The organism is Ichthyenterobacterium magnum (genome assembly GCF_003610635.1).
Taxonomy (GTDB): domain Bacteria; phylum Bacteroidota; class Bacteroidia; order Flavobacteriales; family Flavobacteriaceae; genus Ichthyenterobacterium; species Ichthyenterobacterium magnum.
Window position 1 is genome coordinate 230,687 of record NZ_RAQJ01000002.1, and the last position, 57,671, is coordinate 288,357.

The window sequence follows — 57,671 nt, forward strand, 5'->3', positions numbered from 1 at the left end:
GATCTTTATGGTCTAAGGGAATAGGAATTGTAGGGTAAAGGTTGTTAAGTGTATTTATTACGAAGTCTACCTTTTCTTGCTTGGTCATATGTTGTATTTTTACAAAAAACCAAAGTTAACCAATTATGACTAAATTAAAACCAGGAGATAAGGCTCCAAATTTTTCAGCTATAGATGAGCAAGGAAATACAATATCATTATCAGATTATGCTGGAAAGAAACTAGTAGTTTTCTTTTACCCTAAGGCAAATACACCAACATGTACTGTAGAAGCTTGTAACTTAAGAGATAACTATGCAGACCTAAAAGCGAAAGGTTATGAGATTTTAGGCGTTAGTGCAGATACACAAAAAAAGCAATCTAATTTTAAAAATAAATTTAGTTTTCCTTATCCGTTACTAGCAGATACAGATAAGTCAGTTATTGAGGCTTTTGATGTTTGGGGTCCAAAAAAATTTATGGGACGTACATTTGATGGTATCCATCGCGTAACTTTTGTTATTGATGAAAATGGAATAATAGAAAAGGTAATAGAAAAAGTTAAAGCTAAGCATCACGCAGAACAAGTATTAGAATCATAGAATAAAAAGAGGCTGTTTAAAAAGTGTCATTCTGAATAAGATGAAGAATCTCAATAATATCAAAATACAGATTTATATATAATTGAGATTTTTCGACTCTGCTCAAAATGACAGTAAGATCACTTTTTTAGACAGCTTTTTGTATTATTCACCCAAATAGGCTTGTTCGGTTTCGCAACCAAAAAGACTTTCTTCTTTAATTAGTTTAGCAACACCTTTAGGTAACATTTCTTCCCATCCATCTTTTCCATCTGCAATGGCTTTTAAAACTGTTCGAGAGAATATGCCCAAAACAGAAGTGTCGTAATCTGTAATATCTACAACTTTACCGTTATATTTAAAGAACTTATAAAGCTCTTTCATTCTAGGATGCACTTTTAGGTTTTCACTATCTATTAAACTACCATCATCGTTTTGCATTGGGTACAAATAAACTCTCAAGTCTTTAAAGAATAATTTTCCAAATGCTTCAAGAATTCCACCACTTAAATGGCGATAATATTTTTCGTCAAAAATATCTATAAGGTTATTAACTCCCATAGATAGTCCCATTCTGCTTTTTGTATATTGAGAAAAGTACTCTACTAATTTATAGTACTCTTGGAAATTTGAAATTAAAACTGTTTGACCTAGTGAACATAATAGCTTAGCACGATCCATAAAATCTTGCTCATCAATTTCACCTTCTGCGCGAAGATTAGATAAAGTGATTTCAAAAACTACTTGTGTTTTATTGAGATCGACTCTATTTTCTTTAATAAACATATCGTATGACTTTTGGTACATATCCATGTTTACTTTAGTTACAGGTCTAAAGCTACCACGTAAAGCTAGAATGTTTTTTTTGTATAAGACTCTTGCTGGTAATACATTGTTTCCGTCAGGCGCAAACATGACTGCATCAGTCATACCATTTTTAACAAGTTGTAAACTCATTAACCTATTATCTACTTCATCAAAAAGAGGACCAGAGAAATTAATAGTATCAATTTCTAATTGGTCTTTATCTAAGTGATCATAAAGGTAACGTAGTAATTTTTTTGGCTCATTGTATTTATAAAAAGCACCATAAATAAGGTTTGTACCTAATATACCCAATGTTTCTTGTTGTAACCTAGCATCGTTTTCTTTAAAACGAAGGTGTAATACAATTTCATTATAGCCTTGGTTAGGGTCAACTTGATATTTAATACCAACCCAACCATGACCTTTGTATTTTTTTGCAAAGTCAATAGTTGCTACTGTATTTGCATACGCAAAAAACATTTTATTAGGATGCGCTTCTCTAGTAATACGTTCTTCAACTAAATTTACTTCATGATCAAGCATCTTTCTTAAACGCGCTTCAGTAACATAGCGTTTGTCATTTTCAATACCATAAATTGCATCACTAAAGGCTTTGTCATAAGCAGACATAGCTTTTGCAATTGTTCCTGATGCGCCTCCAGCTCTAAAGAACTGACGTACAGTTTCTTGTCCTGCACCAATTTCTGCAAATGTTCCGTAAATATGCTCATTAAGGTTAATTCGAAGTGCCTTCGTTTTTAACGAAGGTATTTCTTCAAACTCTTTATCTCCTTTTAAGGTTATTTCCATCTTTTTAGTCTGGGTTTATGCGATGTTACAAAGGTATTAAATTAGCCTTGCAAACAAAAAAATAAGTTTATTTTTGTTCTAAATCTATTTTGATTGAAAATTACATTTTTAGGCACAGGTACTTCGCAGGGAATTCCAGTAATTGGAAGCAATCATCCTGTATGTTTAAGTGAAAACCCAAAAGACAAACGCTTACGAGTTTCTGTTCTTATTGAATGGGATGCGTTTGTTTACGTTATTGATTGTGGTCCAGATTTTAGGCAGCAAATGCTAAATGCTAAGTGTTTTAAAATTGATGGTGTTGTTTTCACACACGAACATGCGGATCATACTGCAGGATTAGATGATATACGACCATTTTATTTTAGACAAGGTAATATACCATTTTACGCTCACAAAAGAGTTTTAAAGGCAATGCGCCAGCGTTTTGATTATATTTTCACTGATAAGGACAAATATCCAGGCGTGCCTTCAGTCATTCAACATGAAATAGAAAACAAGCCATTTCAATTAGGTAATATAAATGTGATACCTATTAATGGATTTCATCATAAACTACAAGTATTTGGGTTTAGATTTAATGATTTTGCATATCTCACTGATATGAAAACTATTGATGAAGATGAGATTAAAAAACTTAATGGCGTAAAAGTTTTAGTGGTTAATGCACTAAGAGAGAAAGAACATATTTCGCATTTTACATTAGATGAAGCACTACAATTAATTGAAAAGGTAAAGCCTAAAACTGCTTATTTAACACATATAAGTCATTATTTAGGATTTCATGATGACGTGCAACAAAAATTACCAAAAAACGTTTATTTAGCTTACGATAACCTACAAATAGAACTTTAGATTATGAAGAACAGAATTTTTATGTATTTGTTTATTTTTTCGATTTTACTAGTGATTTTTCAATTTGTAAATTCTAAAAGTATTATTGAAGATTATGATAAAAAATTAACCAAGTCTAAAGAGAATGTTGTTATGCTGAAAGATTCTCTAAAAATAATGGAGGAAAATAGCTTAGACATCTATAGGTTTAATTTTGAAACCAATGATGATGCTATGACATACATAGAGGATGAAGGTTTTAAAATTTCTGAATTTGTCCCTTTTATAATAGATCAGCTGTTTGATTTAAATATTTATGAAACAGAAGACCATCCATTAGTACCATATGCGTCAATGACAGGTGAAAAAATGCTAATTGACCAAGTAAAGTTGTTAAATCACAAGTGGATAATTGCTAGTTTTACTGACGGAACGTATTGGGGAGAAATGCTTTTAACTTACGAAGTGATTGATAAAAAGGAATTAAAATTTAAAGTTGTAGAATCTACATTATACAGACCATAAGCCTTTAAATACGTTTTTCTAACCAGTCTCTTAAAGCATAAAAATTTTGTGGCGCAACGCCATGGCCAACAGGAAATTCAGAATATACATGTTTAATTTTATGCTTATCTAAAATACTAGGTATTTTTCTAGCCCAATCTACAGGTATTACTTGGTCAACGCTTCCGTGAGAACAATAAAAATCTAAATTTGAATAGCTGTCAGAATTTAATTGCTCTGGTAGCATATCTTCACTAATATAGCCACTTAAAGCAACAATGTTTTTGATTTTTTCTGGATATGTTAGCGCTACTGCATAACTTAAAATAGTACCTTGACTAAACCCTAATAATGACACATTTTCAGGATCTACAGGATAATTTTCACAAACTTCATCAATAAAAGTTGCAATTAAATCTCGTGAAGATATAGCTTGTTCAACATCGTTCCATTTATTTTGATTAGTATCAAAATTAATTGCATACCAAGCATTGCCAAAAGGTTGCATAGGATATGGTGCTTTTACTGAAATGATAAATAACTCTTCTGGTAGCTCTTTAGCAAACGAAAATAAATCATTTTCGTCACTGCCATAACCATGGAGCATAATAAGTAAAGGCGCATTTTCTTTTAAAGACGAAGGTCTTGTAATGTGTTGTAATGAAAAACTCATATTATTGACCTATTGATGCAAATAGTTTTTGAAAAAAAGGACCTAAAATAGGAACAGAGTTTAATTTACCAGATAATGCTCCTAAAACACCATAAAGAAAAAGGACGATAAAAAATATCCAAAATGAATAGGTTAACATCCAACTATCAAATCCACCAACAACATAGCCTAAAGCCATTTGTAATAACCATAAGCCTAATGCCTGTCTTGTATGAAATGCTGTAAATGGGTTTCTACTATCTCTATTCATGAAAAATGCAATAAGCGTTCCTATAAGCGTTATATAGCTTACTAGCGCTAGTGTTTTTCCTTCTTGTATCGTTTGTTCTGTCATGATTATATTAGTTTAATATCAATGTGTTATTTGATATTATGCCATATACTTTTCCTTTCAACTCTTTGTTTTCAAACATTGAGTTTTTGGATGTAGAAAGTATATGTTCTTTAGTAAAAGTATAGGTTAAATTTGGGTTAAATAGTGTTAGCGTAGCTTTATTGCCTATAGCAACTGGAGATGATTCAATATTAAAACGTTGTTTACCTTTTGTTAAAACCTCTACAGTCTTTTTTGTTGTAAGTATTGTGTTTAATGCTCCAAAAGCAGATTCTAAACCAATGGTTCCGTATTTAGCAAAATCAAATTCAATTTTTTTATGCTCAATATCTATTGGGTTGTGGTCACTAGTAACCATATCTATTGTTCCATCTTTAAGACCATCTATAAGTGCATTGATATCGTCTTGAGTTCTTAAAGGTGGTAAAACTTTATAGTTGGTGTTAAATGATTTAAGTTCTGTGTCATCAAATATTAAATTATGAATTGCTACGCTACATGTAACGTTTAGTTTATTTTGTTTAGCTGCTCTAATCAGCTCAACAGATTTTGAAGTTGATATCGTTGGTATATGTAATTTTCCTCCTGTATATTCTAGTAAAAACAAATCTCTAGCTATTTGTAATTCTTCTGCTAAAGCAGGATTGCCTTTAAGACCAAGTGACGTGCTGGTTACGTTTTCGTTCATAACGCCTAGACCAGATATTTTTGATTCTTGTGGGAATGATATAACTAAACCATCAAAATTACTTGCGTATTGTAATGCAACTTTCATGAGGTTTGGATTTGCAACAGGTTTTTGATAGTCGTAAAAAGCAACAGCTCCAGCATTTGTCATATCATATAGTTCTGCAAGCTCAATACTTTTGCTCTCCTTTGTAAGTGCACCAATTGGGTGTATATTAACAGCGTTCCCTGAGGCTTTAGATTTAATAAATAAAACGTCTGAATGACTATCTATTACTGGATTTGTATTTGCATTTACTGCAACAGAAGTAAACCCAGATAAGGCTGCGGTTTTTAATCCGTTTTCAATAGTTTCACGTTCTTCAAAACCAGGTTCTCCAAAGCTTACACTACTGTCAAACCATCCTTGAGAAATGTGTAAGTTGTCTAAATTTAGTTCTTTATACTTCTTTGGGTTCTTTAGTGTTTTTGCAATTTGAGAGATAAACCCTTTTTCAATTAAAATATCTACAGATTGATTATGGAAATCACTTTTAGAATCAACTATTGTTGCAGATTTTATGAGTAAATTCATTTAAGAAATTTTAATAGCAATAGTTCTATAATTAAAAACGCTAGTGCAAAAATAACAAACCATTTCCATAGCTCATTAACATTTGTCGCACTTTTTATATCATTAATAGTGGAAACTATAGATTCGTTGACTGTAGAATTACCAATTAATGACGTATCTAAGTAGTTTAATTCACTTTCACGTCTATTGTAATTATAACTCAGTTTTTTAAGTTCAATATTTTTGTTTTTAACTGAAATAATACCAGCTTTTTTAGGGTAAGTATTGGTAATTAACTCAACTTTGTTTGTATATGTTTGTTGTAAAGGAATTACAGAATTGTTTGAATTTACTAAAGTTAAAATATCGTCTTGTTGCAATTTTGTAACAATATCAATAGTGTTTTCTTCATTTACAACATAATATAAGTTTGAGTGCTTTAAGCTTTGCTTACCAATATTATAAAGTATAGGAACAATAAGTGGCGAGTTTTTAAAATTAGAATTTTTATCGTTTAATGCTGCTGAAAAACTATATACAGAATTTGATTGTGTTAAAAATGATGTGCCATCCTCAAAACTTAAAATCGTTGCGCCTAAGGTAGTTGTAAAAGGATAATAAGTATTTACTTTAGGATATTGAAAATTAGTTACTTTTTTGTCAAAAACATTAGCTAAAATAGGATGTGAAAAATTGATGTTAGTTATTTTCTTTTCTTGTAAATTTAACGCTTCAATATTTGGTAAATTATAATTTATATAAAACTGATTGTAAGTATCTAAATTAGATTTATCTGAAGGAATAGTTAATATAATTCCTCCGTCATTTGTAAAACTTTTTAATGCAGTAATTAGAGCATTTGGAATACTATTTAATTCGTTTAAAACAATGAGATTTTGCTCACTTATAATATTGTAGTTTAAGCTGTTAAATTGAGATGATGTATATGTAAATTCATCATCAGTATATATCTTTTTTAAAAAGGTGTCATCACTTTCATTTATAGATAAAACTTTTATTTTTTCACGCTCATTTACATTAAAATATGTTGTATTATCATAAAGTAGATTTACATCATCTATAGTTACTTTTCCGTTAAACACTTCATTAATTGGTATAGTAAACGTAGTTGCTGTATCCTTTTTTATTGCTACAGAACTTTTTGCTATAAGATTATCGTTGTTAAATAATGATACAGGAAGTGTTTCAATAAAATTACCTTGATTTTTTATGGCTACAGTAAGCTCAAGTGTTTTTGCATTTGTTTTAGAAATATAAACACTATCTATATTTATGTTTGAAGTATTTGTAGGCTTTAAAGGTACCAATTTTATATTAACAAGACTATCGTTAGTAATATTAAACGGTTTGTTTTGTTGTTGAAAATCTGAAATTAAAACTAAGTTTTTTAATGTGCTTTTATCTTTTGAAAAGGCTTTTTTTCCTTTAAGTAAAACAGCATCATAATCGAGTTGGTTTGGTGCGTACGATAATTGTATTAAATCATTTTTAATAGCTTTTATGTTAGTGTTACTAAATGAAATATCATTAGTGAATATTGAAATATTCTCGTTCTCATCTATACTTTCTATAATATCTTGAACAGCTTTGTTTAAAAGCGTTCCGTTAGACCCTTTTGCTTGCATGCTAAAGGAATTATCAAGATAAATAACAGTTTCACTTTTAGTGTTAAAACTATCAGAATTTGAAAAATAGGGCTGAGCAAACGCAAAAACAATACAGGCTAGAAGTAACATGCGCGTTAAAAGTGTTAGCCATTTTTTTAGCTGAGAACTCTTACGTGTTTGCGTAACTATATCTTTTAAAAATTGAACATTTGTAAATTCAACTTTTTGAAATTTTCGCAATTGAAATAAATGAATAATTATAGGAATGATAAGCAGAAGTAAAGCGTAAAGAAGTTCTGGGTGTTTAAACTGCATTCCTAAATTTTATTTTTCATGTGTTAATATTTATTTCTTTTCAAAGAACACATGCTGTTCGCTATTAATCATTTTCATTAATTGATTAACTTGTTTACATGCTCGTTTCATGTATTCAGGTTTTCAAATATAGAAAATGAAAAGTGATTAGTTGCTTTAGGTTTTGAGAAATTTAACGTTTAAAGTCTAATAGACTAACAAAAGAAAAAATAGTCAGTCATAGCTTGCATATCTTGTGTTTTAAAATACATAATAATTTCTTGTTGTGCTTCATTATTTGCAACAGTAACAATAACTTGCGGATGGTTAAGTTGTTTTAAATGGTTGAAACTATAAAGCTCTATATCATAAATATGTTTTCCAATCTTTTTTGGATTGTCACAAACCCAAATAAATGGAATATTATGTTGTTTTAATAATTTTGCTACTTGTTTACCTTTTGATCCTGCGCCCCAAACCGTTAGAGGTCTTGATTGGTTATAATCTAATTCTAAAAAATATTTTACTTTAAGGTCTATAAAATAGTTTTCGGTATAATGTTCATCTGTTCTTGAAGCTCGTGTACTATAGTCTCTCCAGTAGTGTAACACGTTTTGGTTAGCAATAGGTTGTATATTGTGCTTGTAAAACCTAAATGCTAAATCATAATCTTCAGGATATATATTAGAATTAAAAGCGCCACACTGTACTAAATCATCTTTGTGAATCATCCAACATGGCGATGGAATAACACATTCCTTATAAATCTCTGAATAATTATCACCAAGTTTAGTTAAGCTATTGAGCCAAGATTCATATTTAGTGTAACCATCTCCAATACCATTTTTACTAAAATATTTTACAAGCCCTAATGCAATAGTTTTTCTTCCATTAACGTGTAAATCATTTAGCATTAATTCGAGTTTGTTGTGGTGCATAATATCATCGCTATCCATTCTTGTAACATAATTTCCTGAGCTTTTACTAAAAGCTAGTTGTAAAGCATTAATGATTCCTTTTCCGTTGTTTTTAAAGAGTTGTATCCGTTTGTCTTTTTCCGTGTAAGCGTTTACAATTTCAAAACTAGAATCAGACGAGTAATCATCTACTATAAGTAATTCCCAATTAGTATAACTCTGATTGATAATAGAGTCTAAACATTCTGGCAAAAAAACAGCAGTGTTTTTAAATGGAATAAGAATACTAATTAATGGGTTTTGCATGCCGCAAAATACAAGATTTATTTTAACAAAACCTTAGCTAATTTAAATGTAACGGATTGTAGTTTTGTCTGTCAATTACACTAAATAAAAAGTAAAATATAATGAAGTATATCGTTTCATCCATTTTTGTAAGTCTATTATTTTTAGCATGTGGATCTTCAAAAACCGCAACTGTTAAGTTAGCAACTAATAGTCCTATTAATACTTATATTGATTTAACTAAAGTTAAAGATGATAAAGTCCCTGTTGTTATTAATCCTGAACGATTTAATGTTCAAGAAGTAATTTACAGATTACCAAAAGTAGTTCAAGGCTCATATGATGTAAGTGATTTTGGAAGTTTTATAGATGATTTTAAGGCTTTCGATTATGAAGGTAATGAAATGGACGTTTCTAAAAAAGACACCAATTCGTGGGTAATTGCCAATGCTACAGCGTTAGATAAGATTACGTATTGGGTAAATGATAGTTATGACGTAGAGAATAATCCAGATTATCCAAAACTGTTTTCACCTCAAGGCACTAACATTCAGCCAAATAATTATGTGTTAAATCTTCATGGTTTTATTGGTTATTTCGATTCTTTAAAAAATGCTCAATATACTATTGATATAACGGCTCCGGCTAACTTTAAGCGTTCTTCAGCTTTAGAAAACACAGCAATAAAGTCGAGTCCTGATGGTACAAAAATTACAACAAGCTATTTTGCACCTCGTTATTTTGATGTTACAGATAACCCAATGATGTATGGAGATTTGTCTGTTGAAGAGTTTATGGTTGGCGATATTAAAATTGTATTAAGTGTGTTTTCTCCAAATAAAGTGCATACAGCAGCAAGTTTAAAAGAAACAATCTATACAATGATGCAAGCCCAAAAAGCATATTTAAAAGATATTAATAGTACAAAACGTTATGATATTTATTTATACTTATCTGATGAAAATGAAGGTTCGCCTACAGGTTTTGGTGCTTTAGAGCATCATACGGCGACAACAGTTGTTTTAAGAGAGAGTTCGTCTAAAGAGCGTCTTGCAAAATCTATGACTGATATCGTAGCTCATGAATTTTTTCATATACTAACACCACTTTCTGTGCATTCTGAAGATGTACATTATTTTGATTATAATGATCCTACATTTTCAAAACATCTATGGATGTACGAAGGATTGACAGAATATTTTGCTCAACATTTTCAAGTGCAACAAGGTTTGATAACTCCAGAAGAGTATTACAAAGTTATACTTAGAGAGATAATTTTATCGGGTCGCTATGATGATGCCATGAGTTTTACTGAAATGAGTGAGAATGTTTTAAAAGAACCTTATGCTACAAACTATAATAACGTATACCAAAAAGGTGCTTTAATAGGTATGTGTATGGATATTTTACTACGTGAAGAAAGTAATGGTCAGCGCAGTATGCTATCTTTAATGAAAGAATTGTCTAATAAATATGGTAAAAATAGACCGTTTAATGATGATACTATTATTGAAGAAATTGTAAAAATGACATATCCATCTATTGGTAATTTTTTAAATACATATGTAGTTGGTAACACGCCTATAGATTATAATACGTTTTTTAATAAAGCAGGCTTAGAGTTAGTAGAAGAGAAAACTGAAACAAACTATATTAGAGGTGGTTATGGTTATGTAGTTAAAGGTGATGAAGCAGAAGAAAAATTATTGTTTTCAGATGGTATAAAACGTAATACATTTTGGTCTAGCCAAGATGTAAAAGAGAACGATTGGATTAAAGAAGTTAATGGGATAAAAGTAACTATGTTTAATGCTCAAACCATATTAGGACAAATGTACCAATGGAAACCTGGTCAAGAAATTGAAGTTAAACTAGATAGAGCAGGAGCAGAAATAATTATTAATACTACATTAACAACAGCTTATACGTTATTTGAAAACTTAGTAGAAAAGAATAATGCTTCTAAAAAAGAAGTCGAATTACGAGATGCTTGGCTTAAAGGATAAGATTTATTAAGTTATAACTCTAAAAAGTTTTCAAACTTTTTAATAGAATCAAAAAAATCTTTTTTCTCTTTGTTTTCATTTAATTCTAATTCAAAAGAAAATTCAGTTTCAAAAAAACTATATGAACAATTAACAGGCTGTAAATGGTTTTCTAATTCAATGTACATTAATAAAGTATTAACGACATTTTTTAAATCATTATTACTTTTAATTGAAAGACTTTTGATACCTACTTTATTTGAAAAAGCAGTTTTGAAAAAGTTTTTTTTAAATCTAAATGAATGTTTCATTTTTGGTTATAGTTAGGGATTTGCTATTAAAATTTAACAAATATAATAATTAAAAAGATTCAAAAACACCTAAGCCAAACAAAGCAAAGTCATATTTTACTGGATCATTGCTATCTAATTGTCGTAGAGCGATATCTAATTCTAAAAGTGCTTTAGCATCATTTTGTTTTCTGTTTAACAAGCCTAATTTTCTTGCTACATTTCCAGAATGTACATCTAAAGGGCAAGATAATTGAGCAGGAGATAGGTTTTGCCATATACCAAAATCTACACCGCAATTATCTTGCCTAATCATCCATCGTAAAAACATGTTAATACGTTTTGCTGCCGAGTTTTTTAATGGGTCACTAATATGTTTTTGTGTTCTTTGTAAATGAGGTGTTTCAAAAAAGTGTTGTTTTAATTTACTAATTGCAAATTGAAGCGAATTAGATTTGGCATAAATATTAAATATAGGTTCTAAGCCATTATATTTAGTGTAAATATGCTGTAAACTCTTTATAAACTGAATAAAATCCTTGTTGTTGAAAGTACGATGTACAAAACCTTCAAGGTTCTGTAGATCAAATTCTTGATGATTCATTACAAAATCATATGGAGAATTATCAAGCATTTGCATCATTCTATATGCATTTTTAATAATACTTTTTCTATTTCCCCAAGCTATTGTTGCAGTTAAAAAACCTGCTATTTCAATATCTTCTTTTTTAGTAAATAGATGAGGGATTTGTATAGGGTCACTCTCAATAAATCGTGGATGATTGTATTGTGAGACTTTACTATCTAAAAAATCTCTAAGCTCTTTTTGTGTCAAGGTTGCAGTTTAAATTGTAAATGTAATAATTCTTAATAAGTTTAATAAACAATGAAAATGAGTCTCTTGAAATTGTAATTTAAAAAATCTAACTTCGCTTATCAATAGATGTAAACACTTGTACTGAGTTATCGAAGCATTAAAACAGCACATATTCGTGTACCATTACCTGCTAGCTGAAAAAAAAATGAGATGCCAATAGAAAACATACCTGAAATCTATATTAAGGAGAAAAAGGAAAATCCTGATTTGTTTGTGTACGATTTTAAAATGACCAATGATGTTGTTAAAAGTAAGGTCAATTTAGGAATGAATATGTTTAGCTTTTTACAAGTTGGGAAAAAGCAAGTACATTTTGCTGGAACAACAGTAGCAGTAAACAAAGACCAATCTTTATTATTAAAAAAAGGAAATTGGCTTTGGACAGAATTATTAGATACAGAGACTATTTATTATTGTAAACTCTTCTTCTTTTCAGAAAAAAACTAAAAGAGTTTCTAGAAAAGCACACAGAAAACAGCAAAATAGTAAAAGAAGAAACACCTTATTTCATAATAAGAAATGATTCATACATTAGTTCATATCTAAATTCATTATCAACAATTAGTGAAGCACCAACAGTTTTTATGGAGAATTTACTTTCTGTAAAGTTTGAAGAATTAATGCTTTATCTTTTACAAAAATATGGAAGAAAATTTGAACTTTATCTGCATTCTTTAATCATTAAAGAAACTTCACCTTTTAAAAAAATTGTAGAAAGCAAAATACATTCAAATCTAAAGCTAGAAGAAATTGCTTTTTTATGTAATATGAGTTTATCTACTTTTAAACGCCATTTTATTAAAGAATATAAAACATCACCCGGAAAATGGCTTCAGGACAAACGACTTCAAAAAGCAAAAGAAACTTTAGAGCTCGATAATTTAAAACCGTCGGACATTTATTTAGATTTTGGCTATAACAATCTTTCAAACTTTAGTATTGCCTTTAAAAACAAATTCGGAATTAATCCAAGTGAAATAAATTCATAAGTTTCTTATTTCAGCTTCGTTTTTAAACTTGACCTTTTTTCATAAGTTATTGAACTGTTTTAGTAATTCATAATGACAACTCTCATTGTAGATTTGCATCAGAATAATAACAATACTAAAACATAAAATTATGAACATTACATTAGAACAAGCAGAAAAAGCAATTGTAGCAGCAAAAGAAAAATCTACAGCAATCGACACAAAAATGAATATTGCAGTTGTAGATGCTGGAGCAAATTTAGTAGCATTTGGTAGAATGGATGGTGCTTGGTTAGGCTCACTTGATATATCAATTAAAAAAGCAAAAACAGCTCGTTTTTTTGATATGAATACTGGAATTATTGGAGAGTTATCTCAACCAGGACAACCTTTATTTAATATAGAACATTCAAATAATGGATTGATTACTTTTCCAGGTGGTGTACCAATTAAAAACGCAAATGGCGAAATTATTGGAGCTATTGGAGTAAGCGGAAGTTCGGTTGAAAACGACCATACAGTTGCAGAAGCTGGAGCATCAGCAATATAAATTATGAGTGATTAATAGCAAGAAAGAGGATTTACTGATTATTAGTAATCCTCTTTTTTTTACCAAATAATTATGAAAAAAACATTCTATCTATTTCGTTATATAAGCTGGATTTCTATCATAGGATCACTTCTTGGCTCGCTTTTACTTTTTGTCGTTGGCGCCTTAAAAACCTTTAACGCTTTTAGAGTAGTGCTTTTCGATTATATTCCAAAAGACAAAGCACATTTACATACAGCAGATATTGCGACAACATATCTGATTAAATCATTGGACACGTTTTTAATAGCTTTAGTACTTTTCATTTTTGCACACGGCGTATATACTTTGTTTATTTCAAACAAAAAGTATGATGATGGAAACGGTGTGTTAAAATGGATTAGAACACCAAATATTGGTCATTTAAAAAATGTACTTGCCGAAGTTATTGTCATTATCCTATTTGTAAAATTTCTTGAAGTCGTATTTGTGAATATTGACAACCTCAAATGGGAAATTTTAATACTTCCAGCATCTATTCTGCTGTTAGCATTAGGATTAAAATTTTTAAGTCTAAATAAAGAAGAAATAAGCAATGAAAAATAACGAGACAAAAAAATATATTGCCGAATTTATTGGCACTTTTGCATTAGTTTTTTGTGGTACAGGAGCAATAATTGTAAACGAGCAATCCAATGGAAGTTTAGGTTTATTAGGAATCGCATTAACTTTTGGAATCATAATTAGTGCTATGATTTATATTTTCGGAAATACTTCTGGAGCACATATTAATCCAGCTGTAACTATAGCTTTGGTCATTGGAAAGTTAACGTCAAAAAGAGATGCTCTATTCTATATTTTAGCCCAAATTTTGGGAGCAATTATGGCAAGTGGTTTGCTAAAATTTATTTTTCCAGAAAACCAAACATTAGGCGCTACAATTCCTTCTGGAGAATTACTGCAATCGTTCATTTTAGAATTTGTTTTAACCTTCTTTTTAATGCTTACGATTTTAGGAGTAACATCTAAAAAAGAATTTTCAAATGTAGCAGGACTAATAATTGGATTAGTTGTTGCAGGAATTATTTTATTTGCAGGTCCAATTTCTGGAGGCTCATTTAATCCTGCAAGAAGTTTGGCACCTGCAATTGTATCTGGAAACTTCACTGCGTTATGGATTTATATTATTGCGTCAACATTTGGAGCAATAATAGCTATGTTAGTTTGGAAAGCAATTAACAAAACGGAATAAAAGTCAACTGATAATAACGTATATAAAAAATAACTGTTAGGAGCCAAACTCAAAGTTAAGTTCTTTTCTGTTCTGTTGTCTTTGTTTTAAACAGAAATTAGCACATAATAATCTGCTACCTTTCATATACAAACTGAATAAAGTTAACTCACAATTTTACCATCTACCATAGTTAGTTTTCTGTCTGCCATATTTGCTAGATCTTCATTGTGTGTAACTATAACAAAGGTTTGTCCAAATTCATCACGAAGTTTAAAAAATAAATGGTGAAGATTCTCTGCAGATTCACTATCTAGATTTCCAGAAGGCTCATCGGCAAAAATTAAACTTGGGTTGTTAATTAAAGCTCTGGCTACAGCAACACGTTGTTGCTCACCACCAGATAGCTCGTTTGGTTTATGGTGATATCTGTTTTTTAAACCTAAAAAATCTAATAACTCTTTTGCTTTTGTTTCTGCTTCAGGTTGTTTAATGCCTTTTATAAAAGCTGGTAAGCAAACGTTTTCTAAAGCATTAAATTCTGGTAACAATTGGTGGAACTGAAATATAAAACCAAGATGTTCATTTCTAAATTTTGCAAGTGCTTTATCATTTAAAGTATCAATGTTTATATCATTAATAATAAGCTCACTATCTCTTTGAGAAGTTATTTTATCTAATGTGCCTAGTATTTGGAGTAAGGTTGTTTTTCCTGCTCCAGAAGCACCTACAATAGACACAATTTCTCCTTTAGAAATATTTAAGTTTACACCTTTTAGTACGTGCAAATCACTATAATACTTATGAATGTTTTTGGCTTTAATCATGCATGAAAAATAAAGTGTTAATTTACTACTTTATCATCTGTTGCACAATTAAGAATTACTTTTCTTTTTAAAGACGTTTTTTAAACTACTATAGTCTATAAAATACTGCAAGCGTAAAGAAAACGTATGCTGTATAGGTTGGTCTAATAGCGTATTTAAGCTTTCAAAGTAGCTGTCTTCTGATGCAGTATCACGATTAAATAAACGATTTCTATATAACGCGGTTAGAAAACTGCCTGGAGCAAATTGCCACGAGTAGCCTAAGTCTAAATTCCAAGTGTTAAAGTTAATATTTGGGTCATCATCTAAATCTAGAGTAGTGTAGCCTAAATCTTGTGTTAGTCTTCCGTTGTTTTGTAACGTATATAAATCATTATCGTATGTTACCGTATCCCAATTGTTTCTAAAGGTTAAGGTTAAAGAATGAAAGGAGTTAAAGTTATAGCTTCCAGAGATGCTATTTGTGAGAGAAAGCCTATCACGTTGCCCAAAAATAATATCGTCATCTATAGTAGATACATAACCGCGACCATTTTTTGTGTTGTCTGAGTTTATAGAGTAGGTTATTAGAAGCTTGTCAGTAAACCTAAATCTTGGGCTAAATCCAAACCAAAATGAGTTAGAGTGCTTTCTTGCTTTTTCAAAAAAAGTTGCGCCACCAACATTGGCATCAAAGGCAAAAAACTTATTATAATTTGTAGATACCCAAACATTTGTATTAAAGCGGTTTTCGTATATAAAGAAGCGTCCTTCTGTTCTTGGTTCAAAATAATCAAATTGTTTTCCAAACTGATGATTAACATTACCACCAAAATTATGTAGTGTTTTAGTTTGGGCGTTAAAACTAATACCTCCATTTCCTCCAGTATATGTACTAGGGTTTGCTAGCCTTCTATAGTTAATCCAAGTGCCAATGTAAAAATTGTTGAGTTTATTGGTAGGTTCAAAAGTGCGATATGAGAAATCTGCACCAAAGTTGTTAAAATTATTACGCTGTTGTAAACCTAAATCATTAATATTATATTTTGTGTCTGCAAAACTGTGGTCAAAACTATATCTATAATTTCCGTGAGCTTTTCTAATAAAAAAGAACGAACTATAGCCAGTTTCTGTTTTACCATCATTACTTACATTACTCATCTTTACTTGACCTTCAATATTGTAGGTGTTTCTTTTATTAGTAATATCTGCTAATAGGCCAGTTACGTTAGCGTCTCTAAAGTGACCTTCTCTCATTACATTAGTGTTAATCAAGCTTATTGAGGAGTTACCATTAAATTGTTGGTCTAAAACAATGATGTTATAATTTGCTGTAGGTTCTACAACTTCATGTCTGTTTGTTATAACAGTCTCTAATGTATTAGTTGTAGTGTTTAAAATTTCTTCGGTTTTCTGTATTGTCGTTTCAGTTTTTTCGGTTACTGCGTTAAATACACCTATACCTAATCCATTTTTTGTACGACCAGAAAGTTTTATGGCATTTAAAACCTTTACTTCTTTTGGGTAATTTATAAATTCTTCATTGTCTTCAAGTTCAATATCTCCAGTTGGACTATTGCCTATGCGTCTAGAGAAAAAGAGTCTACCTTTACTAAATAAATCGACACCTTCTTTAAAAAACTGTCGCTGTTCTCCAAAAGTTTGCTCAAAAGGACCGAGGTTTAAAGTCAGGTTATCGAAAGCAGCTTGGCTAAAATCTGGGATGAGTGTTGCATCAATTGTAAAGTTTTCTGTAATACCATATTTTACATCTAATCCAATATTAAAATTAGTTTTTGTTTCTCCATCAAATGTTTTAAGAATTCCAGAAGTAAATGGGTAAAAGCTTAATCGAGTTGGAGGTTCTATGTTTTTAATTCCAGTGAGTTCCCCATGGTATAAGCCTAAGTTTCCTTGGGTAACATCTATAGGGTTCCAAGTAAATTGAGAACGATCTCTCCTAAAATGTCTGTGAAATTGTAATCCCCAAGTTTGTATGTCTTGGTTAGAAAAACGAAGTGCTCTATATGGTATTTTTATTTCAAAAACCCAACCATCATCTACAATTTTTACAGCACTATCCCAAACGGCATTCCATCCATAATCTTCTCCATTATTTGGTGTTACCACCGCATCTGCTTGAGTTCCAGAAGGGAAAACTATAAAGAAAGTATCATTTTGCGCATCGTTATTTGGATTAAGCACAACGATAAAATAATCGTTTTGCCCAAAACTATCTCTACTTGTTATTTGGTTCATGATTTTTGAAGGATCATCATATAAGTGAGCTCCAAAGTATATGGCATCATCATCATAGGTTACTTTTACTTCTGTTCTAATTTGGGTTGAGTCCTGAATTCCCATTTTTGGTCTAAACTGGACAAAATCTTTTGCAATCTCAATATTTCTCCAAACATCATCATCTAAAACACCATCTATTTTTGGTGCGTTTGCTGCCTTGGTTATATTAAGTGATTTTTTATCTTGAGCAAAAGATGTTAAAGTAAAACAGCAAGTTAATAACAAGAAAAGTGTGTGATGGTTTTTCATGATTGATTAATGATTGACTGATGATGAAACTGTAATTCTAAATTAAAGACATATATTAATTTAATTTGTTACAGATTATATCACAAATTTATAGAGGTTAGTATCAGGTTTTTCACAACTAAACGTTAAAAACTACTTTAAGGTGTTAATTTTGTAGTAAGTTTTGTTTAAACATGAGACTAAAGTATTTTGCTTATTTTTATTTAAAACTTTATTGTAGATGCCATATAGAAAATTTGAAGAATATAATATTAAAGTGACAGACGATGTTAAAGCCCGTTACAAAAATATAATTGAAGATTTAGGAGAAGATACATCACGTGATGGATTATTAAAAACACCCGAGCGTGCCTCGAAAGCTATGCAGTTTTTAACTCAAGGTTATCAGCAAGATGCTTCAGAGATTTTAAAAAGTGCAATGTTTGCGGAGTCTTATAATGAAATGGTGATAGTAAAGGATATTGAATTATACTCACTTTGTGAACATCATATATTACCTTTTTTTGGTAAAGCGCATATAGCATATATTCCTAATGGACATATTGTAGGTCTGAGTAAAATACCTAGAATAGTCGATGTTTTTGCAAGACGTTTACAGGTGCAAGAGCGCTTAACCGAACAAATTCTAGATTGTATAAATAATACACTTAAACCTGAAGGCGTAGCTGTTGTTATAGAAGCGTCTCATATGTGTATGATGATGCGTGGTGTACAAAAACAAAATTCTACAACTACTACTTCGGGGTTTAGAGGTGCTTTTAAAAACATTGAAACGAGAACTGAGTTTTTAAAATTGATAAGTGAAAAGCTGTCATAGTAATATTTTGGTATGTTTCTTGTTTACAGTTAATTAAAAACTTAATTAATGAATAAATACAAAAAATTAGCCCTAAGTATTGTTTTTGATGCTATAGGTTATATTTCTTTTTTAATCCCAGGAATTGGTGAGTTTACTGATATTGTTTGGGCGCCAGCATCTGCTTGGTTAATGACTAAGCTTTATAAAGGAAAAACTGGTAAAATTGCTGCAACCGTAACTTTTATAGAAGAGGCTTTACCAGGATTAGATATTATACCAACATTTACTTTAATGTGGTTATATACCTATGTTTTTAAAACTAAAGAAACGATTATAGAAGTATAAATAAAAGACCTGTCTAACTTATATAAGACAGGTCTTTTTTATTGCTACAATGTGTAGTTTAGACCAAAACTAATATTTCTTCCAATATTAAATAATCCATCAGACTTTAATCGTGATAAGTGATTGGTATAAGATTTATCGGTTAAATTAGTTCCAGCAATAGATATTGATAGGTCATTTTTAAACACTTTTACAGTACCTCCAAATCCTGCGCTAAGTAATTCGTAACCGTCTGTAGAGGTTTCAAAACCACTTACTTTGTTATGTTTAAACGTATTGCTGTGTTTTACAAAAGCATAAGCCTTATTTAGCCAATTTGTATCAAACTCAACTCGTATTGTATTATGTAATGAATTTGCAGGTATTAATGGCAAATAAGTATTGTTGCTTTGTTTTCCTGTAACAGTTTCAAAACTACTCTCAAAGTGCAACCAATCTAAAGGATGCGGATGAAAATGTAATCCAAACTCACCACCATAAAGCTTTGCATCATCTTGTTGATATACAAAAACGGCATCATCATTTATAAACTCACCATTTGGCGAAATGAATATGTAGTTATTTATAGTATTGTAAAACCCATTAGCAAAAACTTCTACATGTTCATTTTTAAACTCTAAAGCTAAATCTATCTGAAAGTTTTGTTCATTTTTTAAGTTAGGATTTCCGATTTCAAAACGATTTGCACCTTCGTGAGAGCCATTTGATGTGAGTTCTGCTAAATTAGGAGCTCTAAATCCAGTAGCTAAATTTAATCTTGCAGTAATGTTATTTAAAATATATGTTTTAATACCAAAAGCACCATTAAAGCTATTGTAACTACGTTGAATTCCAGATGAAACTTGAAGATTTCGATTGTCAAAACGAGCACCAAGCTGAATATCTACAGTCTCAAAATGAATATGCGACGTAGCTAATACACCTATATCGTTAGTGGTTGCATCTGGGATCAATTGCTCTTCACCATAATTAGTATTTGTTTGATTCATTCCTTGAACACCAACTATAGTTTCAAACTTTCCAAATTTTGGCAAATGATACTTTACATCATAATTAAATGTTTTTAGCTTCATGTGTAATGCCGCTTCTAAAACTTCATCGTCGTGATGTTCTTCGTCGTGTTCCTCATCTTCATGTTCTTCTTCTTCTTCTTCTTCTTCTTCTTCTTCTTCTTCATGATGATGTTCTTCTTCAAATTCTTTTCTGTCATTATATAAAAAACCTAAATTGATATCTAAGCTTGAATCGTCAAAAAACAAGGTTGATTTTGAGCTAAATATATGATTTGTAATCTCTTGAAAAGGCAATAAAGGCGTCTTGTTTGTTGATTGTTCACCTAATTCTTCTGGAATACCTAGTTTAGAATGATTTAAGTTATATCTAATTTCAGATTTAAAATTAGTAGCTTGATAGCCTATACCAGCTTTAAAATCTTTTTCTTGAAACCGTGTGTTAGTTACTCTGTAGTTTTTTGTATCATAATCTGAATGCTCAGAAAAGCTTCCTCTAAATAAAAATTTAAAGTGTTCTCCTGAAGATTTGTAACCTAAACTTGAATTGTAACCTAAAGTATTGGTAAAGTAATTTCCGCTTAAACTTGTAGAAGATGAGTTAGCAGAAGCAAATCGTTCTGGGTTTAAATATAAAACACCACCAAGCGCATCGCTGCCATAGAGTAGAGAAGCTGGGCCTTTTATAACTTCTACGCTTTCTATGCCTTCGGCATTTATACCTAAGCCATGTTCGTCACCAAATTGTTGATTCTCTAAACGAACACCTTGTGTATAAACTAAAACTCTATTAGAGCTTAGACCTCGTATTACGGGTTTTCCTATGCTTAACCCAGTAGAAATACTTTCTACTCCAGCAATAGATGTAATTCCGTCAGACAGTGTAACAGAGCCTTTGGCTTTTAAGTTTGCTACCTTTTCTTGTTCTACTTTCATCACATTTTCACTTTGTAATTTATGAAATGGTGTTGATATAATAATTTCTTCCATTTCAATTGCAGAAGAAGTTAATTTTAGATGTAAAACTTCATTTATAGGAACTTCTATTGTTTCAGAATAAGTTTCGTAACCTATACTAGAAACAACAATTTTATAGTTGCCATTTGGAATGGTTTTGAGTTCAAAACTCCCGTTTTCGTCTGTAGCTGTTCCTTTTTCTAATTGTGGAATATAAACGTTTACAAATGCTAATACTTCGTTTGTATTCTTGTCTGTTATTTTGCCTTGTATTGTGTTTTGTGAGTATATAGTTTGTATTGCAAACACAAGCAATACAAACATAAATTTATGTTTCATGTTAAATAAATAATAGTTAATAAATGTGCTGAATTTTATATTCAGTTTTAAAATCTTAACTATTATATGGTGGAGCTCTTAATGAAAAATGCAGCTTTTGATAGTTGCTTAAAAATGAGTATTGAGATGTGTTGATTTGATGATTATCTTCAGTAGAAAACAAAACGAAATCAAAATCACTAAAAGTAAAAGGCGTATTTAGTTTGAATTTATAAAAATCACAATCAATGTCTAAAGTGTGTAAGTGATCTTGATACTCTCCTAGACATACTTCATGTTTATGATGCTCAAAAAGGTGCCAAAACTTAACAACAGAAGGCGTTAAAAGAGCAAACACTAAAGCAAGTGTTGCAATTTTAAATATAATATGTTGTTTTAAATTTTGCACTATTCTACAAAGCGTTTTAAACCAAATCTTTTGAGCATTTTTTTTTCAAATTCCCAAAAGAATTTAAAATGACCAAACAACCATCCAAAAGATACAAGTAATATTTGGTAAAAAATGAGTCCAATAATAATATATAAAAACCAATAGACAACTATGTTTAAGTTTTCTTTAGTAATTCCTAGTAATTTAATTATTGGTCTACCAACAAAAACCGATGATGATCCTGTGATTGCAAATACCATGAAAATGCGAATCATTTCCCATCTTTGGTTTACAACCCATTTGTTTTCTAGTTTTTTAAATAGAAATAGAAAAAACTTTAAGAGTATAAAGAAAATTAAAGCTGTTGTAATTATTGTAAGTACAATATTATAAGAATGAGTAATTGTTTTGGCTAGTTTATATGCTGAATAGACTAAAATAATGCAGCCTATAATGGGGAACATTAATTGCCAATTATGTTTTATTTCCCAGCGTTCTTTAAAACTTTTCATAGCTAAATTTGCTATGCAAATATACTTTAAATTCTAGGTATAAAATTGCTTAATCTTATTTTATTTTTTAACTGAAAGTATACAAAGTAATTGTAAAGCTTATAGTTTACATCATAACCATAATCTGTGGTAGAATTATAATCTATTGGAAATAAATACATGTCAGGATTGTATAAGTTTGGCTGTGTTGCACGCAAATTCCACTCGTTAACTAATAGTCTGTTTCTAGTTTCTAAATATTGTTGAGAGTAGTAGCCTTCTGGTTTTGCAGTACTTTTTAACCAATAACCAAAACCTGGCTCCATAATAATAATTTCATATTCAGTTTCATCACTGGTTATTTTTATAGTATCTTCTTCATTTATTGTTTCTGAAGACGAATTAGAGACTACATCTTGAGTTGTATTACAGCTAACAAGAACAGTGAGAGCTAATAACATATATAGTAAAGTTTTCATGACAGCATCTTTTGTTTTAAAGTTACAAAAATCATTCCATAATATCTTGTAATTCAGTCTTTTTAACATAAAAAAAACACCAAGCAAATTGCTTGGCGTTAATATCAATATTTAGAGTGTAATTTTATTTTCCTCCAAAAAGACCTCCTAACAAACCTCCTAGACCACTTTTTTTGCTTGCGCCACCAAGTACCATTCCAGCTACATCATCTATAACACTTCCATCACCATCTGCATCTAATATTTTCTCTAAGAAACTTTGTTCTTCTTTAGCGGAGTTTCCTCCAAGGAGACCACCTAATACATTTTCTATACCTGAAGGACTTTGTACTTGTTGTTGTTTTGTTTGTTTTCCTAAAACGCCCATAAGTATTGGAGCAGCGACTTTAAGTATGTTTCCAACAGAAGCCATATCTATTCCAGATTTTTGACTTAATATTTTTTCAACACCTTGTTGTTTATTTCCTAATACATGCCCAAGAATTTTTCCTCCATCATTAACAGCATCATCATCAACACCACCACCAAAAAATCCATCAAGATTATCTAAAATGCTTCCATCATGCTTGTTTAAAGCTCCCATTAAACCTTCTGCGCCTTGAGGAGTAGAAGCATTACGTTTCATGCCTTGCATTAAAACGGGTAATGCCATGCTTAAAAGCGCACCTGTTTTATTTTGATCTTGACCAGTAGAGCCTGCTACACCACTAATAATTGTTTTTCCTAAGTCGCTGTTTAATAAATCTAATATTCCTGCCATAGTTTGTTATATATATAAAGGTTAATAAAATCGGACTTTAAGATACAAAAAAAGTCCCATATAATTATAGGACTCATCTTTTTTGTTTTGGTCACATTTTGGACGAAACTATTTTAGAATGCTAATAATTTGGTCTGCTAATTCTGTTCCAATTCTATCTTGAGCTTCGTTTGTTGCTGCACCAATATGTGGCGTTAAAGAAATTCTTCCGTTCATTAAAACTTGAACTGCTGGAGTTGGTTCGCTTTCAAAAGTATCAAGACCTGCAAAAGCTACTTTGCCACTTTCAAGGGCTTTAACTAGAGCTACTTCATTAATTACACCACCACGAGCAGCATTTACAATTCCTACGCCATCTTTCATTAAGTCAAATTGTTTTTCAGTAATAACATAATCTTTTTGAGCTGGCACATGAAGCGTTATAAAGTCGGCATGTCTTAAAACATCTTTCATTGGTTCTGTTTCAATTTCTACATTTATAAACTGACCATTATAAAACTCAACTTTAACATCGGCTTTACCTACAAATTTATCACTAGCAATAACTTTCATGCCAACACCTAAAGCTATTTTTGCAACTTCACGTCCAATTCTTCCAAAGCCAATAATTCCGAGGGTTTTACCTCTTAATTCAATACCTTTTGCATAATTCTTCTTTAAGGCCTTAAATCGCGTATCGCCATCTAATGGCATATTTCTGTTTGAGTCGTGTAAAAAACGAACACCACCAAATAAGTGAGCAAATACTAATTCTGCTACAGATTGCGAAGATGCTGCTGGTGTGTTTATTACGTGTTTACCTTTGCTGCGCGCATACTCCACATCAATATTATCCATGCCAACGCCACCGCGACCAATAACTTTTAAGTTATCGCAAGCGTCAATCAACTCTTTACGAACAGTTGTTGCGCTTCTTACTAGTAGCACATCTATTTGATTCTCGTTTAAATAATTAATTAATTGCTCTTGTGCCACGGTTGTTGTTGAAACTTCAAAACCTGCGTTTTCTAATACATTAATTCCGCTTTGTGAAACTCCGTCGTTTGCTAATACTTTCATATAAGGTTAAAAGTTAAAAGTTAAAAGTTAAAAGTTCAATGAACAATTATTAGTTTAACTTAAAATTATAGTTTTTTTGTTTCTGTAAGCATTAAGATTACTACTATTTACTGCAATCTAGTTTTATGCTTTTCGTTCTAATTCACTCATTACATCTACTAATACACCTACGCTTTCTAAAGGCATTGCATTATACATTGACGCTCTGTATCCACCAACGCTTCTGTGGCCATTAAGACCATTTATTCCTGCTTCTTTTACCATAGTTTCAAAAGTTTCTTTTAAATCTTCGTTTGCCAATGTAAATGTGGCATTCATGTTTGATCGATCTCCCTTAGTAGCAAAACCTTTAAATAATGGGTTTAAGTCTATTTCAGAATAAATTAAACGTGCTTTCTTGTCGTTTTCTTTTTCAATAGCAGGAATGCCTCCTAAGTTTTTTAACCATTGCATTGTTAACATAGAAACGTAAACAGCAAATACTGGAGGCGTGTTAAACATACTGCTTTTATTTATATGTATTTTGTAATCCATCATTGATGGAATTTTACGTGATACTTTTCCTAAAACGTCTTCTTTTACAACAACTAAAGTAGTGCCTGCAGGTCCCATGTTTTTTTGAGCTCCAGCATAAATTAAATCAAACTTTGAAAAATCTAATTCTCTCGAAAAGATATCACTACTCATATCACACACCATTGGAATAGGTGAGTTTGGAAACGCTTTCATTTGAGTTCCAAAGATGGTATTGTTTGATGTGCAATGAAAATAATCATAATCTGTAGGAATATCATAACCTTTAGGAATATAGTTAAAGTTAGCATCTTTAGATGAAGCAACTTCGTAAATATCATCATAAATTTTAGCTTCTTTAATAGCTTTGTCGCTCCAAGTACCTGTGTTTAAGTATCCAGCTCTTTTTTCTAACATATTAAGAGCTACCATTAAGAATTGAGTGCTTGCGCCTCCTTGTAAAAACAAAGCTTTATAGCCTTTACCTTCTAAGCCTAAAAGTTCTAATGCTAACGATCTAGCATTTTCCATAACATCTACAAATGGTTTGCTTCTGTGTGATATTTCTAATAAAGATAAGTTATCATTATTAAAATTTAAAACCGCTTCTGAAGCTTTCTGTAAGACTTCTTGAGGCAGAATACATGGTCCAGCACTAAAATTATGTTTTTTCATTTTGTAGTTGTTTTTAACAGTTGCAAAGGTGCTAATTTTTGGTAAAAAGATTGGTAATAATATGATAATTTATCAACTAAATTTTTAACAAAAAATCTATGGCGTCTACATCGTCTGCATAATCCCAAAGATTTGGCTGTTGTGTTTGTCCGAAAAGAATTTCCGAATCACTAAAACCATCTGAAACTATACATTGTATGCTGTCTTTTAATGAAGTCAGCTTCATTTTTAATTCTTCAATGTTTGTATAATGCTCGTAGAATACTGTAGCTATTGGCGATGCAAAACTCTCGTCTTCTTTTATCATTAAAAAACCGTTTTCTAACATATCAAATTCACTCATTAAATAAACGGCTTTGTTATAATCGTAGTTATTAGCATACTTTGCCTGATTAATAATAGGGTTCCAATCATACATTGCTTTAAAAAAAGCATCAAAATTGTAGTCTTTTGGAACAAATAGTTTAGAAACATTTCGGCAACCTAAACCATAATATCTAAAGATATCTTCAGATAAATTTTTAAGTTGGTCTTCTGTTTCTTTTCCTGTTAAAACCGCTACCGAGTTTCTGTTTTTTCTAATTATAGATTGCTTGTCTTTAAAATAATATTCAAAATAACGTGCTGTATTATCACTTCCAGTTGCAATAACTGCATCAAAATGTTCTAGCTTACCTTCTGTAAATTCAATTTTTCCTTTAAATTTAGGTTCAACATATTCTAAATATTTTGCTAAAAAGGGAAGTAGTTGTTTGTCGTTTGAAGATTGTTTTACTAAAACTGAGTGTCCAGAAATTAAAACCGAAAGAAAATCATGAAAACCAACTAACGGAATATTTCCAGCCATGATAATAGCGACTTTTTTAAAATCTTCATTATTAAAGTTATACTTATCTAACCAAAGTTTAATGTTGTTATTATTCAGTTGTTTAGACCATCCTTCAATTGCAAATAATACATTTTTTTTTGTAAACCAGCCGTTATGTTCTTGAGCTAGTTTTATTTGATGAATAAATCCGTCAAAGAATAAATTGTTATGTACTACAGTATCTTTTTTTTTAATATTTTCTCTGCTAAATTGACTTAGAAAATCACCTAATTTTACAAATGCGTTAATTCTTTGTTGTAAATCCATTCTTAGTTTGGTTATAAAAGGTTTTGGCTCTATTTTTGCAACTGCAAAATTACGCAAACAAAAACGAAAAATTACTATGGCAATTATAATAACAGACGAGTGCATTAATTGTGGAGCTTGTGAACCAGAATGTCCTAATACGGCTATATATGAAGGTGCTGATGATTGGAGATATAAAGACGGAACAAGTTTAGAAGGTAGTTTGGTTTTGCCTAATGGTAAAACTGTAGATGCAGATGAAACACAAGAACCAATAAGTGATGAGATTTATTATATTGTACCAGATAAATGTACAGAATGTAAAGGGTTTCATGAAGAGCCTCAATGTGCTGCTGTATGTCCTGTAGATTGCTGTGTGCCTGATGAAGACCATGTAGAGACAGAAGATGTTTTATTAGGAAAACAACGTTTTATGCATCCAGATGGTTAGTCTATAAATAGTTTTAGAATATAACTATACATCCTGAGCTTACGCTTGGGATTTTGTTTTTAATTATTCATTTTCAGCATCAAAGGTTTTAAGCTCTGTAGTTGGAGCAAGTGTTTCTTTATCGCTCCATATCTTTGCATCGTATTTGCGAAGGGTTTCAAATGTTATTGTTTTATTTTCCTTAAACGTATTGAACTCAGAAGTGTCTAGTTTACTTATGTTAGAAAACAAAAGCTCTTCACGATGCCTAGTTTGTCCTTCAATTTTAAAATTAAAAGCAGTTTTATTTCTAGTTGTGCTATTTTCAATAAACTTTAATGGTCTATTGATGTAGAAATATTCTCCAGATTCAATTTTAATATATCGAGGTTCATAAAAGTCTTCATTATTCTTTTTATAAATAATTGTGCCTTCACTTACATTTTCAATATACTTAACTCCTAAAATAAGTCTTAGGTTGAGTTTGTCGCCACGTTTCCCTTTTGCATATCGATAATCCAATTTTAGAATAGCATATGAGTCTTCAGAAACATATATGCTTCCTGTGTAATGTGCTCGAGAACGTTTTGGTTCAAACTCGATTAAGTAAACCATTTCGTTGTTTATGAAACTAGCATTTTTTAATGTGTATTGGTAATTGTCAGTATTCAATATTGTTATTAGCATACTACTGCTACCTAGTTTTGATTTGCTAAGAGTGGAGCTCGTGTTTTTTCTTAAGTTTTTAATATCTAATTCATTTGGATTATCATTCTTGTTATCGTCATTGGCTAAAGACATAGAGTCTTCAACTTTAAATAAACCAGTTTTTAGTTTGTAGGTTTTTGTTGTATCTAAATATCTTAATACAATATTTTGCGCTTTTTCCTGAATATTATCTAATGATATGTTTTTATTAGAATTGATGATTTTTGTTGCCTTTTCGATGTTTAGTTTTTGTTGTTCATTATTCATGACCTTTAGATTGCCGCTATAATCTGTAAAGTATACAAAATTGCCATTCATAATTTCATTAGACATTCTATTTAGTTTTTCATTGGCTTCAATTAATTGACGTTTTTTAAAATGAGAAGCTTTATTTACTTTAAGGTTAAGATTGTCAAAATCGATATAAGATGTTTCTCTATAAAAGAAATTATAGCTTAATGAATCACTTTTGTAATTTGTTTTCAGCTTATTTTTTACTTTTGAAATAATAGAATCAACATTAGGTTTGGTATTAGATAGATATACCGTTCCTAATTCATTTATTGCTGGTGTTAATTGTATATTGTAATCTAAGTTCTTAAGTTCGTTAGTACTTAAAGTTAAAGATTGATAGCCTAAACATGTAAGTTCTATAGTGTTTGAGTCGATATCTTTTAAATTAATAACAAATACACCTTCTTCGTTAGAAATAACACCCTTAAATTCTGCGGTTTGCACAGCTACAAATGGAATAGGCGCATTAGTGACATGGTCTTTAATTGTTCCTACAATCTCTTGAGCATTTAAAAAACAGATGCATATAAAAAATGCACATACGGATAAATATGTTTTCATAATTGATGGTATATAATATAGAGACGAAGATGGTCATGTTTTGTTACGATAACTGATGTGATTTTTATTTAAAACAACAAGATAATTAACTACATTTGCACTCGCAAAATTACTATTTATGAAAGCTGGAATTGTAGGATTACCAAACGTAGGAAAATCGACTTTATTTAATTGTTTATCTAATGCTAAAGCGCAAAGTGCTAACTTTCCTTTTTGTACTATAGAACCAAATATTGGTGTTGTAAATGTGCCTGATACGAGACTTCAAAAACTAGAAGAATTAGTTAATCCAGAGCGTGTATTGCCTGCAACGGTTGAAATCGTTGATATTGCAGGTTTGGTAAAAGGAGCGAGTAAAGGTGAAGGTTTAGGAAATCAATTCTTAGGAAATATAAGAGAAACTGATGCAATTTTGCACGTATTGCGTTGTTTTGATAATGATAATATAGTTCATGTTGATGGTAATGTAAATCCGATTAGAGATAAAGAGACTATTGATATGGAATTACAGCTTAAAGATTTAGAAACTGTAGAAAAGAAGCTTGATAAAGTTAAACGTGCTGCAAAAACAGGGAATAAAGAAGCGCAAAAAGAAGAGTCGGTTTTATTGAAACTTAAAGAAGGTTTAGAAGCTGGAATCTCAGTAAGAGCTTTAGAGTTTAGTGAAGATGATTATAATGATTATGTAAAGCCATCACAATTAATTACTGATAAGCCAGTATTGTATGTTTGTAATGTAGATGAAGGCGCTGCGGTTTCTGGAAATGATTATGTAAATCAAGTTAAAGAAGCTGTAAAAGATGAAAATGCTGAAGTTTTAGTTTTAGCAGTTGGTACAGAAGCAGATATTAATGAACTTGATGATTATGAAGAGCGTCAACTATTTTTACAAGATATAGGTTTAGATGAGCCAGGTTCTTCAAAATTAATCCGTTCAGCTTATAAATTATTAAATCAGCAAACATATTTTACAGCTGGAGTTAAAGAAGTTAGAGCTTGGACCGTAGATATAGGAGCATCTGCTCCTCAAGCAGCTGGAGTTATTCATACAGATTTTGAAAAAGGTTTTATTAGAGCAGAAGTTATAGCTTATGATGACTATGTAAGTTTAGGTAGTGAAGCTAAAGTTAAAGAAGCTGGTAAAATGCGAGTTGAAGGTAAAAATTACATCGTTAAAGATGGTGATGTGATGCATTTCTTGTTTAATGTATAACTAAGATATATTTCGTTTAAATTAAAAAGCCAATGTTCTCAACAACATTGGCTTTTTATTGTTAATAACCTTGGCGTTTGGCTATTTTATTTTTTATAGCGTTATGTTATATTAGCATCCTATTCTAATTTTTTCTCGCTTTTATGTCTCAAGAAACCAAATATACCGAAGATAATATACGCTCGCTAGACTGGAAAGAGCATATCCGTATGCGTCCAGGAATGTATATTGGTAAATTGGGTGATGGTTCGTCACCAGATGATGGTATATATATTCTACTAAAAGAGGTCTTAGACAACTCGATTGATGAGTATGTCATGGGAGCAGGAAAAACTATTGAAATTTCAATACAAGGTGCTAAAGTAATTGTTAGAGATTATGGACGCGGTATTCCTCTAGGGAAAGTTGTAGATGTAGTGTCTAAAATGAATACTGGAGGAAAGTATGATTCTAAAGCCTTTAAAAAATCAGTAGGTTTAAATGGAGTTGGTACCAAAGCAGTAAATGCTTTGTCATCTTTTTTTAGAGTAGAATCTACACGTGATAGTAAATCGGCTTCAGCTGAGTTTGAACAAGGCAACTTAATAAATGAAGAATTATTAGAAGATACATCACGTCGTAAAGGAACCAAAGTATCCTTTATTCCTGACAATGTCATTTTTAAAAATTACAAGTATCGTAATGAGTATGTGGCAAAGATGCTCAAAAACTACGTGTATCTTAATCCGGGCTTAACCATTGTGTTTAATGGTGAAAAATATTATAGTGAGAATGGGTTAAAAGATTTGTTATCAGAAAATATTAATGAGTCAGATTTATTATACCCAATCATTCACTTAAGAGGTGATGATATAGAAGTCGCTTTAACACATAGTAAAACGCAGTATAGTGAAGAATACCATTCGTTTGTAAACGGACAAAACACAACACAAGGAGGAACACATCTTGCAGCATTTAGAGAAGCTTTGGTTAGAACCATTAGAGAATTTTATGGTAAAAACTATGAAGCTTCAGATATACGTAAATCAGTTGTTTGTGCCATAGCTATTAAAGTTATGGAACCCGTTTTTGAAAGTCAAACAAAAACGAAACTAGGTTCAACAGATATGGGAGGCGATTTGCCAACTGTTAGAACATATATTAATGATTTCTTAAAAACACAATTAGATAACTTTTTACATAAAAACCCTGATTCTGCTGAAAAAATTCAACGCAAAATTCTTCAGGCAGAGCGTGAACGTAAAGAACTCTCTGGTATACGTAAGTTAGCAAAAGATAGAGCTAAAAAAGCTAATCTACATAATAAAAAATTGCGTGATTGTCGAGTGCATTTTGGAGATACTAAAAATGAAAGAAATCTTGAGACAACCTTGTTTATTACTGAGGGAGATTCGGCTTCTGGTAGTATAACCAAATCACGAGACGTGAATACACAAGCGGTTTTTAGTTTAAAAGGAAAGCCTTTAAACTGTTATGGCTTAAGTAAAAAAATCGTGTACGAGAACGAAGAGTTTAATTTATTACAAGCAGCTTTAAATATAGAAGAATCTTTAGAAGATTTGCGTTATAATAATGTAGTAATAGCAACAGATGCCGATGTTGACGGAATGCATATTAGATTACTACTCATAACATTCTTTTTACAATTTTTTCCTGAAGTCATTAAAGAAGGACATTTATATATTTTACAAACACCTTTGTTTAGAGTTCGTAACAAAAAGGAAACTATTTATTGTTATTCTGAAGAAGAGCGAAGAGAAGCAATTAGTAAGTTAAAACCAAAACCTGAAATCACTCGATTTAAAGGATTGGGAGAAATTTCGCCAGATGAGTTTGTACACTTTATAGGAGAAGACATACGCTTAGACCCAGTAATGTTAGATAAAGATATGTCTATTGAAGAGTTGCTATCTTTTTATATGGGTAAAAACACACCAACACGCCAAGAATTTATAATCAACAATCTTAAAGTGGAATTAGATATAGTAGAAGAAGAACATGCGAACTAATAATGCCACAGTAAAAAATATAATCCTTTCTCTGTACTTTGTACTTATAATTGCTACAATCTTTTTTGCAACAGTATTTAGAGCATTCAGGAATTTAACCAGCAATACTGTACTTTCATTTGCTATTGTGGCTTTTGTGTTTGTTGGTTTATTATATTTTATTCATACAGTATCTAAGTATTTCGAGTATGATAGCGATGGAGTTAAAGTAGTAGTCATCAATAAAGGCTTACTATTTTTTGATAAACATAGGCATAGAGAGTATAAATTAGAATTTAATAAAGAACGTTTATTGTCTTTTAAGTTTCATAATTATATTATATACAAACAACTTATTATAAATGTTTTAGATTCTAGTGATGAGGTGAGAAAAATGAAATTCAACGTAACATTGGTTTCAAGAAGAAAAAGAAAATATATAAGACAATCATTAAGTAAGATGATTAAGGCTAATAGAAAAAATAGCAAATGATTGAAGATAACGACGATTTGATAAATGAACAAGATGATAATCAAGAAACCATTACCAGAGTTACTGGTATGTATAAAGATTGGTTTTTAGATTATGCATCGTATGTTATTTTAGAGCGTGCAGTACCAGCTATCGAAGATGGCTTTAAACCTGTACAGCGACGCATTATGCATTCTATGAAAGATTTAGATGATGGTCGTTATAATAAGGTTGCAAATATTGTTGGTCATACGATGCAGTATCATCCGCATGGTGATGCAAGTATTGCAGATGCCATGGTGCAAATAGGTCAAAAAGACTTATTAATAGATACGCAAGGAAACTGGGGAAATATACTTACAGGCGATAGAGCAGCAGCCTCACGTTATATAGAAGCACGTCTGTCTAAATTTGCCTTAGATGTAGTGTATAACCCAAAAATTACCGAGTGGCAGGCTTCTTATGATGGTCGTCGAAAAGAACCTGTAAACCTTCCGGTAATGTTTCCGTTATTGTTGGCTCAAGGAGGCGAAGGAATTGCTGTTGGTTTATCTACTAAAATACTACCTCATAATTTCATTGAGCTTATAGATGCTTCAGTAAAGCATTTAAAAGGAAAACGTTTTACAATTCTTCCAGATTTTCCAACTGCAGGAATTGCAGATTTTTCCAATTATAATGATGGTTTGCGTGGCGGAAAAGTTCGTGTAAGAGCAAAAATTTCTCAATCTGATAAAAACACGCTTGCTATTACAGAAATTCCTTTTGCTACAAATACATCATCTTTAATAGATTCTATTTTAAAAGCGAATGATAAAGGAAAGATTAAGATTAAAAAAATTGAAGACAATACAGCTGCAGATGTAGAGATTTTAGTGCATTTGCCTTCAGGAATTTCACCAGATAAAACAATAGATGCTTTATATGCATTTACCAATTGTGAAACATCTATTTCGCCTTTAGGCTGTGTTATAGAAGATAATAAGCCGTTTTTTGTTGGTGTCTCAGAAATGTTGCGTCGTTCTACAGACAACACAGTTGTACTTTTAAAAAGCGAGCTAGAAATAAAACTAAATGAGTTTGAAGAGCAATGGCATTTTGCTTCTTTAGAACGCATTTTTATTGAGAATAGAATTTACCGTGATATTGAAGAAGAAGAAACATGGGAAGGCGTTATACGAGCTATAGATAAAGGGCTTCAGCCACATATAAAGCATTTAAAACGTACTGTTACTGATGATGATATTGCTCGATTAACAGAAATTAGAATCAAACGTATTTCTAAATTTGACATAGACAAAGCGCAGCAGAAAATAGATGCGTTAGAAGAGCAAATAGCTGAGATTAAGCATCATTTAGCAAACTTAATTGATTATGCTATTGCTTATTTTGAACGTTTAAAGAAAGCGTATGGAGAAGGTCGTGAGCGTAAAACAGAAATTAGAACTTTTGATGATGTTGATGCTACAAAAGTTGTAATACGTAATACAAAACTCTATGTAAATAGAGAAGAAGGTTTTATAGGTACATCATTGCGTCGTGATGAGTATGTATGCGATTGTAGTGATATAGATGATATTATTGTTTTTACCAATGATGGTAAGATGATGGTTACTAAAGTTGGTAGTAAAACATTTATAGGTAAAGGTATTATTCACGTAGCAGTCTTTAAAAAGAAAGATAAGCGTACTATTTATAATATGATTTATCGTGACGGAAGCAAAGGTGCTTCGTATGTAAAGCGTTTTGCCGTAACATCAATTACACGTGATAAAGAATACGACTTAACTAATGGAAATAAAAGTTCTAAAGTTTGGTATTTTTCTGCAAACCCAAATGGCGAAGCTGAGGTTATTACAATTCACTTAAGGCAAGTAGGAAGTGTTAAAAAACTAAAATGGGATTTAGATTTTGCAGAGATTCTTATTAAAGGACGTGCTTCTAAAGGTAACGTGGTTACAAAATATTCAATTAAAAAAGTTGAACTTAAAGAAAAAGGCGTATCGACACTTAAGCCTCGTAAAATATGGTTTGATGATACTGTGCAGCGCTTAAATGTAGATGAGCGAGGCGAATTAATTGGAGAATTTAGAGGAGAAGATCGCCTTTTAATCATAACGCAATCTGGACATGTAAAAACAATTCTGCCAGAAATTACAACACGTTTTGATGATAACATGATTGTGCTAGAAAAGTGGATTCCTAAAAAACCAATTTCTGCAATTTATTATGATGGCGAAAAAGAACGTTATTATGTAAAACGTTTTCTTATAGAAAATGAAGGTAAAGAAGAAACTTTTATTTCTGACCATCCAAAATCGCAATTAGAAATTGTTTCTACAGACTGGAAACCAATGGCTGAGATTGAATATACCAAAGAAAGAGGAAAGGATAGAAAAGATAATGAAACGGTTAATCTAGAAGAGTTTATTGCAGTAAAAGGAATATCTGCTTTAGGAAATCAATTAACTAAAGAAAAAATTAACCAGGTTAATTTGTTAGAACCTTTGCCTTATGAAGCTCCAGAAGAAGTTCCTGCTGAAGAAATTGAAGTTGTAGATGAAGAAAATGTAACAGTAAGCCAATCACAAGCTGAGGTTTCTGACGATAAGAAATCATCAAATGGAGAGTTGCCTCCTGAGTCAGATATTGATGACGAAGGTCAGATTACATTGTTTTAAATAATTTTTTAAAAAAAGGTTATACGTTTCCTAAGTCTATAATTAGTTGATTTTTTTTGCAACACCTCTTTCTGTATTATTCTTCTTGTAAGGATCTTTAACAGCTAGTTTATATTCAAACACATACGAATTTTTTGTAGTGCTAAGTATTTTCATGTGAATTGCTTTTTCTTCAGATTTGTTTTTAGGATGCAATTTTTTCATGATAAACTCACAATCATTTATCCAACGTACAGATGCAGTATCAATAGTGTTTTCGTAGTAATCAATATTTAAATCATTTGTCCTTGTAAAACGGCCAGTTTTTTCTACGCCGTTTATAGTATATGTAAACTCGAAAGTTCCTGTTTTAAAATCATTACAATTGCGTTCAGGTGTATAACAATTAGTAAATAAAACGAGGAGTAGAGTAGTAAATAAAAATCGCATAATAATAGTTTGTGCAAAACTACAAGATTCATTGTTTTTATACTTGCAAAATGTTTTATTTAACTAAAATTGAAGATGTAGCTTATTACTTATAAATGTTAAAAGTGGCACTCAAAGTGCTGTTTTGTAGATATGTAATTGTTATTGACTCCAAGATATAGTATCTTCACTCATTCAAAACGGTTGCACACTCAATGTAACTTTTATAGCTATGTTTGTTATAATAGATTTGATGTAAACAAAATATTTATAATTATGAAGAATCAATCTACATTTACACCAAAAAAAAGTCTTAGAGCTTTAGGTTATGTTGCATTTTTAATGATGACAATTCTAGCGTTTAATCCTGTTTATGGGCAATCTAAAACAACTCTACAAAATGAACGAACAATTAAAGGAGTTATTAGCAATGATGATGGTCCTTTAGAAAGTGCTAGTATTGTATTAAAAGGCACTAAAATAGGAACTTCATCTAATAGCAAAGGAGAATTTATTTTTCCAAAACCACTTAAAACAGGAGATGTTTTGCTAATTAGTTACTTAGGTTATGAAACGGTAGAAATGAAAATTAAAGCAGATACTGGCTTTATAAGATTAAGACTGTCTGAAGATTTACTTGAATTTGTAGGTGCTTTAAATTCTGATAAGCCATATAAGTCTAAGCGATCTAATAAGTAGTCGCTTGTAGCTTTGTTGTAATGAAACTAATGCGATATTTATTTTTGTTCATATTTGCATTTCAATCTAATGCTCAAATATCAGATTTTGGCACTGTCAATTTTAATGAAGCAGACAAAATTGCATTGGAGTACAAAAATGAAAAACTTAATAATTTACCCGAACTAGCTTATAAACTCACAGCAAACCTAGATACAGATGTTGAGCGTTTTAGAGCTATTTTTATGTGGGTTTGTGGTAATATTGCTAATGACTATCGTCTTTTTCATAAAAACATGCGAAAAAGACAACGTTATAGAGATGACAGTCTTAAGCTAAAAAAATGGAATGACCATTTTAGTAAGATTGTATTTAAAAAACTCCTTAAAAAGAATAAAACACTTTGCACAGGCTATGCGTATTTAATAAAAAAACTTTCAGTTTTAGCCAATATAGATTGTGAGATTGTTCATGGTTTTGCTAGGTCTAGCACAACAAATGTCGATAGATTAGATACGCCTAATCACTCATGGAATGCTGTTAAGCTAAACAGCAAATGGTATCTCTGCGACCCAACTTGGGCAAGTGGTATACCAAACCTTGCAACCTCTAAGTTTGAGTTTCATTACAACAATGGTTTTTTCTTATCTAACCCAAAACTCTTTGCTGTAAATCACTATCCAGCAGACAAAAAATGGATGTTATTACTAGATGAAGACAAACCTTCATTTAAAGCTTTTATTGAAGCTCCAATAATTTACGGTAAGGCTTATACTAATCTTAGCGTACATAAAGAGCCTAAAAAAATGCACAACATCATACAAAAAAATGAAAGTATTGTTTTTGAGTTTCAATTGATTAAACCAGTAGAAGCAAAAGACATAAGCCTTTTAATTGATAATGGTAAGAGTAGTAAAAAAGTACATCCAGAATTAACCTCAATTAAAAACAAATCATTAACTGTTGAGTATAAATTTGAGAGAATGGGTTTCTATGATGTGCATTTTTTAATAGGAAAAGATTTAATTTCTACGTATACATTTAGAGTGAAAGGCTAAAATAGGTTTGAAACTCACAGCGGATTGAGACCGCATTAATCCTAAGTTATAATTAGGGTCATTAAATCATTATGGTAGTTTTATTATTGAAAGACAAATAGATTCTAAAACAATTTTGGTAAAACTTGATGCAGTCTTAGTTTATTCCTCAAAACTCTTAAAACTCCCATCTTTATAGAAAATAACGATACGTTCTATTGACTTGTTGTTAGATAATGCAGCAGAAGGCTTTATTTCAATTTCTTGGGCAAATTTTGGCTTTGTAATAGTTTTTTCAATTTCTTTTTTTTCTTGTGTTGGAAAATGACCTTTACCATTTAACAACCAATACAATTCCACTTCGGGAAAAGAGGCGAGGACTTTCATTACAAAATCTAAACTCGGTTTATTTCTACCAGATAATATGTGGGAAATAGAAGAGCGTTGCACACCAATTTTTTCGGAAAAAGAAGACGCAGTTTCTCCATAAAAATCAATGACTTTTTGTAGACGTTTTGCAAAATTTTGTGTGTTTATCATTGTAAACAGAAAAATGAATGTTTAAGATGTTACAAATGTAATCAATATACGTTTACAATATGCGATTTAGACTATTAATATTTGTTTTATAATAATTTAACGCTTTATATAAAATTATTTAATCATCTGAAAACAAGTAGATTGTATATGGATTTTAATTGTTATTGAATAATCTTTAATACTTAATGTTGTCTGTTGTTAACAGAATGTGATTTTGGTTACAATTGTATTCAATTTTAAATAAAAGCGATGTTTACAAATGTAAAAAATCAAATGTTTAACTTTGTAACATTATAATAGTATATATGCATCTAGATCAATTAAAATTATGGTTTAAAACCTACCAAGAAAAGAGTCTCTTTCATCGTTATATTAACAATGATTTTATTGAACCGCTTTTACAAAAATTGCCATATAGATTTCAAGTTTCTGAGATAGGAAAATCTGTTAATGGAGAATCTATTTATAAAGTGCAATTTGGTACAGGATCTAAGAAATTACTGTTTTGGTCACAAATGCATGGTAACGAATCAACAACAACAAAGGCCTTATTTGATATGTTTAATCTCTTTTCTGGAGATGAAAAGGTTATAAATAGCATTTTAAAAGCTTGTACCGTCGTTGTTATTCCTATTTTAAATCCTGATGGCGCACGTGCTTATACGAGACTAAATGCCAATAATATTGATTTAAATAGAGACGCTCAAGACTTGTCGCAGCCTGAGAGTAAAATTTTACGGCAACTTTTTGACATCTTTAAACCTGACTTTTGCTTTAACCTGCATGGTCAACGTACTATATTTAGTGCTGGGAATACTAATAAACCTGCTACGGTGTCATTTTTAGCTCCAGCTCAAGATAAAGATTGTACTGTAACAAATAATCGAAAAAAAGCTATGGAAGTTATAGCAGAGATAAATACCACTTTGCAGATTCAAATCCCTAACCAAGTAGGTGTTTATGATGATGCATTTAACATTAATTGTGTTGGTGACACATTTCAAAGCCATAATGTGCCTACTATTCTTTTTGAAGCTGGTCATTATGTTAATGATTACGATAGAGAAAAAACAAGAATTTTTATATTTCAATCGTTGTTTGTTAGTATTGATTATATTACTAACCATGAGGTTTCAGGTGAATTTTATAAGCCATATTTAAAAATCCCAATGAACCAAAAGTTGTTTTATGATATAATAATTAGAAATTCTGATAAAGGAGATATTGCTGTGCAATATCAAGAAAGGCTTATTGACAATAAAATTGTATTTATTCCAAAAATTGAGAAAATATCTAAGTTAAATGGTTGTTATGGTCATAAAGAACTTGATGCTAATGGTAGTAAGGTTTTATTTGCAAACGAAGCGGTGTTAAAAGTTGGAGACGAAAACGATTTCGTATTCGTGAATGGTGAAAAATATGCATTGACACCATAAAAAAACTTAAAATCAATGCATTATCTTCAATAAAAATGCATTAATTTTGTGTTTAATTTAAAGAATACATAGAGGATGGCAAAGTTTAAATTAGATGAAATCGATCACCAGATTTTAGATATGTTGATTGATAATACAAGGATTCCGTTTACAGATATTGCAAAAAAATTAGTTATATCTGCAGGTACGGTTCATGTAAGAGTAAAAAAAATGGAAGAAGCTGGTATTATTAGAGGTTCTTCTTTAACATTAGATTATAAAAAACTAGGCTATTCTTTTATTGCTTATGTTGGTGTGTTTTTACAAAATACGTCACAAACTAAATTTGTGTTAGAGCGTATAAATCAAATTCCGTATGTAACTGTTGCGCATATTACTACAGGAAAGTTTAATATCTTTTGTAAAATAAGAGCTAAAGATACTACACACGCTAAAGAAATAATTTTCTTATTAGATGACATTGAAGGAATTTACAGAACAGAAACAATGATTTCGTTAGAAGAAAGTATTAACGATAAAAAACGTTTGATGCATACCATTTTTAACGAGTTATAATTATTATAACAGTAATAAAGTAAAACCCTTTATCTCTTTTATAGATAAAGGGTTTTTTGTTACTTTTATTCAAATAAAACTCAGCTTATGACTAAAGATGATTTAAATAACGAAGAATATAATTCATATTATCAACCTTATATTGATAAAACAGAAGCCTTAAGCTTAAGAGAAGGTTTAAAGCTAAAAGGAGATGCTACTATTGCTTTTTTTGAATCTATTCCAGAAGATAAATTTGATTATCGTTATGCTAATGATAAATGGACTATTAAAGAGGTTTTACAGCATATAATAGATACAGAACGTGTATTTACTTATAGAGCTTTATGTATAGCACGTAAAGACAAGACAGCTTTGCCAGGTTATGATCAAGATGAATATGCTGATAATAGTCATGCAAATGACAGATCAGTTGTTAGTTTAATGAACGAGTATAAAGCAGTAAGGTTAGCAACTCTAATCTTGTTTGATAGTTTTAGTGATGAGATACTTTTAACCGTTGGTAATGCTAATAGCAGTAAGCTTTCTGTAAGAGCAATTGGTTTTATAACTATTGGTCACGAAATACATCACTGTAAAGTTATAAAGGAGAGATACCTTTAATGATGGTAATTAATCAATAATTGTTTGCGCTAGAGGTTTTAGTTCTTTTTTTGTTAAAAAGTCATCACTAATAGTCAAAATAGCATACAATCTATTTTTTAATGATTCACTATTTGTGATATCATCACGCATGGCATCTTGTATTAAATGACAAGCCATATCTGCTAATAAAAACTGTCTTTGTTGGTTTGTTGCTTGCTCATCTTTTGGTTGTCTCAAATCATGGTAACCATCTTCAATAATTTTATGAGCTTCATCAATTAATCGAAGAATTTTTAGTTTTCTTTCTTGCATAGCCTACAATTTAATTTTAATGTTATAATATTCAAAGGCATTAATAATTAAAAGGTTATCTACTAAGCAATTTACTTTTGGTTCGCCAATGTTTTTTAGTAATACAAAATTGATATTACCATGTTCATTTTTCTTATCGTATTTAAGTAATTCAATAATGGCATTATAATCTGAGTCTTGAATATTTACAGGCTTATAAATTGTGTTTATAGTTGTAGTAATTTCTTCTAAATCTTCTTTTGAAAAACCTAGCAATTCAGAAGACAAATAGCATTCTAGAACCATACCAATAGCAACAGCTTCACCATGTAGCAAGTCTTCTTTTTTATCATGACTTAAAAAATAAGATTCGATGGCATGACCGAGTGTGTGCCCAAAATTTAAGTGTTTACGCAACCCATTTTCTAATGGGTCTTTAGTAACAATATCTTTTTTAATTTCAACAGATTCATAAATTAATGTATCTAAATCATTTAAAGTTAGTTGAGATAAGTCTTTAAGTTTGTTCCAGTAAATTCTATCATAAATCAAACCATGTTTGAGCATTTCTGCTAAGCCAGACTTTAATTGATTTTGCGGAAGCGTATCTAAAAACGAAGTGTCAATCAAAACCATATCTCCAGAGTTAATTACACCTATTTGATTTTTTAAAACACCTAAATCAACTCCTGTTTTTCCGCCTACAGACGCATCTACCATCGCTAGGAGTGATGTAGGTACATTAATGTACTTTATACCACGTTTAAACGTGCAAGCAACAAAACCACCCAAATCTGTTACAACACCACCACCAAGATTTATCATTAAACCTTTTCTATCTGCATCAAGTTCAGATAATGCATTCCATACACCAACACAAGTATCTATAGTCTTGTTGTGTTCTCCAGCTTCAATTTCAATAATTTCAAAAGGAATTTCAGTTTGCAATTGAGACATAAACTTTGAGAGACAATATTCATGCGTGTTGCTATCTACTAAAATGAAAATTTTAGAAAAAGCACCATTATCAATGTATGCGTTTAACTGTGTATAACAGTTTGAATTAAAGTGTACTGAATAACTTTTTGTCTGTATTGAGTTCATGAATAAAGGATTCCTTTAAATAGAGCATGAAAATAAGCAGTTTTTAATTAAATAATAGCGAATGAATAATTATTTTTGTTAGAATATTTTTTAGCAATGACAACACCGCAACTTTTTGATAATACCAAAGTCGCTTTTAGTTTAAAAAGTGATTCTGAACTTGAACGCGCTTATTTTTTATTTAAAATGATATCTCATCAACCTTTGGTAAAAATAGGAACTGCAGCTACAAACTTTGCATTAAAAGCGCATTTACCTGTTGAAGGCTTAATACGGTCAACAGTTTTTGATCACTTTTGTGGCGGCGTAAATGAAGAAGATTGTTTGCCAGTTATCGATAAAATGTTTGATAAAGGTGTGTGTGCTGTTCTAGATTTTTCTGTAGAAGGTAAAGAAAATGAAACCCATTTTGATGCAGCTATGGAAAAAACCTTAAAAATTATAAAGTTTGCAGATGAAAAAGATGCAATGCCAATTGCTGTATTTAAACCTACAGGATTTGGTCGTTTTCATTTATATCAAAAAAAAGGAGAAGGTCTTGAGTTTACACCTGAAGAACGACAAGAATGGGATAGAGTAGTAGAGCGTTTTGATAAAGTCTGCAAATATGCAAAAGAAAAAGATGTAGAAGTATTAATTGATGGCGAAGAGAGTTGGATGCAAGATGCTGCTGATGACTTATGTGAAGCTATGATGGCAAAGTATAATACAGAAAAACCAATTGTATATAATACATTACAAACTTATCGTTGGGATAGATTAGATTATTTAAAACAACTTCATGATAGAGCTAAGAAAAATGGTTTTAAAATAGGTGTTAAGATTGTACGTGGTGCTTATATGGAAAAAGAACGCGATAGAGCAGAAGATAAAGGTTATACGTCACCAATATGTGTATCAAAGCAAGCTACAGACGATAATTTTAATCAAACACTAGAGTATATTTTAAATCACTTAAGTGATATATCTTTATTTATAGGAACTCATAATGAAGAGAGTTGTTATATAGCTATGCGTTTAATGAATAAATTAGGTATAAAAAAAGATGATAATAGCGTATGGTTTGGTCAACTTTATGGAATGAGTGATCATATTAGTTTTAATCTTGCAGAACAAGGTTATAATGTAGCAAAATATGTGCCTTTTGGTCCTGTTAAAGATGTAATGCCATATCTTATTAGACGTGCAGAAGAAAACACATCAGTTGCTGGTCAAACAAGTAGAGAGCTTAATTTATTAAAGCAAGAAAAAGCTAGACGCAGACTTTGATTTTACTTTAGTCTGAAGAATATGGTTTTTAAAGATTAAAATTATAGATTGCGTGTACTTTAATTATTTTCACAAAGAAATATAAATAGCATCATTTTTAATGAACTCAAATCCTTTTACGTCTTCAACCTTTGAAACCACTTGGTCTAAATATTACGACAAAAAAAAGAAAGCAGTTGCATTTAACTTCGTTAATGGTGTAAAATTTATAAAAACGCCATTTTTTCTATTTAAGAATATTGGAAAAAATTTTACTAACGGAATAACTTATAGCATTAACAACTCCGCTATAGATTATAAAAACAAGGCGATTTTGTTATATGATGTACCTGATTATTTTTTATTAAATAATAAAAACCCAATAAACATATCTATAAAAAAAGTAAGGCAATACAAAGGTTTTTATGCAGATTTAAGCAAGTTTAAAAATATAGATGATGTCCTTGCAGCTTATTTTAATTCTTCAAAAAGCAGGTATAATTTTAGGCGAAGTTTAAAACAATTAGACGAAAAACTTCAAATTTCATATAAAGTTTATTTTGGAGCGATTAGTAAAGAGGATTACAATAAAGAAATGTCTGCTTTTAAAGAACTTTTAGGTAAACGTTTTGACGAAAAAAACACATTTAATACTGTTTTGCCAATGTGGGATTTTTATCAAGAATTAATTTATCCTTTAATTTTAGAGAAAAAAGTAGTCTTTAATGTAGTTTATAATAGTAATGTACCTATAGCTATGTCGATTAATTTTTTAAATAACGATGTGCTTATGGTATCTATAAGAACTTTTGATGTTGATTTTAATAAAATGAATATTGGTAATATAGAAATATACAAGTTGCTTGAATGGTCTTTAGATAATGGCATAAAAAAATTAGATTTTTCAAAAGGCGAAAGCTATTATAAAAAGCGTTGGACAGATACAGCCTACTTTTACTATCATCACATAGTTTACGATAAAAAATCTCCATCTGCTATACTAGTAGCAAATGGAGTTGTGATGTATTTTAAATTTAAACAATTTCTTAGAGATAAGAATGTAAATGCTTTGTACACAAAACTTAAATATGTATTTGCAAAGCAAAAATAAATAGTTAAATAATTCCAAATTTCTTTTTTGCTTTTTTTGGGTTTTTACCATAACCATAGCCGTAACCTTTCTTTTTAGTAGTTCCATTTAAAAGAACAGCCATATTGGGCAATCGTTTTTCATCATACATTGTTTGAGCTATGTATAATTGACGCTTATCAATATTGTTTGCGCTCACAACATAAATAAACATATCTGCAAACTCGCTAATAAGTAAAGTGTCTGTAACCAAGCCTACAGCAGCAGTATCAACAACTATATAGTCGTAGTTATTTTTTGCTTCGCTAAAAAGTTCTTTAACGCGCTCACTCATTAATAATTCTGCTGGATTTGGTGGTATTGCTCCAGACGGAATTACATCTAAAAACTCATTATCCTTAACAGAAACCGTTACATCTTTAATGGATAGTGATTTGTCTGATATATAATTTGTAAGACCCTTATCTGATTTTATTTTTAAGTATTCATTTACTTTTGGCACTCTAATGTCTGTTTCTATGAGGAGTACTTTTTTCTCAGAAAACGAAAAAGAGGTTGCTAAATTTATAGATGTGTGAGACTTTCCTTCTTGACTAGTTGTAGATGTTACAAATAGCGTTTTACAATCTTTACTTTTATTTTGAAGCATAAAATTGATGTTAGAACGTACAATTCTAAAAGCTTCAGCTTTTGGTGTATAATCAACTTGTTGCACAAGTCGTTTTTTCTTGTCAGATTTTGGAATATCACCTAAATAAGGCATTTTTAATACTTTTAAAAGCTCATTTTTATCATGAATTTTAGTATCTAATAAATCAGTTACATAAATAAGTGATACAGGAATTAAAATACCTAATAAAAATGCAGCTAAATAAGTAATATTCTTTTTTGGAGAAACAGGATCGCTATTAGCAAATGCAGAGTCTATTATTTTTGCATTAGGTGATGACAGACCTTGAGATATAGCTGTTTCTTCACGCTTTTGTAATAAGTATAAAAATAAAGATTCTTTGATGTCTTGTTGACGCTTCACATCTCTAAATTGTCTTGCTTTACCAGGTGCAGAGTAGAGTTGAGCACTTATTCTAGCATCTTCTTTGTTTAATGTATTAAGAGTGATTTTGTTTGCAGACTGAATATTGTCTAAACTTTGATTTAAGTTTTGCTTTAACGCATTAATTTCATTATTTAAATTTACGACAGTTGGGTTTTTTTCTGTTGAGTTTTTTAAAAGTCTATCACGTTGGAGTACTAATTCGTTATGGCTTTTAGTAATTAGTGCTACAGAGTTATCTGCAATACCAACATCTGCGGGCAATAAATCAGTGTCAGAATCATTATTGTTTAAATGATCTTTCATGTAGTCAATTAGCTGGATTTGGTTTGTAGTATTTATTAATTTGCTTTCATTTTCTCTTTCACTTTGTAAAAATATATCAGCTTGTGAGTTTAAAGCTGTAAGTCTGTTTTTCTTTTGTAGAGTTTCAGCTGTAAAATCTACCTGCTCTAGTTCGTTTGAAACAGTATTTAATCTATTGTTTATAAATTCTGATGTTGCATCTACTATTAGCTGTTTGTCATTAATAACATCATCATTGTATTTTTCAACAAGTTTGTCTAAAATTAATTGTGCTTTGGTCTTTAAATTTTCTTTGAGACTAATTTTAATAATGTTAGATCCTTTATTTGTAATTGCTTTTATTTTAGACTGATAAGCTCCAACAATAGATTTTACTGGAGACATTTTAATTTTTATACTACTTCCAGGTAAATAGTTATCAATACTTGGTGTGATTACTAAATCACCAAAACCTGTAGTGATTCGATCTCCAAAATTATATTCTTTTGCATCTGAGCTTTCTATATCTAATAATTCATTATGCTCAGTGTTTGATAGCATAAATTTTGTTTGAGATTTTATTTTTAAATATAACGTTGTGTCAATAGCATTGAGAATTGAATCACTCTCAAAAAAATTCAGGACAATTGGAGGGTTTTTGTAAACTTCTTGCTCTTTAATTTTACCTCTAACAAAATATTGAATATTAAGATTTAAATCCTCAACAACTTGTTTTATTAATGCTCTAGATGTAATGATTTCTGCTTCATCTTTTACGTTGTTAAAATCTGAAGAAAACATTCCGTAATCTTGTAACGCAGTAAGTTCTGGAAGTTGTTTAGACTGTTTTTCATCATTAATTTTTATAGATGCAGTGGCTTCATATTGATAGTTTGCATATCTTAAATGTAAATACGCCCAAGAAAGAGCTACTATTAAAAATAGCAAGATGAATTTCCATTTTGACAAAAATAAATCTACTTTGTTTCTCAATTCATCAAGATTTGTATTGTTGTAATCCATAGAAGTTTAGTGTTTATTTTATAAGGATTGCAGTTATTGTTGCTAAAACTCCAACAGCAGAAATTATTAAGCTATTATTTGGGTTATATGATGATTGACGTACTCTAGCATCATTAGGTGTAACATATATCATATCATTTTGAGTAAGGTAATACACAGGAGAATTAACCACATTAATAGAAGTTAAATCAAATTTCGCGTATTTTTTTTGTCCATCAACTTCTCTAACTAAAAAAACATTATTACGTTCTCCATATATTGTTAAATCTCCAGCTAGACCTAAAGCTTCAACAAGAGATATACGTTCATCTTGTATGGTAAATGTTCCTGGTCTATTAACTTCTCCTAAAACAGAAATTGTAAAATTAATTAACCTAATATTTACTATTGGATTTTTAACATATTCACTTAATTTTTCTTTAAGAAAATCTGAGGCTTGAGCTCTGGTTAATCCACCAATTTTTAGTGTTCCTAACACTGGGAACTCTATATTACCATCTGGGTCTACTAAATATGTTTGTCTTATCACATTGCCTTGAGCACTTAAACCACCTGAGTTATATGTTACCGCTGGTAAATTAAAGGGTCTTACAGCGTCTGGATCTAAAGCAGAAACATCAATTGTTAGAAGATCATCTGTTTTGTAAGCTAATTCAAACTTGGTGTTGAGTATTGTTTGATCGTTTACAGGTTCGTCTTGAAAGTAAACAATGTCTTTTTTTGATGCACATGATGAAATTAAAGCCAAAGCAAGTATAGCTATAGGTTTAGTAATTGTATTTGATGTAAATTTAAATGCCATTTGGTTTTTTATTTGGGTTAGTTTTTATGAATCTAAGACTTCGAATTTTGAATTGTTAGAAATGTATTCTGGTATAATTTCTTTTATTAATGAAACAACTTCAAGGGTTCTAACTTTGGAGTTTATTGAGCATAAGTTTGCTATTTTTTTATCAATTTCTTCATTATCAATTCGTTTGGTTCTAGCTATCATTATTTTTTCATGATATGTAGGCCGTGTATTTTCTCCATCAGCTAGTAATTCTTCATATATTTTTTCGCCTGGACGTAAACCAATAATTTTAATGTCTATATCTTCTGGATAACGAAGTCCAGAAAGAATAATCATATTTTTTGCAAGATCAAATATTTTTACAGATTCTCCCATATCAAACACAAATATTTCGCCTCCATTACCCATTGTTGCAGCTTCTAAAACAAGTTGACATGCTTCAGGTATAGTCATAAAATACCGTGTGATTTCTTCATGTGTTACAGTAATTGGGCCGCCTAAATCAATTTGTTTTTTAAATAAAGGAATTACAGATCCGTTAGATCCTAAAACATTACCAAATCTTGTTGTTATAAATTTTGTTTGACCTTTACCTTGTAAACTATTAACGTAAAGCTCTGCAATACGTTTTGTTGCTCCCATGACATTTGTTGGGTTGACAGCTTTATCAGTTGAAATAAAAACAAATTTATTTACACTATGCTTTACTGCTAAGCTTGCTACATTTCTTGTTCCGTTTATATTAACGCTCACAGCTTCATATGGGTTGTTTTCCATTAATGGAACATGCTTGTAAGCAGCAGCATGAAATACAATTTTGGGTCTGTAAAGATTAAAAAGATATTCCATACGTTGCGAATCTCTTACGTCTGCAACAACTGCTATGAAATTTTTTATTCCTTTTTGTATAAATTCTTGTTGTATGTTATATAAGGCAGATTCTGCAGTATCAATTAACACTAGTTTTTTGTATGCATATTGTGTAGCTTTTCTTGCAATTTCACTACCAATAGAGCCAGCTGCACCAGTTATAAATATTATTTGATTTTCATACTCATCTACTAAAGCAGGATTTATAATTGTTATGGGTTCTCTTCCCAATAAATCTTCAATTTTAACATCTTTAATTTGACCAATACTTAAATCGCCATCAATCCAATTTTGTACAGGTGGAACAATTTTTACTTTTAAACCTAAGTTGAATAGAAACCCTGATATTTGAAAAAGTCTTGAAGCTTCTATGTTTTGTATAGAAACAATAACTTCTTCAATAGAAAGATTGCTTATAAATTCAGTATTAATTTTATCTAAACTATAAACATTGAGTAAGTTTATTTTTTTGCCAACTTTACCTTCATTATCATCAATAAAACCAATGACTTCATGGGTGTTTTTTGGGTCATTTCTTATAGCATCATAAGTAATCATTCCAGAATTTCCTGCTCCAAAAATTAAAATTCTCTTTTGGGTTTTAATTTCATGCATTAAATTGTTATACAAAGATTTAATAAAGAGCTTAAACCCAATTAAGAATAGTATATTTAGCAGTAAATGAATATATATAATTGAACCAGATATGTTAAAGGTTTCATCGAAATGAAATTTTCGACTAAAAAATGTAGAAATGATTAAAAGTGTTGCTAATATATTAACACCAATTATAATATTTACAACATCTTTAAATCCAGTGAACCTTACAACGCCTTTGTGAGAGCTTACTAATAAGAAACTAATAAGAGCTGCTATAATTACAAAAGGTAGCTGCTTTAAAACAATGCTAATTTCAAAATCAATTTTAAAATTGAATCGAATTATATAAGCAGAAACAAAAGTAAAACTCACAATAAATAAGTCTAAAAGCATGATTAGCCATTTAGATGCATATTTGTGTGATATTTTATTTAGTAGTCTTGTAATCATACTCTAAAATACGTTTTTATTATGGATATAACTCTATCGAGTTCATTATCAGTTAAGTTAGAGCCGCTTGGTAAACATAAGCCTTTTTTAAATAATTGGTCTGATACGCCATTTATATATTTAGGATAATCTTTAAAAATTGGTTGTTGATGCATTGGTTTCCACAATGGTCTAGACTCTATGTTGTGCTTGTCTAGCTCTAGTCTTAAACCCTCTCGTGTTTCTTCAGAATCTGTTAATATGGTAGTTAACCATCTGTTTGAAAACATGCCTTCTGGTTCGCTTTTAAAGATTATATTATCTATATAGTTTAGGTTTTTTTTATAGAATTCGTAGTTTTTTCTTCGAGACGCTACGCGCTTATCTAAAACCTCCATTTGACCTCGTCCAATTCCGGCTAAGACATTAGACAGTCTATAGTTGTATCCAATCTTTGAATGTAAATATTCAACTGCTTTATCTCTAGATTGTGTGGCAAAAAAAACAGCTTTATCTTTTATTGTTTTATTTTTTGTAATTAATGCACCACCACCAGATGTAGTTATTATTTTGTTACCATTAAATGACAGTATAGAGATGTCTCCTAATGTTCCGCATTTTTTGTTTTTAAAAGTGCTACCTAGTGCTTCGGCACTATCTTCTAGTACTGGAATATTATAAGCAGCTGCAATTGAGTTAATTTGATCTACTTTATAGGGCATACCATATAAATGTACTGCAATTATAGCTTTTGGTTTTTTTCCTTTTTTTATGCGGTCTTGAATTGCTAGTTCTAATTGGTTTGGAGAAATATTCCAAGTATCTTCTTCGCTATCAACAAAAATTGGTGTTGCACCTAAGTATAATATTGGATTTGCAGAAGCAGAAAATGTTTTACTTTGACAAATAACTTCATCTCCCTTTTTTACGCCTAATAAGATAAGACCTAAGTGTATTGCAGCTGTTCCAGAGCTTAACGCAGCTACATGTATATTGTCATTTAGGTACGATTGAATATCATCTTCAAAACCATTTACATGAGGACCTAGTGGTGCTATCCAATTAGTCTCAAAGGCATTATTGATATAAGATTGCTCATTACCACTCATGTGTGGTGATGATAACCATATTTTTGATTCCATATCAAAATTTATTAAGCTTGTTTACTACTATTCAATCTTCTTGCCTAGTAAGGGACTTGGGACAGAAAATCTATTTTATATTTAATTAACTTTAAGTGTGTTAAACTAAACTCATTCTTAAAGTGTAATGCTATTTATAAAAAATATTTAAGGTAAATATTACTAATAATGTATAAGCATTCAAATTATAACGATAAATAGCAGGTTTTTACGATAATATTTAAAAATAATCTAATCTCAACTATTGTTATTATTTAATGAAGTTACTTTGTGGGTTAAGCCTGACATTGTTTCACTAGTAAAATTATGGGTTTTATTTAGTGAGGTATAAGCTTTAAATATGCTTTCTAAATTTTTAAAGTTTTCATCTATGTGAGTCCCAAAATTGTGCGGATGCCACCATAGATGGAACATTTCATTATGCTTTGCTGCATACTTCATTGCCTTTTTTATTCTTCTCATTTTTAAAGGCTCTAAAAAATTTAACTTTTGGCTATAAGGTCTGAGCAATCTACTAGAAGGTAAGTTAAGTGGTAAGTTTGAGTTGTATAAGCTTTCTACTTTATAGGTATTATATCCAGTAACATTAAAGTAGGCATCTAGCATTCTTAAAATCTTAAAGATAAACCAATTGTGATAAAATTTTGTTGTATGAATTGTGTAGATATGAGCTTCTTCTTTTCCTCTAAATGAGGTTATTCCGTGTTTTTTTAATACATACAAATAAGGATGGTCAATAGTTTTTTCTGCATCTATCATGTTTCTTGGAAATACAAGACTTTCAATTTTTACATTCATAGATTTCGCAATTTCAATGGCAGACTTTATATCATCTTCAAATTGCTCAACAGTTTGGCCAGGTTTATGACTATAAAAATGACAATATGTATGAGAACTTATTTCATGTGCATTAGTATCTCTAATTTTTTTAATTAAAGAAGGTGCATAATGATAAGGATCATCTTTTTCTTGGTCTCCAATGCTATTTATTAATGAATAAGGATTATATATTTTATTGTTATATGTTGGTTTGTTTTTTGGGGCGTATTTTAATAATTCTTTTTTGTTTTGTGCAAACAAGAATCCAACGGTAGAAAAAGTTAGCTTTACATTATATTGCTCGCATAGTTTAAGTAATCTATCTATTACAATTGGAACATTAGTTAAGTTTTCTTTATAATCATTTACAGATTTTTTGTCGAAAACGCCCCAATGCAATTCAAAATCTAACGAAATAACAAAATGTCCATTCACGTATATTACAGTTTAATTTTTATTTAGTTTTAAAGCAATATGCTTTTTATAGATTTATCTTTTTTGTCGTTTTCCATTGTCATCATAGTAATGGCAAACACAATTTTTTCCATAAACCCCAGCACTATGAAGAATACGCTTTGTGAGTTCAGAACATTTCATTTTTATATTATCTATAGGAGTGAAGCCAAAATTATTTGAGCTTATACTTATGCTTAAACCATATACACAATGCCACCATGTTTGAGGGATAAACAGCATCTCGTTTGGATTAATAACTGTATATAAGACGTTTGCATCTTTAAATTTTGAGTGTTTAGTTTCGTTAAAATCTTCCATATTTACACTACTAAGCCTAGAACCTGGTTCGTACTTATCACTAGGATACATTTTTTTGTTTTCCTTTGGACTTACTAAAAACACTAATTTTTGACCTTCAATTAATGCTAAAATATTATTAGCCAATCGATCTGTATGCCAGCCAGTAATTGTACCTGGTGGTCCTATCCATAATGATGTAGAATTTCTAATTGTATTGTTTGATATTAAAGAGAAATCTACATGTTGCAATAATTCTGGAAAAATTTTAGCTATAGACATATTTCCAAGGTAAGTTTCTGTTTTTGATTTGTCAGAATTACGTATTTCATTTAAATAGTCTTTAAATGCTCCAAACTGCCAATTGGTGTCACTTTGACGTATGTTTCCTTTGTAAGTATATGTTTCTTTGTTTTCTCCAATAGTTTCAAAATAGTCTAATGACCACAATTTTGTTGCTTCCCAATGATTCATCATTTGGGTAATTTTTACAGGCTTATTTTTTTTAATGTGCTTTTTGTAAAAGTCATTATGAGAAATGGTTTCTATTTCATCTACTTTTTGAAGCGGCTTATTTATAAGGCTTTGTGTTCTTTTTAATATTGATTCAAGCATGACTTATTGTATTACTGCATAGACGAATATATATCATTTATTTGTATTGCTTTATGATTTATATCATAATTTCTAACTCGTTTCTTTTTTTTAGATGAAATGAATATAAACATCTACAAAAGAAAAGGGTTATTATAATTTTATATGTTTACTTATGGGATAGGTTAATATTTAACGAATAAAACGATATTAAATTTTTGTTGTTTATAAGTTCATTTCTGAGTTTCAAAATGCTATTTTTGTATGTAACTAAAGATTAAAGTATTTAACCAAATTTAGATGTTAGATAACCCATTTACGTCAAAAACATATACATCCATTTGGACAAAACATTTTAATGAAGAAAAGCCTCCAATTCATTTTAAATTTATAAAGAATGTTCAATTTTATAAGCACAAACTCTTACCTTTTTATGTAAATATTGGAAAGAACTTAACAAAAGGGATTGATTATAAATTAAATGTTAGTGCAGACGACTATAAAGGAAAAGTTTTTTTTATCTATGATGTGCCTACATATTTTAATCTAGAAGAATTTAAAGTTACAAATAACTCGTCATTAAGATTAAAGAAGTTATTTCAGTATCAAGGATTTTTAATGGATATTTCAACTTTTGAAAATCAAGACGATTATATTAATGCTCAATTTAGTTCTAAAAACAGGAGAGAATTTAAATCTAATAAAAGGCGTTTAGAAACCAGTTTTAATATTAAGTATTCTTTTATTCATGGCAGTATTTCTAAACCTGAATTTGATTTACTCTTTAAGCAATTTTATGATTTGTTAAATAAACGCTTTCAAGGAAAGCAGACAAATTATCATCATTTAAAAGGAGTTAAATGGAATTTTTATAAAGTGTTAGTTTTTGAAATGCTTTTAGAAAAGAAAGCATCAATGTTAGTGATTTATAGTGATAAAAACCCTATTGGAATTACTTTAAATTTTCATGCTAAAGATGTGTTGTTTGAGACTATTACTGTTTTTGATCCTGATTACTATAAGTTTAGTATAGGCAAAACATCAATTATAAAATTATTAGAATGGTGTTTTGAAAACAACTACAAAATATCAGATTTTTCTAAAGGTGATTTTGATTATAAGCGTAAATGGAGTAACCATAGCTATAATTTTGATTATCATGTTTTGTATGATGTTAACTCTATTAAGGCTAGGTTGATAGCAAAGTTTAGTATAACTTTTTTTAAAATAAAATTATATTTACGTAAGAAAAAAGTAAATAATTTATATAGAAAATATTTGTTTAAAATAAAAGGAGGCAAAGCTGTATCAAAACATAATAGTAATTACATTACTGAAAAGCTGCCAAATTTCACACTTAGTAATGCATTTAAATTAATTGATTATAATAAAAATGATTATCGGTTTCTACTAGAACCTATTTATACTTTTTTATTTGCAAGCCAAGAGCCTTTAAGTAATATTAAAGTATATCAAAATAAGTTAAAAAGTAATGTTTATATAATTAGTGGAACAAAAGGATCAACAAAGATTGAGTTTAATTAATTCTCATCATTTTATCACATTTTGAAAATGCCAATCCAGCTTTGTAGTTGTTAAATTGTGATATATCTTTATTGCCATTTAGCCACTCAATATAAATTGCTGCTGTGTTAATTCCTGCTTCATGTGAAAATGGGTAACCACCTCCAAACCTTGGGTTTAGCTCTAGTGTATAAAGCTTGTTTTTAACAACAAAAACATCACAATCTAAGTTGCCAATATGCTTTAAATTATCTGAAATGATTTTACCTACAGTTTCGAATTTTGGATCTATAACTGAAACAGCTTTATCAGTTTCACCAGAACGCATGCTTAACTTTTCTCTTACATATGTGCCTATATAATTTCCATTAAAATCATTTAAAATATCTAAACCAAACTCTGTTCCATCTAGCTTTTCTTGCATAATAATTGCGTTGTTAAAATCCTCTTTGCTAGCGGTGTTTAGTATAGATTTTTTTAGTTTTAATTGCTGTAGCTTAAAAACGAGTTCTAACTCTTCAAAAGAATTTGCAAAATCTATACCTATAGATGCGCTTCCCCATCGTGGCTTAACAACTAAAGGAAAGCTAAGTGTTTTGCTTTTAATAGCATCTTTAACATCCAATATAGTTGTGTATGTTTTTGGCGTTTCTAGTTTAATTTGTTGTATGAAACTGAAAGTCTTGACTTTATCAAAAGCAATGTCAATTACATTATCACTAGACACTATAACTTTTGCACCAGTATTTTCTAATTCACTTTTATGTTTTGAAAGTATAGGAAGTTCTAAATCATTTAATGAAACTATAGCAGTAATACTGTGCTTGATTATAATTTTTTTTAGAGCTTCTATGTAGTTATTATCATAAATGCTTGGAACTAAAATAGCTAAATCTGCATCAACCATAGCAGGAGCAGAGTTGCTCATATCTGCTGCTATAATTAGACCTCGACCTTTCATAGCTTCTTTAAAATAGTTAATAAGATAATTGCGTCGTCCTGCACAAGTAAATAATATGTTAATTGCCATGAGTTGTATTTTGAGTTGTATCTGTTCCAGTGAAATCTGGTACAATATCGTTTTCTATACTATAAATTCCGTCTTTTTTAAAAACTTTAAATATTGTTAAAAATAGAATTTTAATATCTAATATCAACGATATGTTTTTTACATACCAAACATCATATTCAAATTTTTGTTCCCAGCTAATTGCATTTCTACCATTTACTTGAGCCCAACCTGTTATGCCTGGTTTTATGTTGTGTCTTTGTTTTTGAAAATTATTATATCTTGGTAAATACCTTATTAATAATGGCCTAGGACCAATAATACTCATATCACCTTTAATTACATTTAATAATTGCGGAATCTCATCTAATGAATATTTACGGATAAAAATTCCTGTTTTAGTTAATCGTTTTGATGGAGGTAATAAATCACCATTAGCATCAGTTTTATCATTCATAGTTTTAAACTTGATGATATTAAAGATGCGTTCATTTTTACCTGGTCGTTCTTGATAGAAAAAGGCTTTTCCTTTATTTTTAATAATTAATACAAACCAAGTAATAGCAAAAATTGGGAATAGCAATAAAAACCCAATACCCGCAGCAATGATATCAAAAATTGGTTTAATAATGTTTTTATAGAATGCCATTATTTTAAGCTCTTATAATATTTTAAAATTTCGTTCCATACATATTTTTGTTCATAGCGTTCAATAATTCTAGACCTTGTATGTTTTACCATATCTTTTCTTTTTTCAGGGTTACTAATTATAAATTGCATAGCATTTTTTAGTGCTGATTCATCTTTTGCAGGAATTATTAATCCGTTAACTTGGTCTTCAATAACTTCATTACAACCATTAATGTTAGATACTATACAAGGTAAATTCATGCAGCTACATTGCAAAACAACATTTGGAAAACCTTCTCTGTAACTAGGAAACGTTAATGCATGAGAAATAGCTACATATGGTCTAATGTCCTTTTTAACTCCTGTAACTATAATCTGTTTGTTTTTCATTATAATGGTTTCAGTATTTGGTAAAAGAGGATCTAAGTGATTTTCTCGCGGCCCAACCAAAAGTAACTTAATAGCATCATTTTGTTTTGATAATGCGTTAAATGCATTTACTAATTCATTTATACCTTTATCTTTTACAATACGCCCAATAAATATAAAAACAATATGGTCTTTGGTAATGCCAAGTTCTTGTTTTAGCTGTTCTTTTTTTTCTTGTGAAACTAAAGAAGCATCATAGTGTTTAGTATCAATACCATTAGAACTACCATTACCAATAACTAACAATTTGTCTGGTTTGGTGTATTTATTATCTATAATAATTTGCTGCAATCCAGTTGAGTTAGGTAAAATTTTAGTTGCGCATTTGTATGTGAGCTTTTCTACGACGTCAAGAAGCTTTCTTTTATTTCCTCTAGTTTCAAGCAAAGGTAATCCTGCAATAGTATGTAATCTATGAGGCACTTTGGCTAATTTGGCAGCAAGCATGCCTAGAGTTCCAGCTTTTGGTGTATGTGTATGAACAATAAAAGGCTTTTCAGCTTTAAGCACTTTGTAAAGTTTGTATGTAGCTTTTAAATCTTTTAAAGGCGTAATTGTTCTTGTCATTTCAACGACATGCGTTTTAATGCCTTCATTCTGTCTAACCTCGGCTAAAGCAGCTCCATCTCCAGATATTCCAATTACCTCATAATAATCACTCATAAAGCGAGATTGACCTCTTAAAAGCGTTCTTAAAGAAGAAGGCACTGTTGTTATGCGAATGAGTTTTTGCAAAATTAGTGTTTATTACCAGTTTAATTTAGATAGGCTTTTGAATACCATTTTTGGAAACAGAAAAAGGCCCAAACTTTAAATGTATTGTCTTGTTTTCCTGAGACATGGTTTTTTACAAGCCCGATAATCTCTTTAGCATTAAAAATATTCTGACTGTCTAATAATTGTGGTTCAATATACGATAGCAATTCTTTTTTTAAATTACTACGAAGCCAATCACCAACAGGAACTCCAAAACCTTGCTTAGATTTTTCTAAGAACCCACTCGGAAATACATCTTTAAACGTTTCTTTAAGAATATGTTTTTTACTCCATTTGTGCAGTAGATAGTCTTCAGGTAAGCTCATCGTAAACTCATATAATTCGCGATTTAAAAAAGGTGCTCTACACTCTAATGAGTTTAGCATACTTGTTCTGTCTACTTTTACAAGCATATCACCTTCAAGACTAATATGTTTATCGATTCGCCTAAAATCGTTTAAAGTTTTAGGGTTACTAATTTTAGAAACAGTCTTGAAATACTCAAACATTGATGTGTCTTGATATTTAGTACTTAAAAAAGTATTAATGTCTTCTGTGCTAAATGCTAACGAAATTATATCCCAATAATAACCATCACTATAATCTATA

Annotated in this window: 56 protein-coding genes and 1 pseudogene (2 of these 57 running past the window's edge); 23 read left to right on the forward strand and 34 right to left on the reverse strand. The window is 30.3% G+C overall.

What is annotated here, in order from left to right; all coding sequences use genetic code 11:
• Window positions 1-88, reverse strand: partial view of an endonuclease III domain-containing protein gene (locus BXY80_RS07085; protein WP_120200570.1) — the 5' end (the start) only. 572 nt of this gene lie to the left of the window's left edge; only the first 88 of its 660 coding nucleotides appear in the window; its start codon is at window positions 86-88; its stop codon lies beyond the left edge, outside the window.
• Between the two features lie 37 nt (window positions 89-125).
• On the opposite strand from BXY80_RS07085, the gene bcp reads away from it, so the two are divergent.
• Window positions 126-581, forward strand: a complete 456-nt coding sequence (gene bcp, locus BXY80_RS07090) for a thioredoxin-dependent thiol peroxidase (RefSeq protein WP_120200571.1) — start codon at window positions 126-128, stop codon at window positions 579-581.
• A 144-nt stretch (window positions 582-725) separates the two neighbouring features.
• On the opposite strand, the gene BXY80_RS07095 is transcribed toward bcp, so the two are convergent.
• The gene (locus tag BXY80_RS07095; protein WP_120200572.1) at window positions 726-2,177 is read right to left on the reverse strand and encodes a TonB-dependent receptor; all 1,452 of its coding nucleotides are present in this window, start codon (window positions 2,175-2,177) and stop codon (window positions 726-728) included.
• Window positions 2,178-2,270: 93 nt separating this feature from the next.
• Between BXY80_RS07095 and BXY80_RS07100 the strand changes: the two genes are divergently transcribed.
• Window positions 2,271-3,032, forward strand: a complete 762-nt coding sequence (locus BXY80_RS07100; protein WP_120200573.1) for an MBL fold metallo-hydrolase — start codon at window positions 2,271-2,273, stop codon at window positions 3,030-3,032.
• 3 nt (window positions 3,033-3,035) lie between these two features.
• Entirely contained in the window at window positions 3,036-3,536 is a 501-nt protein-coding gene (locus tag BXY80_RS07105) for a hydrolase (RefSeq protein WP_120200574.1), read from the forward strand.
• A gap of 4 nt (window positions 3,537-3,540) precedes the next feature.
• On the opposite strand, the gene BXY80_RS07110 is transcribed toward BXY80_RS07105, so the two are convergent.
• From BXY80_RS07110 to BXY80_RS07130, 5 genes are all read right to left on the reverse strand, one after another.
• Entirely contained in the window at window positions 3,541-4,188 is a 648-nt protein-coding gene (locus BXY80_RS07110) for an alpha/beta hydrolase (RefSeq protein WP_120200575.1), read from the reverse strand.
• Window position 4,189: 1 nt separating this feature from the next.
• Window positions 4,190-4,522 carry a hypothetical protein gene (locus BXY80_RS07115; protein ID WP_120200576.1) on the reverse strand — a complete coding sequence of 111 codons (333 nt, stop codon included), beginning with the start codon at window positions 4,520-4,522 and terminating at the stop codon, window positions 4,190-4,192.
• Between the two features lie 7 nt (window positions 4,523-4,529).
• The gene (locus tag BXY80_RS07120) at window positions 4,530-5,783 is read right to left on the reverse strand and encodes a dihydroorotase (RefSeq protein ID WP_120200577.1); all 1,254 of its coding nucleotides are present in this window, start codon (window positions 5,781-5,783) and stop codon (window positions 4,530-4,532) included.
• Complete coding sequence (locus tag BXY80_RS07125; protein ID WP_120200578.1) at window positions 5,780-7,705, reverse strand: BatA domain-containing protein; 1,926 nt, start codon at window positions 7,703-7,705, stop codon at window positions 5,780-5,782. Before BXY80_RS07125 ends, BXY80_RS07120 begins: the two co-directional genes overlap by 4 nt.
• Before the next feature lie 194 nt (window positions 7,706-7,899).
• Window positions 7,900-8,907, reverse strand: a complete 1,008-nt coding sequence (locus BXY80_RS07130; protein ID WP_120200579.1) for a glycosyltransferase family 2 protein — start codon at window positions 8,905-8,907, stop codon at window positions 7,900-7,902.
• A 101-nt stretch (window positions 8,908-9,008) separates the two neighbouring features.
• Between BXY80_RS07130 and BXY80_RS07135 the strand changes: the two genes are divergently transcribed.
• Window positions 9,009-10,892, forward strand: coding sequence for a M61 family metallopeptidase (locus BXY80_RS07135; protein ID WP_120200580.1), 1,884 nt, complete (start codon window positions 9,009-9,011; stop codon window positions 10,890-10,892).
• 11 nt (window positions 10,893-10,903) lie between these two features.
• Here the strand turns inward: BXY80_RS07135 and BXY80_RS07140 are convergent, their stop codons facing one another.
• Together BXY80_RS07140 and BXY80_RS07145 are read right to left on the reverse strand one after the other, a co-directional pair.
• Window positions 10,904-11,182: a hypothetical protein gene (locus BXY80_RS07140; protein WP_120200581.1), complete on the reverse strand. Its 279-nt coding sequence runs from the start codon at window positions 11,180-11,182 to the stop codon at window positions 10,904-10,906.
• Between the two features lie 49 nt (window positions 11,183-11,231).
• Window positions 11,232-11,996: a TIGR02757 family protein gene (locus BXY80_RS07145; RefSeq protein WP_120200582.1), complete on the reverse strand. Its 765-nt coding sequence runs from the start codon at window positions 11,994-11,996 to the stop codon at window positions 11,232-11,234.
• 192 nt (window positions 11,997-12,188) lie between these two features.
• Between BXY80_RS07145 and BXY80_RS07150 the strand changes: the two are divergent.
• The 4 genes and pseudogenes from BXY80_RS07150 (at window position 12,189) to BXY80_RS07165 (ending at window position 14,787) form a co-directional block, all read left to right on the forward strand.
• Window positions 12,189-13,027 (forward strand): annotated as a pseudogene (locus BXY80_RS07150) (helix-turn-helix domain-containing protein).
• 130 nt (window positions 13,028-13,157) lie between these two features.
• A complete protein-coding gene (locus BXY80_RS07155; protein ID WP_120200583.1) occupies window positions 13,158-13,556 on the forward strand; it encodes a GlcG/HbpS family heme-binding protein in 399 nt (132 codons plus the stop codon).
• Window positions 13,557-13,628: 72 nt separating this feature from the next.
• Window positions 13,629-14,141 (forward strand): YqhA family protein, encoded by a 513-nt coding sequence (locus BXY80_RS07160; RefSeq protein WP_120200584.1) that lies wholly within the window; start codon window positions 13,629-13,631, stop codon window positions 14,139-14,141.
• A complete protein-coding gene (locus tag BXY80_RS07165) occupies window positions 14,131-14,787 on the forward strand; it encodes an MIP/aquaporin family protein (protein ID WP_120200585.1) in 657 nt (218 codons plus the stop codon). The genes BXY80_RS07160 and BXY80_RS07165 overlap by 11 nt, the downstream gene beginning before the upstream one ends.
• Before the next feature lie 143 nt (window positions 14,788-14,930).
• On the opposite strand, the gene BXY80_RS07170 is transcribed toward BXY80_RS07165, so the two are convergent.
• Window positions 14,931-15,593, reverse strand: a complete 663-nt coding sequence (locus tag BXY80_RS07170) for an ABC transporter ATP-binding protein (RefSeq protein WP_120200586.1) — start codon at window positions 15,591-15,593, stop codon at window positions 14,931-14,933.
• 48 nt (window positions 15,594-15,641) lie between these two features.
• Entirely contained in the window at window positions 15,642-18,122 is a 2,481-nt protein-coding gene (locus tag BXY80_RS07175) for a DUF5916 domain-containing protein (RefSeq protein ID WP_120200587.1), read from the reverse strand.
• A 220-nt stretch (window positions 18,123-18,342) separates the two neighbouring features.
• On the opposite strand from BXY80_RS07175, the gene folE reads away from it, so the two are divergent.
• On the forward strand, window positions 18,343-18,939 hold the full coding sequence (gene folE, locus BXY80_RS07180; protein ID WP_120200588.1) for a GTP cyclohydrolase I FolE: 597 nt from the start codon (window positions 18,343-18,345) through the stop codon (window positions 18,937-18,939).
• Between the two features lie 48 nt (window positions 18,940-18,987).
• Window positions 18,988-19,266 (forward strand): hypothetical protein, encoded by a 279-nt coding sequence (locus BXY80_RS07185; protein WP_120200589.1) that lies wholly within the window; start codon window positions 18,988-18,990, stop codon window positions 19,264-19,266.
• A gap of 44 nt (window positions 19,267-19,310) precedes the next feature.
• Here BXY80_RS07185 and BXY80_RS07190 read toward each other — a convergent pair whose 3' ends face one another.
• The 8 genes from BXY80_RS07190 to BXY80_RS07225 form a co-directional block, all read right to left on the reverse strand.
• Entirely contained in the window at window positions 19,311-21,572 is a 2,262-nt protein-coding gene (locus BXY80_RS07190) for a TonB-dependent receptor (RefSeq protein ID WP_120200590.1), read from the reverse strand.
• Window positions 21,573-21,627: 55 nt separating this feature from the next.
• On the reverse strand, window positions 21,628-21,960 hold the full coding sequence (locus BXY80_RS07195) for a hypothetical protein (protein WP_120200591.1): 333 nt from the start codon (window positions 21,958-21,960) through the stop codon (window positions 21,628-21,630).
• A complete protein-coding gene (locus BXY80_RS07200; protein ID WP_120200592.1) occupies window positions 21,960-22,454 on the reverse strand; it encodes a DUF6787 family protein in 495 nt (164 codons plus the stop codon). Before BXY80_RS07200 ends, BXY80_RS07195 begins: the two co-directional genes overlap by 1 nt.
• A gap of 26 nt (window positions 22,455-22,480) precedes the next feature.
• On the reverse strand, window positions 22,481-22,912 hold the full coding sequence (locus BXY80_RS07205; protein WP_120200835.1) for a DUF6146 family protein: 432 nt from the start codon (window positions 22,910-22,912) through the stop codon (window positions 22,481-22,483).
• A 124-nt stretch (window positions 22,913-23,036) separates the two neighbouring features.
• Window positions 23,037-23,672 carry a DUF937 domain-containing protein gene (locus BXY80_RS07210; protein WP_120200593.1) on the reverse strand — a complete coding sequence of 212 codons (636 nt, stop codon included), beginning with the start codon at window positions 23,670-23,672 and terminating at the stop codon, window positions 23,037-23,039.
• A 108-nt stretch (window positions 23,673-23,780) separates the two neighbouring features.
• Entirely contained in the window at window positions 23,781-24,731 is a 951-nt protein-coding gene (locus BXY80_RS07215; RefSeq protein WP_120200594.1) for a D-2-hydroxyacid dehydrogenase, read from the reverse strand.
• A gap of 123 nt (window positions 24,732-24,854) precedes the next feature.
• The gene (gene serC / locus BXY80_RS07220; protein ID WP_120200595.1) at window positions 24,855-25,919 is read right to left on the reverse strand and encodes a 3-phosphoserine/phosphohydroxythreonine transaminase; all 1,065 of its coding nucleotides are present in this window, start codon (window positions 25,917-25,919) and stop codon (window positions 24,855-24,857) included.
• 76 nt (window positions 25,920-25,995) lie between these two features.
• On the reverse strand, window positions 25,996-27,054 hold the full coding sequence (locus BXY80_RS07225; RefSeq protein ID WP_120200837.1) for an acyl-CoA reductase: 1,059 nt from the start codon (window positions 27,052-27,054) through the stop codon (window positions 25,996-25,998).
• A gap of 76 nt (window positions 27,055-27,130) precedes the next feature.
• Between BXY80_RS07225 and BXY80_RS07230 the strand changes: the two genes are divergently transcribed.
• Window positions 27,131-27,484 carry a 4Fe-4S dicluster domain-containing protein gene (locus BXY80_RS07230; RefSeq protein WP_120200839.1) on the forward strand — a complete coding sequence of 118 codons (354 nt, stop codon included), beginning with the start codon at window positions 27,131-27,133 and terminating at the stop codon, window positions 27,482-27,484.
• A gap of 63 nt (window positions 27,485-27,547) precedes the next feature.
• Here BXY80_RS07230 and BXY80_RS07235 read toward each other — a convergent pair whose 3' ends face one another.
• Window positions 27,548-29,026, reverse strand: coding sequence for a carboxypeptidase-like regulatory domain-containing protein (locus BXY80_RS07235; protein WP_120200596.1), 1,479 nt, complete (start codon window positions 29,024-29,026; stop codon window positions 27,548-27,550).
• 118 nt (window positions 29,027-29,144) lie between these two features.
• Here BXY80_RS07235 and ychF point away from each other — a divergent pair, with 118 nt between their 5' ends.
• The 4 genes from ychF (at window position 29,145) to BXY80_RS07255 (ending at window position 35,380) form a co-directional block, all read left to right on the forward strand.
• Entirely contained in the window at window positions 29,145-30,239 is a 1,095-nt protein-coding gene (ychF, locus tag BXY80_RS07240; RefSeq protein ID WP_120200597.1) for a redox-regulated ATPase YchF, read from the forward strand.
• A 143-nt stretch (window positions 30,240-30,382) separates the two neighbouring features.
• Window positions 30,383-32,248 carry a DNA topoisomerase IV subunit B gene (locus BXY80_RS07245; protein WP_120200598.1) on the forward strand — a complete coding sequence of 622 codons (1,866 nt, stop codon included), beginning with the start codon at window positions 30,383-30,385 and terminating at the stop codon, window positions 32,246-32,248.
• The gene (locus tag BXY80_RS07250; protein WP_120200599.1) at window positions 32,238-32,720 is read left to right on the forward strand and encodes a hypothetical protein; all 483 of its coding nucleotides are present in this window, start codon (window positions 32,238-32,240) and stop codon (window positions 32,718-32,720) included. Before BXY80_RS07245 ends, BXY80_RS07250 begins: the two co-directional genes overlap by 11 nt.
• The gene (locus BXY80_RS07255; protein ID WP_120200600.1) at window positions 32,717-35,380 is read left to right on the forward strand and encodes a DNA gyrase/topoisomerase IV subunit A; all 2,664 of its coding nucleotides are present in this window, start codon (window positions 32,717-32,719) and stop codon (window positions 35,378-35,380) included. Before BXY80_RS07250 ends, BXY80_RS07255 begins: the two co-directional genes overlap by 4 nt.
• 42 nt (window positions 35,381-35,422) lie before the next feature.
• Here the strand turns inward: BXY80_RS07255 and BXY80_RS07260 are convergent, their stop codons facing one another.
• On the reverse strand, window positions 35,423-35,809 hold the full coding sequence (locus BXY80_RS07260; protein WP_120200601.1) for a hypothetical protein: 387 nt from the start codon (window positions 35,807-35,809) through the stop codon (window positions 35,423-35,425).
• A gap of 255 nt (window positions 35,810-36,064) precedes the next feature.
• On the opposite strand from BXY80_RS07260, the gene BXY80_RS07265 reads away from it, so the two are divergent.
• Both BXY80_RS07265 and BXY80_RS07270 read left to right on the forward strand, forming a co-directional pair.
• On the forward strand, window positions 36,065-36,487 hold the full coding sequence (locus BXY80_RS07265) for a carboxypeptidase-like regulatory domain-containing protein (RefSeq protein ID WP_120200602.1): 423 nt from the start codon (window positions 36,065-36,067) through the stop codon (window positions 36,485-36,487).
• 29 nt (window positions 36,488-36,516) lie between these two features.
• Entirely contained in the window at window positions 36,517-37,524 is a 1,008-nt protein-coding gene (locus tag BXY80_RS07270; protein ID WP_245977201.1) for a transglutaminase domain-containing protein, read from the forward strand.
• A gap of 141 nt (window positions 37,525-37,665) precedes the next feature.
• On the opposite strand, the gene BXY80_RS07275 is transcribed toward BXY80_RS07270, so the two are convergent.
• A complete protein-coding gene (locus BXY80_RS07275; protein ID WP_120200604.1) occupies window positions 37,666-38,043 on the reverse strand; it encodes a helix-turn-helix domain-containing protein in 378 nt (125 codons plus the stop codon).
• Between the two features lie 305 nt (window positions 38,044-38,348).
• Here BXY80_RS07275 and BXY80_RS07280 point away from each other — a divergent pair, with 305 nt between their 5' ends.
• The 3 genes from BXY80_RS07280 to BXY80_RS07290 all read left to right on the forward strand — a co-directional run bounded on the left by BXY80_RS07280 (window position 38,349) and on the right by BXY80_RS07290 (window position 40,637).
• Entirely contained in the window at window positions 38,349-39,479 is a 1,131-nt protein-coding gene (locus BXY80_RS07280) for a M14 family metallopeptidase (RefSeq protein ID WP_120200605.1), read from the forward strand.
• A gap of 75 nt (window positions 39,480-39,554) precedes the next feature.
• The gene (locus BXY80_RS07285; protein WP_120200606.1) at window positions 39,555-40,034 is read left to right on the forward strand and encodes an Lrp/AsnC family transcriptional regulator; all 480 of its coding nucleotides are present in this window, start codon (window positions 39,555-39,557) and stop codon (window positions 40,032-40,034) included.
• Between the two features lie 87 nt (window positions 40,035-40,121).
• Window positions 40,122-40,637, forward strand: coding sequence for a DinB family protein (locus BXY80_RS07290; protein WP_120200607.1), 516 nt, complete (start codon window positions 40,122-40,124; stop codon window positions 40,635-40,637).
• Window positions 40,638-40,646: 9 nt separating this feature from the next.
• Here the strand turns inward: BXY80_RS07290 and BXY80_RS07295 are convergent, their stop codons facing one another.
• Both BXY80_RS07295 and aroB read right to left on the reverse strand, forming a co-directional pair.
• Complete coding sequence (locus tag BXY80_RS07295; RefSeq protein WP_120200608.1) at window positions 40,647-40,931, reverse strand: hypothetical protein; 285 nt, start codon at window positions 40,929-40,931, stop codon at window positions 40,647-40,649.
• 3 nt (window positions 40,932-40,934) lie between these two features.
• Window positions 40,935-42,014 carry a 3-dehydroquinate synthase gene (gene aroB / locus BXY80_RS07300; protein WP_120200609.1) on the reverse strand — a complete coding sequence of 360 codons (1,080 nt, stop codon included), beginning with the start codon at window positions 42,012-42,014 and terminating at the stop codon, window positions 40,935-40,937.
• 96 nt (window positions 42,015-42,110) lie between these two features.
• Here aroB and BXY80_RS07305 point away from each other — a divergent pair, with 96 nt between their 5' ends.
• Together BXY80_RS07305 and BXY80_RS07310 are read left to right on the forward strand one after the other, a co-directional pair.
• The gene (locus tag BXY80_RS07305; RefSeq protein ID WP_120200610.1) at window positions 42,111-43,283 is read left to right on the forward strand and encodes a proline dehydrogenase family protein; all 1,173 of its coding nucleotides are present in this window, start codon (window positions 42,111-42,113) and stop codon (window positions 43,281-43,283) included.
• 100 nt (window positions 43,284-43,383) lie between these two features.
• Window positions 43,384-44,373: a GNAT family N-acetyltransferase gene (locus BXY80_RS07310; protein ID WP_120200611.1), complete on the forward strand. Its 990-nt coding sequence runs from the start codon at window positions 43,384-43,386 to the stop codon at window positions 44,371-44,373.
• A gap of 4 nt (window positions 44,374-44,377) precedes the next feature.
• Here BXY80_RS07310 and BXY80_RS07315 read toward each other — a convergent pair whose 3' ends face one another.
• The 6 genes from BXY80_RS07315 to BXY80_RS07340 all read right to left on the reverse strand — a co-directional run bounded on the left by BXY80_RS07315 (window position 44,378) and on the right by BXY80_RS07340 (window position 52,735).
• On the reverse strand, window positions 44,378-46,714 hold the full coding sequence (locus BXY80_RS07315) for a GumC family protein (protein ID WP_120200612.1): 2,337 nt from the start codon (window positions 46,712-46,714) through the stop codon (window positions 44,378-44,380).
• A gap of 13 nt (window positions 46,715-46,727) precedes the next feature.
• Window positions 46,728-47,516: a polysaccharide biosynthesis/export family protein gene (locus BXY80_RS07320; protein WP_120200613.1), complete on the reverse strand. Its 789-nt coding sequence runs from the start codon at window positions 47,514-47,516 to the stop codon at window positions 46,728-46,730.
• A 24-nt stretch (window positions 47,517-47,540) separates the two neighbouring features.
• Complete coding sequence (locus BXY80_RS07325) at window positions 47,541-49,427, reverse strand: polysaccharide biosynthesis protein (RefSeq protein ID WP_120200614.1); 1,887 nt, start codon at window positions 49,425-49,427, stop codon at window positions 47,541-47,543.
• Window positions 49,424-50,548 carry a DegT/DnrJ/EryC1/StrS family aminotransferase gene (locus BXY80_RS07330; protein ID WP_120200615.1) on the reverse strand — a complete coding sequence of 375 codons (1,125 nt, stop codon included), beginning with the start codon at window positions 50,546-50,548 and terminating at the stop codon, window positions 49,424-49,426. Before BXY80_RS07330 ends, BXY80_RS07325 begins: the two co-directional genes overlap by 4 nt.
• 237 nt (window positions 50,549-50,785) lie before the next feature.
• A complete protein-coding gene (locus tag BXY80_RS07335) occupies window positions 50,786-51,802 on the reverse strand; it encodes a polysaccharide deacetylase family protein (RefSeq protein ID WP_120200616.1) in 1,017 nt (338 codons plus the stop codon).
• Window positions 51,803-51,856: 54 nt separating this feature from the next.
• Complete coding sequence (locus BXY80_RS07340) at window positions 51,857-52,735, reverse strand: cupin-like domain-containing protein (RefSeq protein WP_120200617.1); 879 nt, start codon at window positions 52,733-52,735, stop codon at window positions 51,857-51,859.
• A 279-nt stretch (window positions 52,736-53,014) separates the two neighbouring features.
• Between BXY80_RS07340 and BXY80_RS07345 the strand changes: the two genes are divergently transcribed.
• A complete protein-coding gene (locus BXY80_RS07345; RefSeq protein WP_120200618.1) occupies window positions 53,015-54,259 on the forward strand; it encodes a GNAT family N-acetyltransferase in 1,245 nt (414 codons plus the stop codon).
• Here BXY80_RS07345 and BXY80_RS07350 read toward each other — a convergent pair.
• The 4 genes in view from BXY80_RS07350 to asnB are tightly spaced (at most 20 nt apart) and all read right to left on the reverse strand, a layout consistent with a single transcriptional unit that may run on beyond the window.
• Window positions 54,252-55,268 (reverse strand): ATP-grasp domain-containing protein, encoded by a 1,017-nt coding sequence (locus BXY80_RS07350; protein WP_120200619.1) that lies wholly within the window; start codon window positions 55,266-55,268, stop codon window positions 54,252-54,254. The genes BXY80_RS07345 and BXY80_RS07350 overlap by 8 nt on opposite strands.
• Complete coding sequence (locus BXY80_RS07355) at window positions 55,258-55,896, reverse strand: sugar transferase (RefSeq protein WP_120200620.1); 639 nt, start codon at window positions 55,894-55,896, stop codon at window positions 55,258-55,260. Before BXY80_RS07355 ends, BXY80_RS07350 begins: the two co-directional genes overlap by 11 nt.
• A complete protein-coding gene (locus BXY80_RS07360; RefSeq protein ID WP_245977203.1) occupies window positions 55,896-57,041 on the reverse strand; it encodes a glycosyltransferase family 4 protein in 1,146 nt (381 codons plus the stop codon). The genes BXY80_RS07355 and BXY80_RS07360 overlap by 1 nt, the downstream gene beginning before the upstream one ends.
• Before the next feature lie 20 nt (window positions 57,042-57,061).
• Window positions 57,062-57,671 carry the 3' end of an asparagine synthase (glutamine-hydrolyzing) gene (gene asnB, locus BXY80_RS07365; RefSeq protein WP_120200621.1) on the reverse strand. 1,289 nt of this gene lie beyond the right edge of the window, so only the last 610 of its 1,899 coding nucleotides appear in the window; its start codon lies beyond the right edge, outside the window; its stop codon occupies window positions 57,062-57,064.

Coding starts and splice junctions, on each gene's coding strand:
- aroB (WP_120200609.1), bottom strand. CDS start 42,014: ATGAACTCAATACAGACAAAAAGTTATTCAGTACACTTTAATTCAAAC.
- BXY80_RS07170 (WP_120200586.1), bottom strand. CDS start 15,593: ATGATTAAAGCCAAAAACATTCATAAGTATTATAGTGATTTGCACGTA.
- BXY80_RS07110 (WP_120200575.1), bottom strand. CDS start 4,188: ATGAGTTTTTCATTACAACACATTACAAGACCTTCGTCTTTAAAAGAA.
- BXY80_RS07325 (WP_120200614.1), bottom strand. CDS start 49,427: ATGATTACAAGACTACTAAATAAAATATCACACAAATATGCATCTAAA.
- BXY80_RS07250 (WP_120200599.1), top strand. CDS start 32,238: ATGCGAACTAATAATGCCACAGTAAAAAATATAATCCTTTCTCTGTAC.
- BXY80_RS07230 (WP_120200839.1), top strand. CDS start 27,131: ATGGCAATTATAATAACAGACGAGTGCATTAATTGTGGAGCTTGTGAA.
- ychF (WP_120200597.1), top strand. CDS start 29,145: ATGAAAGCTGGAATTGTAGGATTACCAAACGTAGGAAAATCGACTTTA.
- BXY80_RS07265 (WP_120200602.1), top strand. CDS start 36,065: ATGAAGAATCAATCTACATTTACACCAAAAAAAAGTCTTAGAGCTTTA.
- BXY80_RS07285 (WP_120200606.1), top strand. CDS start 39,555: ATGGCAAAGTTTAAATTAGATGAAATCGATCACCAGATTTTAGATATG.
- BXY80_RS07215 (WP_120200594.1), bottom strand. CDS start 24,731: ATGAAAGTATTAGCAAACGACGGAGTTTCACAAAGCGGAATTAATGTA.
- folE (WP_120200588.1), top strand. CDS start 18,343: ATGCCATATAGAAAATTTGAAGAATATAATATTAAAGTGACAGACGAT.
- BXY80_RS07350 (WP_120200619.1), bottom strand. CDS start 55,268: ATGGCAATTAACATATTATTTACTTGTGCAGGACGACGCAATTATCTT.
- BXY80_RS07175 (WP_120200587.1), bottom strand. CDS start 18,122: ATGAAAAACCATCACACACTTTTCTTGTTATTAACTTGCTGTTTTACT.
- BXY80_RS07225 (WP_120200837.1), bottom strand. CDS start 27,054: ATGGATTTACAACAAAGAATTAACGCATTTGTAAAATTAGGTGATTTT.
- BXY80_RS07105 (WP_120200574.1), top strand. CDS start 3,036: ATGAAGAACAGAATTTTTATGTATTTGTTTATTTTTTCGATTTTACTA.
- BXY80_RS07245 (WP_120200598.1), top strand. CDS start 30,383: ATGTCTCAAGAAACCAAATATACCGAAGATAATATACGCTCGCTAGAC.
- BXY80_RS07320 (WP_120200613.1), bottom strand. CDS start 47,516: ATGGCATTTAAATTTACATCAAATACAATTACTAAACCTATAGCTATA.
- BXY80_RS07275 (WP_120200604.1), bottom strand. CDS start 38,043: ATGATAAACACACAAAATTTTGCAAAACGTCTACAAAAAGTCATTGAT.
- BXY80_RS07120 (WP_120200577.1), bottom strand. CDS start 5,783: ATGAATTTACTCATAAAATCTGCAACAATAGTTGATTCTAAAAGTGAT.
- BXY80_RS07340 (WP_120200617.1), bottom strand. CDS start 52,735: ATGCTTGAATCAATATTAAAAAGAACACAAAGCCTTATAAATAAGCCG.
- BXY80_RS07155 (WP_120200583.1), top strand. CDS start 13,158: ATGAACATTACATTAGAACAAGCAGAAAAAGCAATTGTAGCAGCAAAA.
- BXY80_RS07135 (WP_120200580.1), top strand. CDS start 9,009: ATGAAGTATATCGTTTCATCCATTTTTGTAAGTCTATTATTTTTAGCA.
- BXY80_RS07310 (WP_120200611.1), top strand. CDS start 43,384: ATGAACTCAAATCCTTTTACGTCTTCAACCTTTGAAACCACTTGGTCT.
- BXY80_RS07305 (WP_120200610.1), top strand. CDS start 42,111: ATGACAACACCGCAACTTTTTGATAATACCAAAGTCGCTTTTAGTTTA.
- BXY80_RS07140 (WP_120200581.1), bottom strand. CDS start 11,182: ATGAAACATTCATTTAGATTTAAAAAAAACTTTTTCAAAACTGCTTTT.
- BXY80_RS07280 (WP_120200605.1), top strand. CDS start 38,349: ATGCATCTAGATCAATTAAAATTATGGTTTAAAACCTACCAAGAAAAG.
- BXY80_RS07200 (WP_120200592.1), bottom strand. CDS start 22,454: ATGAAAAGTTTTAAAGAACGCTGGGAAATAAAACATAATTGGCAATTA.
- bcp (WP_120200571.1), top strand. CDS start 126: ATGACTAAATTAAAACCAGGAGATAAGGCTCCAAATTTTTCAGCTATA.
- BXY80_RS07115 (WP_120200576.1), bottom strand. CDS start 4,522: ATGACAGAACAAACGATACAAGAAGGAAAAACACTAGCGCTAGTAAGC.
- BXY80_RS07345 (WP_120200618.1), top strand. CDS start 53,015: ATGTTAGATAACCCATTTACGTCAAAAACATATACATCCATTTGGACA.
- BXY80_RS07125 (WP_120200578.1), bottom strand. CDS start 7,705: ATGCAGTTTAAACACCCAGAACTTCTTTACGCTTTACTTCTGCTTATC.
- BXY80_RS07095 (WP_120200572.1), bottom strand. CDS start 2,177: ATGGAAATAACCTTAAAAGGAGATAAAGAGTTTGAAGAAATACCTTCG.
- serC (WP_120200595.1), bottom strand. CDS start 25,919: ATGAAAAAACATAATTTTAGTGCTGGACCATGTATTCTGCCTCAAGAA.
- BXY80_RS07290 (WP_120200607.1), top strand. CDS start 40,122: ATGACTAAAGATGATTTAAATAACGAAGAATATAATTCATATTATCAA.
- BXY80_RS07270 (WP_245977201.1), top strand. CDS start 36,517: ATGCGATATTTATTTTTGTTCATATTTGCATTTCAATCTAATGCTCAA.
- BXY80_RS07260 (WP_120200601.1), bottom strand. CDS start 35,809: ATGCGATTTTTATTTACTACTCTACTCCTCGTTTTATTTACTAATTGT.
- BXY80_RS07355 (WP_120200620.1), bottom strand. CDS start 55,896: ATGGCATTCTATAAAAACATTATTAAACCAATTTTTGATATCATTGCT.
- BXY80_RS07255 (WP_120200600.1), top strand. CDS start 32,717: ATGATTGAAGATAACGACGATTTGATAAATGAACAAGATGATAATCAA.
- BXY80_RS07130 (WP_120200579.1), bottom strand. CDS start 8,907: ATGCAAAACCCATTAATTAGTATTCTTATTCCATTTAAAAACACTGCT.
- BXY80_RS07235 (WP_120200596.1), bottom strand. CDS start 29,026: ATGAAAACATATTTATCCGTATGTGCATTTTTTATATGCATCTGTTTT.
- BXY80_RS07205 (WP_120200835.1), bottom strand. CDS start 22,912: ATGAAAACTTTACTATATATGTTATTAGCTCTCACTGTTCTTGTTAGC.
- BXY80_RS07160 (WP_120200584.1), top strand. CDS start 13,629: ATGAAAAAAACATTCTATCTATTTCGTTATATAAGCTGGATTTCTATC.
- BXY80_RS07165 (WP_120200585.1), top strand. CDS start 14,131: ATGAAAAATAACGAGACAAAAAAATATATTGCCGAATTTATTGGCACT.
- BXY80_RS07190 (WP_120200590.1), bottom strand. CDS start 21,572: ATGAAACATAAATTTATGTTTGTATTGCTTGTGTTTGCAATACAAACT.
- BXY80_RS07330 (WP_120200615.1), bottom strand. CDS start 50,548: ATGGAATCAAAAATATGGTTATCATCACCACACATGAGTGGTAATGAG.
- BXY80_RS07210 (WP_120200593.1), bottom strand. CDS start 23,672: ATGGCAGGAATATTAGATTTATTAAACAGCGACTTAGGAAAAACAATT.
- BXY80_RS07185 (WP_120200589.1), top strand. CDS start 18,988: ATGAATAAATACAAAAAATTAGCCCTAAGTATTGTTTTTGATGCTATA.
- BXY80_RS07315 (WP_120200612.1), bottom strand. CDS start 46,714: ATGGATTACAACAATACAAATCTTGATGAATTGAGAAACAAAGTAGAT.
- BXY80_RS07295 (WP_120200608.1), bottom strand. CDS start 40,931: ATGCAAGAAAGAAAACTAAAAATTCTTCGATTAATTGATGAAGCTCAT.